Origin of the sequence: Aquirhabdus parva (assembly GCF_003351745.1) — a bacterium.
In the GTDB taxonomy this organism is placed as follows: Bacteria; Pseudomonadota; Gammaproteobacteria; order Pseudomonadales; family Moraxellaceae; genus Aquirhabdus; species Aquirhabdus parva.
In genome coordinates, this window is sequence record NZ_CP031222.1 from 748,923 (window position 1) to 806,593 (window position 57,671).

Below are 57,671 nucleotides of genomic sequence, written 5' to 3' on the forward strand. Positions count from 1 at the left end.
AAAGCATTAGGGCGTGGACGTACGATCATTTGATTAACCAAAAGAGTTGCAAAGCTTTGTCAAAAAAAGTTTGACGCATCAATGAGGAACAGGCATTAAACCTTTTAAAGCAAGGGATTGACTGCCCGATGTGCCTACAATCACGTGATCAACCAATTGTATATCAAATAATTGGCAGGCTCGCATTAATTGTTGCGTCAAAGCGATATCGGCTTCTGACGGTTGTGCCGGTGCATCCGGATGATTGTGGGCAATGATGATCTGGACAGCGCGGTGTGCTAAAGCCCGGCTCATGACTTCGCGAATATGCACTGAACAACTGGTCATCGACCCGAAGAAAATCTTTTCGAAGGCCAGTAAGCGCAATTGACTGTCTAAAAAGAGTACGGCAAAGACTTCGCGTCGTTCAGCTTTAAGCTGCTGACTAATGTAACGGATTGCGACACGCGGATCATTGAGCCCTACACCCTGGCGGAGTTCACTTTCACTATGGCGGCGTCCCAATTCAAGTGCCGCCAGTAAGTGGGTGTATTTCGCGGGTCCAATGCCATGACAGGCCATGACTTCGCTGGGTGTTGCTGAGAATAAGCCCGCCAATCCTTCAAACTGATCAATCAGACCACGAGCAAGCTCAATGGCGGATTGCTGTGCTGTTCCTGTTCTCAAAAAGATAGCCAGTAATTCCGCATCTGATAACGCAGCGGCACCTTGACCCAACAGTCGCTCGCGTGGACGTTCAGATTCAGGCCAGTTGCGGATACTCATCAGTCATTGCTCTTGTGGTCTTGTTTCATCATTGATTTCATCAACATATTTTGTCTATTTCAAGCAATAAATATCTATTTTGATCAAATTCTATTGTGTGGTGATCGCGCGTATTTTGGCAATTTTATGGATTGAATGGTATTGTTACGCAAATTGATTTTGAGTAGCTTTACATGCCATCAGCAATACCGTCAGTTGCAGTGCCATCTCCACAACCCTCTGAGCCATCAAAAAATATTCTACTCGGCGTGACCGGTGGCATTGCTGCTTATAAAAGCGCGGTTTTGGTTCGTCGATTAAAAGATGCGGGTTTTGCCGTGCGTGTGATTATGACGGCTGGGGCACAAGCATTTGTGACCCCACTGACTTTCCAAGCGCTATCGGGTGAGCCAGTACATACCTCACTGCTTGATCCTGAAGCAGAGGCGGGGATGGGACATATCCAGCTAGCGCGCTGGGCGGATCTAGTCTTGGTAGCGCCTGCCAGCGCCAATGCCATTGCCCGAATTGCGGCAGGTGCGGCAGATGATTTGCTGACAACTGTGATCTTAGCCACTGCTGCACCAGTCTTGATTTCTCCAGCTATGAACCAGCAAATGTGGCAAAACAGCCTTGTACAGCGCAATCTCAAGACTTTAAGTGATTATGGTATTCGCGTTGTTGAACCTAACTCGGGAAGCCAAGCTTGTGGAGACATTGGAGCGGGGCGGATGCCTGAACCTGAAGAGTTAGTTGTGTTGGTTCAGCAGCATTTTAAAGATCAGCCTGCCGATAAGTCCTTGCCAGCTTCAGGCATTCTTGCTGGGAAGCATGTGGTGATCACTGCGGGACCCACGCGTGAAGCATTGGATCCTGTTCGTTACGTGAGTAATCACAGTTCAGGAAAAATGGGATTTGCTTTAGCGGAGGCGTGCCGTGATGCGGGTGCGCGTGTGACTCTTTTGGCAGGTCCTGTGAGTTTAGCAACGCCACAAGGCGTGACGCGGATTAATGTCGTATCAGCACGTGATCTATTGGCTGCTAGCGAGCAGGCTGTTGATGCCGGATGTGATGTGTTTATCGCGACGGCTGCTGTTGCGGACTATCGTGCAGAGCATATTGCAGAGCAGAAAATAAAGAAACAAGGCGACTCTTTAACCCTGACCCTCGTCAAAAATCCAGACATTGTGGCGAGTATCGCGCTCCATGCAAAACGCCCTTTTATGGTTGGTTTTGCGGCGGAAACTCAGTATATGGAGGAGTATGCGCGCGGTAAGCTTGAACGAAAACAACTGGATATGATTGCGTGCAATGATGTGTCGCGTGGTGATATAGGTTTTGCATCAGATGATAATGCGATGACGGTGTTTTTCTCAGATCGCTTTGGTTTAGAAAAAGTCATTCTTGAAAAAGCCAATAAACATGTGATTGCAACCCGTCTGGTGGAGTGTTTAGTTCAGGCAGGGATTAATGATCAGAATCATTGAGGCGGATTTAACGCAAGAAAAGCAGGCCTTAACATGGTTGAATTTATTGGATGGCTATGCTCAGGATCAAATGGGTGGCGGGGCCGGATTAACTCCTCTGGTCAAACAGCAATTGATTCCTCACATACTTAAATGTTCAGAACGGTTAATCCTGCTTGCGATGCGTGATGACGTGGCGGTTGGCCTACTCAATGCTTTTGAAGGATTCTCCACTTTTGCAGCATCGCCTTTATTAAATATTCATGATGTCTTCGTCCATCCCAGCGCGAGAGGGCTTGGTGTCGGTAAAGCATTGTTCGATTACGTTGAGCAAGTCGCGCGCTCGCGCGGGTATTGCAAACTCACGCTTGAGGTATTGACGGGTAATACAGTTGCTCAGAACCTGTATCGTAAACAAGGTTTTGAAGGCTATAGCCTTGATGATCAGATGGGACATGCTTTATTTTGGCAGAAGAAACTGTAAAGAAATAATCTCTGCTGCTATCTAAGTCGGTTATTTGAATAAGAAAAAAGAGGTTTGATAACAAAAAACTATTGAACTTGAACTCAAAACAATCTACAAACAATGCATGAGTGTGATACCCCCATCATTCAATCTTTTCATCAAAAAAGGAATACGTTCATGGCTGGATATTTTGAGTTAAAAACAAGTAAAGACGGGCAGACCTACTTCGTATTGAAAGCAGGCAATCATCAAGTCATTTTGCAAAGCGAACTGTATACCACACGTGCTGCAGCTGAGAACGGGATTAAATCGGTTCAGACCAATAGCCCGCTGGATGAGCGCTATGAGCGTGCCGTGAGTAAATCAGAAAAGCCTTATTTCAACCTTAAAGCAGGCAATCACCAAGTGATTGGTACCAGCGAGTTGTATGAAAGCGAAGCCAGTCGTGAAAACGGAATTGAATCCGTGAAAACTAATGGTTCCAGCGAAACGATTAAAGATCTCACGACTTAATCTGGATCATCGGTTTTTCGTGATGCCGTTCTTGAAAATTAGGCGGTATGGATAAGCTGAAAATGGTTAAATAAGCAGGTTTGATCGACCTGCTTTTTTTATGTGTGTTTTGAAGATGCCTCCTATGCGAATGTTCCGTCCTGAAGTATTTAAAGCCCCAAGAGATTTTGAACGCCCGGATTATTTTGAGCGGCTGTCGGATGATTCCAGCTTGAAGGTGGCACTCGAGATTGGGGCGGGGGTGGGGCTCCATGCGTTAACATTTGCTGCACAGAATCCCGAGGTACATTTATTTGCGATTGAGCGTACCGCCGAAAAATATCAAAAATTTGAACAGTCTCATACCATCCAGCCTTTAGTAAACCTGACTTCGATTCATGCGGATGCTATCCCTTGGGTCATTCATGCTGTACCACCTCGTAGCCTTGCACAAGTTTTTATTCTCTATCCGAATCCAGAGCCAAAGAATGCTGCACAGCGCTGGTTCAATATGCCCTTCATGCAGTTTTTATTGTCGCGGATGCAAACAGGCGCAACGTTAACGCTGGCGAGTAATATTGAAGCGTATTTAGATGAGGCAGAGGAACAATTGAACACTGTCTGGTATTTGCCTTATGAGCGGACGCAGGTGACGACTGCACGACGGACCCATTTTGAGATTAAATACATGGCCCGTGGGGAACCTTGTGGCCAGCTATTGGTGACCAAACCAGAAAACTATCAAACGCCGTTTGATGCGTGGACTATGTAATATTTTGTTGGATGTGGCAAAGGGGGTAGATGTTGGCATGAAGCCTGCTGTACTGTTGGCATCGTGCTGCATTGGTTTTATACGTGTATAGATTGTGGTTTATGTTTTTTTGTTTAAGACTTTCATCAGGATGTGGTTAATATGAATCATTTGAATTCTAAGAAAATTGTGCTAACAGCACTGACTGTTGCTGTGGCGACAAGTTTGACTTTAGCGGGTTGTAGTAAAAAGGATTCCTCAGCAAGCAGTGGCGATACATTGGAAGTCAAAATTGGCCACTCAGCGCCTTTGACTGGGGCACAAGCTCACTTAGGAAAAGACGCACAAAATGGTGCGCAGCTTGCGGTTGATGAATTGAATACCCAAGGTGTGACGATTGCGGGCAAGAAAGCGCACTTTACCCTTGACCCAGTGGATGACCAAGCTGATGCGCGGATTGCAACGACGGTTGCCCAGCAATTGGTGGATGATAAAGTCAGTGGGGTGATTGGACATCTGAACTCTTCAACCACCTTACCAGCATCCCGTATTTATCATCAAAATGGTATTGTACAAATCAGCCCTTCAGCAACCAACCCAACGTATACCCAACAAGGCTTCAGCAATGCATTCCGTGTCATGGCGAATGATGTACAGCAAGGCCGTGCTCTAGGGACATTCGCAGTCAATGATTTGAAAGTGAAACACATTGCAGTGATTGATGATAAAACTGCTTATGGTGCGGGTTTGGCTGCTGAATTTGAAAAAGCGGTTAAAGCGGCAAATGGCAATTTAATTGCCCATGAGTACACCACCGATAAAGAAACTGACTTCAATGCGATTTTGACCCGTATCAAAGGCAAGAGCCCTGATCTAGTGTTCTTTGCTGGAATGGATGGCCAAGGTGCTGCAATGGCACAACAGGTTCGAAACCTCGGCTTAAATGCACAGTTCATGGGTGCTGATGGGATTTATACCCCAGAGTTTATGAAGCTAGCCGGTAAAAATGCGGAAGGGACCATCGCAAGCTTACCCGGTGCACCACTGGCATCCGTACCGAAAGGTCCTGATTTTGAGAAGCGCTTTTCGGCCAAATATGGCCCAATCCAGTTATACGGGGCTTATAACTATGATGCAGTAATGGTCATGGTTGATGCGATGAAACGCGCAAACTCAATCGATCCAAAAGTTTATGTCGAGAAGATGAAAGACGCGAACTGGCCCGGTGTGACTACGACCATTAGCTTTGATGATAAGGGCGACTTAAAGAAAGCCAGTATCACCTTGTACAAAGTTGAAGGTGGGAAGTGGGTTCCATTAAAGACGGTGGAGTAAGTTTTTAAAATCAAAGGCTGGTTTTTCAGCCTTTGATTTTTCTTGGATGTAGAAGTTATGGTAAAACAACTAACGTCTTTTAGGCAGATCGCCCTACATCACCACTCAATGCTTCTGGCAAATCTAAAATCACTAGGCCTGCTTCACCCAGCGCTTCAGGCTTGGCAACCACTAAGGCTTCCCAGCCATCATCAGAAGTGGCGACGGCATTCACTGCAGTGATATTCGGCGCAATACTTTGCCCAGCCTGTGGCACAACCCCTGAGCCTTCGACGCGATGCAGCCATGCTTTCGGTTTGGCGCGAAAATAAAGACGTGCGACAATCTCTTGCCCTAAATAACAGCCTTTATCGTAGTTGACGCCCTCACGCTGATGCAGGCGAATTTCCTGTGGTTGGAATAACCCAGCTGTACTGGCGGTGATCCAAGCGGCGCCTGTTGCAATCGCTGTTTTTTGCCATTCGATGATCGTGGTTGCTGTCTCATCTGCCTGAAAGACGGCTAAACCATCCACAATAGCGGGAAAAATAGAGTGGCTATCTGAGGCCGACATTTTAGAGAATGCACCGTATTTACGAATATGTGCCTTGAAGTTATCCAGTAGATCCGTCGCAATCACAATATCAATGTGCTCAGCCGAGTGGCGTGTCAGCCAAAGTCCAAATGCAATACGACCTTTTAGATCACAAATCGCTGTCGGGCGAAACTCATGGGCGCTGATGTGGGTCACATCGACGGTAACTTGGCCTTGCAGGAACTTTTCGGTGTCGATACCGGTGAGTGTCAGTGTGCTGAAGGAGAGAGTAGGTGCAGACATGGGGAGGTAACCTTGCGCTTGGATAAGAGATAGAGTGCGAAACGCGGTAATTCAAATACTATCGCTGCTATATCGGGTCAAATTGATTGAACACAAGCAAAATAACACAAGCTTCAATCATGATAAAATAGAGTTCGGTATCTTGATCCTATGTTCGCTATTTTGCCAGTTTATAGGGTGGTAATGTTAGACTTCCTTCATCTATAACCTTATTGAATTCAACTATGTCCAAAGTAGATCCTGCATCAAAGCCTTCATCTGTTGCCATTATCGGTGCAGGCCCTGCGGGATTAATGGCTGCAGAATCTATAGTCGCGGCAGGTCATCAAGTCACAATTTTCGAGCAAAAAGCCTCGGTTGGCCGTAAATTCCTCATGGCAGGTAAGGGCGGCCTAAATATCAGTCATAGCGAACCTTTCGATGATTTTGTTCAACGTTATGATGCACCAGATTGGCTGCGACCGATGTTGCAAGCATTCACACCCCATGATCTACGCGAATGGGTACATGGTTTAGGGGTTGAGACCTTTGTCGGGTCATCTGGACGAGTGTTTCCATCTGAGATGAAGGCAGCACCACTGCTTCGTGCATGGGTTGCACGTTTGAAAGCCAGCGGGGTTCAATTCCTGCTCCGCCATCGTTGGGAAGGGGCCAACGAAGATCAACAGTGGTTTTTCTCTACGCCTGTGGGAGAGAAGTCCTATTCGTTTGATGCGGTGGTCTTGGCACTGGGTGGAGCCAGTTGGGCAAAATTAGGCGCCGATGGTACGTGGCGTCCTTGGCTGATCAAACAGGGTGTTGCGACGCAGGATTTTAGCCCCTCAAATGGGGGCTTTACGGTGGATTTAAGCCTCTTTATGCAGTCTTTGGCAGGTGAGCCCGTCAAGTCGATCGTTGCATCGACAAGACGTGCGGATGGCAGCTTTGAGCAGAAATCAGGGGATTTGATTATCACGGAGCAAGGTGTAGAAGGGGGGGTGATCTACGCGTTATCTCGCCATTTACGGGCATCCATAGAGCGTACGGGGAGTGCTGTACTTTCCTTGGATTTATTCCCACATCGGACTGAAGCGCAATTGTATGCGCAGTTGTCAAAACCAATGGGTAAGCAGTCTCTATCGAGCTTTTGGAGACGTCAGATTGGGCTGGAAGGGGTCAAAGCGGGGCTAGTCCGTGAGTCTATTGCACGTGAGTTTTGGACTGATGCTACAGAAATCGCAAAAGTACTTAAACAACTCAAAATTGTAATGAATGGAATGCGGCCGATTGATGAGGCGATTAGTACTGCCGGTGGTGTGAAACAAGATGCGGTTAATCAGGCCTTGATGTTGATTTCGTGGCCGGGTGTGTTTTGTGCAGGAGAAATGCTGGATTGGGATGCGCCAACAGGTGGATATTTGTTGACGGCTTGTTTTGCCCATGGTCGTTGGGCAGGGCAGGGTGTTAATCAATGGCTGGCTGGTATCCATAAACCAGCCTAAGATGAATTGTCTTAGCATTAGTACCTAGATTGATTGATCTTTCTCTTGTTCTGCGGCCTTTTTGTAAGGTGAAAGTACCCCTTCAGGTTGAGATTTAAAGCGGCGGTGGAACCACATCCACTGAGTTGGTGCAATCCGAATTAGTCCTTCAAACATATCATTGATGCGTGTCGCATCCATCACAGGATCATCGGAAGGGTAATTTAACAGTTCAGGTGTGATTGTGAGATGGTAATGCGGTTTTTCATCATTTTGGCGATAAGAATGAAATGATAAAATCGCTGAATTATTGACTTTAACCAATCGCCGTGGCGCGGTGACTGATGCAGCAGGGACACCGAAGAAAGGCGCCATGACACCCTGCTTTAAGCCAAAATCTTGATCAGGTGAGTACCAGACGATTTGTCCAGACTTAAGCGCACTGACTAACCCCCGCATATCATCATGATCGATTTGCTGTTTAAAAATATTGGAGCGCGCGCGCGTGATGAGCCATTCCAGTAAAGGATTGTTCTGTGGGCGATATACGATATAGGCAGAAAAGAACAAGGAAGAAAGATATCCACCCAAATCGAGCGTTGTATAGTGACCGCCTAGCAGTAGAATGCCTTGCCCCCGTTTTTGGGCTTCAATCAGATGATGGAGTCCATCAATCGTGACCTGATTGTCGAAACGTTTCGGGGTATACCACGCACTGAGACTTTCAAAGAAACCAATTACCCCATTTCTAAAAACATCTTTTCCCATTTCATAGCGTTCAGCTTCGGATAGTTCTGGAAAGCATAATCCAAGATTGATCAGGGTATCGCTTCTACGGCGTTCACCGAGGGCCCAGAACTTCTCTCCTAACCAACGTCCTAATCTGAACTGTATACGCCATGGTAGATGTGCCAGCAGCAGGAGGATACAGACGCCTATCCAGATTCCCCAATATTGAGGCATGAGAAACTTGACTTTAAACGGAGGCGTACTACTTACACTCATAAGATCAGAATCGCGTTTTAGAATTTTTGAGATACTGATTGGTGCACGGTGTACCAATCAGTTGATGAGGCTTCATTTAAACTTATGGATTTGGCGTAGAAGATGACCACGGATTGATGGATTTCAATATCCGACGAAACAGTGACGGTTTAGGTGCGTCAGTTTTATCCGCAGGTTGTGCGGTATCTGCTTTGCCATCAGGATTTGAATAATCGACAACCTTCGCAGTGGAATCAGAACTATTGCCAAAGCTAAACCATTTACCTGTATTGCTTTCACCACATTGCGCTGCTTTTTTCCATTCTTCGATTTGAGCGGGTGTTGAGTTTTTCAGATCGATATAGATCGGATTATCTTCTTGTTTTTTATTGGTGGGCAAGCGACCTGGAATCTGAATCTCGGATGCCAGTAAGCCTAGAATTTCAAGCATGCGGTCTGAACGATAAAACTTTTGCTCATGCTGAATCACATAGCCGATATTACCGCGACGCGTGATGAGATAACCCATGAAACGGGTGGTATTCAGATCTTGGGTCAGATCTTTTACCGTAATTTCAGATTGAATCACCGCATAAAGTGACGAGCCCATACGACTATTCACGTTGCGCTGAATGATAATCCGGCCCCCTGGATTCACTTTTTCCATGTAATAGCGGAAGATCAAATCGCGCGTGGTGGTATCGTCTGCAAATTCAGGCAAGACAATATTGGGGTTATTAATTAAATTTACCGCATCAATACGGAAGAAACGACCAGCATTATCGTAAATATTTAAGCTTGAACCTTCAGGTGTACAGCTATCACGCAACCGAACCTGCCCGCGAAAGTTTTGCGCACCGAGGTCAATCGTATAGGCTTGTGCAGGGGCATCATAGAGGTAGTGACTTTGGGGGCTGGTTTGATGACTGAGCCCCATATGACTACAACTTGACAATAGTATGCCGCTGGTCGCGATAACCAATATGCTGGCTACGCGATATCCTGCTAAACGTTTGATGACAGGCAAGCGTTCCATTCCATGGTGATTCATGCTGTTTTAAGCTCCTTGACTAGCCGCCTCTAAGGTCGTCCAGCGCTCTAATTGATCTAGTATTTTTTGTTCTATCTCGGCTAAACGCGTTGACGCAAGCGTAGCCGCTGCTGCATCAGTGACAAACCATGTGCCATCGGCGAGTTTGCCTTCTAATTCAGCTTGTTCTGCTTCGAGTGCCGCAATCACTGCGGGCAGGCCGTCTAATTCTCTTTGATCTTTATAACTCAATTTTACCGTTTTGGGTAATGGTTTTGCTGTTGTCGTAGTGGATGTGGCTTTTACGGCGACGGGAGGCAATTTTTTCATGCGCTGTTGCACTTCGCGCTGAGCAAGATAATCTTTATAACCACCAATATATTCTTCAACGTGTCCCTTACCATCAAACACCCAAGTCGAGGTCACGACTTGATCAACAAATGCCCGGTCATGACTAATCAGAAGCAAGGTGCCGGGATAGCTGGCAATGGCTTCTTCAAGCAGCTCCAGTGTCACCATGTCCAGATCATTGGTCGGCTCGTCGAGAACCAGCAGGTTGGATGGACGAATCAGCAAACGTGCTAACAATAAGCGGTTACGCTCACCCCCTGACAATGCTTTGACAGGTGTCCGTGCACGTGCTGGAGAGAATAGAAAGTCTTGCAGGTAGCTTAAGATATGACGACGGTTACCGTTGATTTCGATAAAGTCAGAACCTTCGCTGACGTTTTCCAGCACGGTTTTTTCCAAATCCAACTGATTACGCAGTTGGTCAAAGTAGGCAACATCCAGTTGCGTGCCTGTTTTGACCGAACCGCCATGTTCCATTTCTCCGAGCAGGGCACGGATCAGTGTGGTTTTACCGACACCGTTGTCTCCGATCAAACCAATCTTGTCACCACGCATGACCATGGCTGAGAAGTTTTCAACCAATAGACGATCGCCGAAGCCGACAGAGAGGTTCTCGATATCGAAAACCAGCTTGCCTGAACGGTTAGCATCTTGTACGACCAGTGATACATTACCTTGTTGGCTACGGCGTGCTTTATGTTCTTCACGCAGTGCTTCAAGAGCACGGACACGGCCTTCGTTACGGGTACGGCGTGCCTTGATGCCTTGGCGAATCCACACTTCTTCTTCCGCGAGCTTCTTGTCGAAGTTCGCGCTTTGTTTTTCTTCTGCTTCTAACTGTTGGGCTTTAATTTCTAAATATCGTGCGTAGTTGCCTTCATAACCGCGCAGTACGCCGCGATCCAGCTCCACAATACGCGTTGCCAGACGATCGACAAAGGCACGGTCATGGCTGATAAACATCAGGGTTAAGTTCGGCCAATCCAGCAGGAATTGTTCAAGCCATTCGATACTTTCAACATCCAAATGGTTGGTTGGCTCATCAAGAAGCAGTAATTCAGGTTGCGTCAGGAGTGCGCGCGCAAGCAATACACGACGTTTACGACCACCAGATAGATCCGCAAGATCAGCATTGCCATCAAGGTTCATTTTACCCAAGATGGTATCCACTTGACGCTCAAGCGCCCAGCCGTCGCCGTCGTCCAGTTTGCTTTGCAGGTCGCTCATGCGCTCACAGGCATCCATATCACCCAGTGCACAGGCTTCGCTTTCGTGGTGATAGTCAATCAAGACTTGGGCAATAGGCCCTGCACCGCCTGCGACAATATCTGCAACCTTGCCCGTTGACATCGGCACATCTTGTTCGAGCATGGTGATGCGTAAACCACCTTGCTTGGCAATTTCGCCTTTGTCGGGAAGAAGCTGACCGCTTGCCAGTTTGAGTAGAGTAGACTTACCTTCGCCGTTACGGCCAATGATACAGACACGCTCCCCCCGCTCAATTGAAAGACTTGCGCCGTCCAGAATAGCGGGGCCGCCAAAAGCCAATTGAATGTCGCGTAAAGTAAGCAATGCCATGAAGCTATTTTTCCGTATCGGGGGGTATCTAAGTCAATGATATAATCGGTCCAAGACTGATCAATCGGTAAGACTGAGAACTAAACTAAATTGAATATCAGGTGAAGGGCGGTATGATGAACGAACATTGTGACAAACGCCAGTTAGATGAGCCTTTAAGCATCATTTTACGCGATAGAATCGATACGCTCGAGATTCGCGTGGCTTTTTTGGATGATTTACTCGACTCTTTGAATTCAACAGTTGCTGCGCAGGCACAGCAATTGAGGGATTTACAGGATCAATTCAAGGTGCTTTATAGTCGTATGGAGTCTGCTAATAAAGGTGAAGGGATCGCGATTTTTGATGCCGCCGCTGAGGTTCCGCCGCATTATTAATGATTCTTTGCTCATCGTGCGTTATTCACACCAAACGCTTCCCATCACTTTCTAAAGTTTTTAGGGAGTTCTCCAGTCCAGCGTTTCACCGCACGGGTGAATGCACTTTGTTCTGAATAGCCTAAACGAAGTGCAATTTCAAAAAGGGTCAATTTGTCGTTTTTGATATATTGATTAAATAAATCCAGCTTTACGCTTGCGAGCAACTCCTGAAACTTGATGTCATGTTGGTTGAGCTTGCGTTGCAGGGTGCGTGTAGACGTATTCATGCGCTTTGCGATATGAACCAAAGAGGGCTCTTCTTGTCTTTGAACAATCTCCGTTAGGAGCGATTTCAATTGTGTTTCAAACTGGTCACTTGGCAAGGTGCTGAGTAACGATTGGGCATGACCTTCAAGCAAGTGAAGCAAATTTGAATCGCGATTTTGCAGTGCAATATTCAGATAGTCTGCAGGGAACTCGACAATGGTGCGAATTCCCCCAAAACTGACAGGACAATGAAAAAAATGTTCATAAGGTGACTTATCCGCCGGGGCAGGATTAATAAAATTAATTCTGGTCGGGTACATGGCCTGACCTGCAATCGTCTGAATCATGGTAGCAAATGCAGAAATCGCAGTTTCATCCGCAAGTTGCCCAGGTGTGCCATGCTCACTACCCCAACTAATCGATACCAGATGACCTTCCAGTGTGATCGACAATGAGTTGACGTCATAAATCAAGCGCGCAAATCGCTCAAACAGTGAAACAGCCTCTCCAATGCTGCTGCAAGACAGCCCCAAATATCCCACTATTCCTGTATGTGCTGCTTTGATCTGTTGACCGATGAGTAAGCCGACTGCGGGAACAGGGGTGAGTGCGGCAATCTCATTAAGAAGTCCTATCCAATTAACAATTGAAATGCGATCATTGTGTTGGTATTGCACTATTTTCTGTCTTAATACTGCGGAGTCGACGGTTTGGGCATCGAGATAATCAATCAACATACCCGTGAGGGCGCTGTTCACATATAGCGAGGAATTCATCATTGACGCTCTGTTATCCATGGTTGGCATCTTGTTCAAAAACTATAAAGCGAATGGCGTGAAATGTCAAAAACATGGCAATGAGTGGTCAAGTCTGGTCGATAAACTTCTGCCAATATGATATGACTTCGTTTGATATAGAGTGACATGAGCCATGTTGGGGATTCCCGTCGCGTTATTTTTTGCCAATGGAATTGAGTGGTATATGCATAAATACGCCTTGCACGGCACACCACAAACCGGTGGAGGGCGAAAGTCGTTCTATAGTCTGGGGATGAAGAATCATTGGACGCATCATCGCCGTGTTCGTCTGGCACAGTATCGTGACGATGAGCTCTATCAGCACCCCTTAGAAAACGATGCCGGTCGGAATGAAATCAAAGGTGTTATTTTTCTTGCAGGTCTCACAACCTTAGTTTTTCCGATTGCACCGTTCTTTACATTGACGTCCTACTATTGTGGCTGGAATTATTACAATACCCATCGCAAGTCGCACCTTGATCCCGCATGGGGAAAAAAGAAGATACCTTGGCATTACGATCACCATATGAACACCAACCAAGATGCGAACTGGTGTGTGACCAAACCTTGGTTTGATTATTTAATGGGTACGCGTGTGATTTCATCGGCTGATTTACAGGAGTCGAACCCGCTTGGCATTAGGCTGCCAAGAGTGATTGAAAATAAATTAAATCTATGGGCGCGCCGTTATGCGCCGCAAGCTTTTGCCAAACTCGATGCCAATATGCGTGATGAGCAAGCCAGACGCCGTAATGGCCTAGAAGATTTGATGCCTACGGATATTGTGGCTAAGTAGATCGTTTTGATAGTTTGTATGAAAACAAAAACTTATCCCCAAAAGTTGGGGATAAGGATGTTAATGAGATTTGGATAACTTAAAATAAAACATTTAAAAATAACAAGTTAAATCTTATCGATAAAATTTGAGTCGATGACGTCTCCATGAAAATAACGATTTATAAAACTGATCAATAGATTTAATTTTTTTTTAAGCCAGCAAATAGCCAATCTAAGCCACATCATTGAGAATTGCTTTTACGGCGGCACGCGTTTCAAAACCAAGCTCCATTAAATCAACATCTTTGATTTGATCGTTGTGGACAATCTGCTGACCCGCAGAGAAAAGTGCTTTTAAATAAGGTCGCCCACCTGAAACCACAGGACCGATCGCGGGATCATGCAATCCAAAGTAACGCGGGTCATCCAGTCGATAAACTGCGATATCTGCAGAATAACCCGATGCAATTTGCCCCACTTCGGGAAGTCCCAGAATTTGAGCACCGCCTGCGGTTCCCCAATGAATCACATCTTCTACACTGGCTGCATTTGCCCCACCTTCATAAGAACCCCCACGAAAGTTAGGCAGCGCATCCATGCCCAACCGAGCTCTTTGAGCCAGCCAAGTCATGTGGACTTCTGAGATCATATCGGCGGCTTCATTGGATGCTGCACCATCAACACCAATGGAGATCGGAACACCTCTCTTTGCCATATCACTGACCGGGCTGATGCCGCTGCCAAGTCTGCCGTTGCTTTGTGGGCAATGCGCCACGCCTGTACCTGTTTGTGCCAGCATGGAAATTTCATCGGCATCAACTTTCACCAAATGGGCATACCAGACATCAGGCCCCAACCAATCATGCTCGCCGCAGAACGCAACTGGAGACTTTTGGTACATTTGATAAGCGCTATCCTGATAACCAACGGTTTCTGACAAATGGCTATGCATGCGTAAACCAAGCCGACGAGCTGCCGCCGCGGTTTGGCGCATCTCGTGAGGCGAAATACAATACAGTACGGTCGTTGGTGCCATGACGATGCGCTGCATCGCACGTGGGGATGGGTCGTGATATTGAGCCGTGAGACGCTCGATGTCCGAAATAAAAGAGTCAATTGTCTCGGGACGTAATGCAGATGGTAAGTCTGCTTCTAGTTGACGGGTTTGGGTAGCGCCCCCGCGTAATAGCACAAAGCGAATCCCAAGCTTCTCTGCTTCCTCGAACAAAATCGCTGAACTGTCAAATGACATTTGCGGATAGTACACATAGTTGTGATCTGCAATGGTTGTACATCCCGAGCGAATCAGCTCAATCATGCCAAGACGGACTGCAAGTCGAAAACGCTGTTCATTAAATGATGCTCGGAAACGATAAGGTGTCGTCGCTAGCCATTCTGTCAATGACGCATTAATACCCAAAGGATCGCCTTTCAGTAAAGACTGAAAGAGGTGGTGATGGGTATTGACCCAAGCGGGATAGACGACACAATCCGTTGCATCAATGATCTTTTCATTGGGCAGAGGGGATAACTGTCCTATGGCTTCAATGATTTCTCCACGAATACGGATATCAGGCCCAGAAATGCGGGTGGGGAAACCATCAAGCGGTCGTGCTCCCGTCATGATAGCCGCCGCATTTCTGATGAGGATGGTGTGTTGAGCTGCTGATGACATATCTGTTGTCCTTGTCTTTAGAGTTGGCTTTCGTGCCAGCCGCGTAGAAATATTCGAGCAATCCAATCGGTGATGCCAAAAAGGACAATTCCTGTCAGCGTGATCAGCAATAGCGCGGCGAAGAGACGAGGAATATTGAGTTGAAAACCTGCTTGAAGAATCTGATAGGCAAGACCTGCACCACTACCACCAGTACCCGCAACAAACTCGGCGACAACCGCACCTATTAGCGAAAGCCCACTAGAAATACGCAAACCGCCAAAGAAGTACGGCAATGCACTGGGTATCCGTAATCGAACCAAAGTCTGCCAGCGACTTGCACGATTGATGCGGAAAAGATTGGTTAGTCCTGGGTTTACGCTTCTAAGGCCAAGAATTGTATTGGAGATAATTGGAAACAGAGCAACCAACATGGCACACAGTACCAATGCCGCTGTCATATTTTTGACCCAGATGATAATTAAGGGTGCTATCGCTACAATTGGGGTTACCTGCAATAAGATCGCGTAAGGAAATAGGCTGGCTTCAATGAGTGGGCTTTGGACAAACAGCAATGCAATCGCAACCCCTAAAATGGTTGCACAGAGAAATGCCAACAATGTAATTTTAAGCGTCGCGCCCAGACTGCCTAATAAAAGTGGTGCATCCTGAAAAAGCTGTACTGCGATGACCGTAGGTGTAGGAACGAGATAGGTCGGGACATCCATCAGTACACAGGTCATTTGCCATATGATCAGAAAGATGAATCCGACCACAACCGGTGCAAGTATCTTAAAACCGAGATGAGAGGCTATGGATGTGCGTTTATCTATATTGGGTTGAATAACAGAGGCATCATTAATCATGAGAATTTCTCCTTAAACAACACCGGTTTGATGCGCATATGCAATCAATTCTGAAAGCGTTTTACACTGTTGAATAAACGGATCAGAAATACGATAGGTTGCATCTCGTTCAATAGGACCTTCGATAGGCATGTTGGCAATGATTTTTCCCGGACGTGCTTGCATGACAACGACACGACTTGAGATGAAAACAGCCTCATAGATACTGTGCGTAACGAAGACGACCGTCATTTTGTTCTTCCGCCATAATTCTCGTAGATCACTATCCAGCCGATTACGCGTGAACTCATCCAGCGCTCCGAAGGGCTCATCCAGCAGTAATAGATCCGGCTTGGTGACAATGGCGCGAGCCAGTGATGCACGCATCTGCATGCCACCGGATAGCTCTCTTGGCAGGGCTTTACCAAATTTGCTCAGACCCACACCTTCAAGTGCTTCGGCAACAAGTTGATTGGCCCGCAGTCTGGGAATTTTGGCAAGGTCTAATGGCAAGCGAACATTTTCTTCAATCGTCGCCCATGGCATCAGGGTTGGTTCCTGAAAGACCATAGAAATTCGCCAGCCATTGGTTGATCCTGTTGTGTCAAAGGTTTGTCCCCACCAATTCAGTTGGCCTTTAGTGGGACTCTCTAGACCAGCAAACATTTTGAGTAATGTGCTCTTGCCACACCCTGAAGGACCCAGTAAGGAAATAAACTCTCCCGATTGAATGCTCAGATTGACATTATCCAATGCCACGGTGCCGTTGGGATAGCGCATATCGATTGATTGCGCGGACAGTGCAGGGATGGGTAAGATTTCACCAGAACTTTTAATCGTTTCCATCATGCATCCTCCGAACTGCCACGAAAAATTTCTTTCTCGCCATGATCAGTGAGGAGCTTCATGAGCATCCGTCTCATCAAGAGACCCGGTTGATCTGACTCCATATGGCACTCTTGTTGACGTGTCGTATCGATACAGGCATCGTAATCAGTGGCTTCGAGAATATCGCGATCTTCATCGGTAATCGGTCGATCCCAATCAATCAATTCTTGGGTTGAACAAGATTCCTCTGAGTCATTGCGATAGAGCCACTGGGACAGCATGAGTGTTTGATCATCAATAGGTGTTGCACAGTTATAGATGATGTGATGAATGCCGCTCTCCGGGTAAACGCAACCAAAGCGACGTGAAAAAGGCATATACCAACGATTAATCAAATGACGTTGAGTAATCTCTTGCGTAGATCCAGTGATCCGATGACTCGCTATAGGATTGCGAACTGGCACCAGAGTCTCCGCCTCAAAGCCCCACTCTTGTGGTCTAAATTCATATTTGGAGGGGGTAGGATTGTTAAAAAGTCCAAAGTTGGATTTGTGAACAAAACTAAAATGGGAGTTGTCGAAAGAGTTTTCCATCATCCGGAGCGGGCTTGTGTTCCAGCGCTCATAGAACTGTAGAATCCGCCGGAATCCTTGGGCACCTTCCTCGGGGAATTGAGGAATGGGTTGCAACGGATCTTCAAGTGCAACCCAAGCATATCCATAGCGTTCTTCACAGTGATAAGCGGGTATGACGGCACGTGAAGGAATGGCATTGTTGTTATTTTGCGGAATCCTGACGCATTGACCTGAGCAATCGTAAGTCCAGCCATGATAGCCACATGAAATATTACCATCAGGGTCGACAAAGCCTTTTGAAAGTTTGGCTGTACGATGACAGCAGCGATCGCGAAGCGCATGGGGTTTTCCATCGGCACCTTTCCAAAGAACGATTGCCTCACCAAGCAAAGTAAATGGTTGAGGACCGTCATCCAGTTGAGACATCGGCATAATGGCATACCAAAATCGGCGTAAAACTTTTTGTTTAGTCACTAACATCGTGAGCCCCATATCATAAATTGAATAAAATAAGTAGTTTGAGTTGGGTTTAATTAAGGTAATACCTTGGTATCTTTAATAAATTTCAATGTATAAGCCTTGTGGTAGTCTGTCGTAGGTTTGAGTAATTTGGCTCTCACCATGTAATCTGCTGTCTGCTTCCAGCGCGCATCTGTCATTACGCCAATGCCTTGTGTAGCCGCATCCCCGCCAGTCACCAGCTTCAATTTTTTTAATTGCGCGACACCGAAAGCCAGTTGAGCATCAGTCATCTGAGGGTTTTCTTTTTTGATTAAGGCATTGGCTGGAGCAGGATTGTTGAAATAACTTTTCCATCCTTCCATAGAGGCCTTTACAAATTTTGCTGCAACATCGGGCTTGCTTTTGAGTGTGTCCTGCATCGCTACAATCGTGGCGCTATAAGGAGGGTAACCTTGATCCGCAAACAGGAAGAATTTGGTCTTGGTATGCGCTTGTTCAGCTTGAAATGGCTCAGAAGACGGGTAGGCTTGAATTGCGACATCAGGGTTGACAAAGAAAGGTTGCAAGTTAAAGGTATAAGGACGGACTTGCGCATCACTATAGCCATACTTTTCTTTTAACCATGGCCACCAACTGGTCATGTTGTTACCCGCCACCAGAATGGTTTTATTTTTAAGTCCATCCAGACCGGCAATATCCGTGTGAGTCATCAATCCTTGGGGATCATATTGAAACGATGTGGCTATTGTCGTGACAGGAATGCCAGCTTCCGCGCTGGATAGAACCTGAAAATCATAGCTCAGAATAAAATCCGCTTGATGAGCTGCCAGAAGCTGTATGCCATTAACTTGAGGTCCGCCCATTTTTATCGTGACGTCAAGTCCGTACTTTTGATAAATCCCCGTCGCAACGGCCTGATAAAAACCACCATGTTCTGCTTGTGCATACCAGTTTGTCAGCAATGTGACTTTATCTGCAGCGAAAGCACCTGAAGAGAGCGCTGTGCTGGAGATCAGCAACAAAGATGTAGCTTTTAGAGCACGCATAGCTTTGATTTGAGGAAATTTAGGAAAAAGTGAGAAAGCACGCATAGGTAATCCTCCGAAAGGGATACGATGATGAGGTTTTTGGCTGGGAGTCAGAATAAGGAGGGAGCGAACACAGCGACTACATGTACAAGACAATGCAGTAAGTATGTTAAAAATATGCAAAAGAGAAACTAAAAAACGATGATCGTAGTCAGGCATTTTGCGCTCCTTATTGACGAAACCAAGATGGTTTAGTTCAAACATCAACGGATATTGATGTGGACGTACGTTACGTCCTAAGAGCAATGCCCCACGGAGCCAACAAGGACTGTTGGACGCTAGCTGCTTCTACTCAAGGATGAATAAAGCAAAACTAGTGCCAAATGCATTATTTTTTATAATTATATATTTTAATTAAAATTTGTTGCAGCTTGTTCCTACCTTAGAGATCGATCCGCGTATTTTCTGGCTGCTTCTGTCCTAATAGAGCACTTGCTGATCGAAAAGTGCTCTTAAAGTGTGCATATGACTTCGATGTGTTCGTAATAGGATTTAATGCGGTAACTGATATCCGTCATTCAATGTTTTGAGGAACGCAACAACATCTTGAATTTCGCTGTCATTAAGTACTGCGGTATCTCCTATTTTTCGGTTAAAGGGTGCATCGGTGAAATCGATATTCTGTTGGTACTTTTGCGGCAGATCGTTAAATTTATCAATATGGCCATTGGCGAGTTTGGGGTAGACCAATTCTGGATGGATATCCCGATTCACATAAAAGTGCAGCACATCAGTGAGATTGTGATAGATGCCATTATGGAAAAAGGTTTGACGCATAGCGACATTGCGTAGGGAAGGGGTTTTGAATAAACCACAGTTTGTTGGCTGCTTTGCATAGTCATCCTGACGTGTCGGCCCACAGATTCCGAGATCATAGTAATGGGTATTTTGATTGGCTTTAATGGTCATGTTGCGAGGAACGCCTAGTGCCTCATACTGGTAATCGGTAAATAAAGGGGGGCGGCCCTCAGCGCTTGGTTTATCGAGATGGCATGCTGCGCAATTGCCTTTGTCTGGTGCATTGAATAGATCTAACCCATGTTTTTCGGCAGCGCTCAGTTGTGTTTTACCTTGTAAGTAAAAATCGTATTTACTGGTGTAGGCTGCAAAACTTGGTGACTCAGTCTGATAGCGTGAGATCGCGAAGAGGGCTTCAGAAAGCAAAAGGTTGTCATTGGTCATTGCGCTTGGACCGGCAAGTTCTGCAAGTGCTTTGACGTAGCTGAGTTTCTTGATTTTTTTGATTAACGCTTGGGGCGAAGGGTTGGCCATTTCTAGAGGGTTGAGCAGTGGACCTAAAGCTTGACCCTGCAGAGTATTGGCACGGCCATCCCAAAAGAATCCCCCTTGTGGAATCATGGCGCTCAGGTTTGGGGCGCTATTTGCGGATTTTGCTTGAGTGGTTGGTGTCTTCGCCAGTTTAAGCGGGTTGGGCGCGGGTACTGCACCAAGGACTGCTTGGATGTTTCCATGTACTGGAGAGGGTGGAACGCGTTGTTCAGTCCCCGAGTCATCGTCTATGCCAATCGTGAAGTTCGGTGTTTCTCGGGAATAGGTCAGATTAGGAACAGCGCGAGCGCCTTGACGATCTAAACTTTCTCCGCCGAATTGCGCGGTGAGTCCGTTTGCGGGACCAAACGCATGTTCAGGACTGTGGCAACTTGCACAGGACAGTTTTCCAGAAGCAGATAGTGAGGGGTCGAAGAAGAGTTTCTGGCCAATCTGTGCCATCACACTCAATGGAGGAGGTGTGATAGGGGATGACGGCTGGGTTGAAGAGGATGCCGAGGATTGATCGGGGTTATGGTGTGAGTCACATCCGCTTAATAAACCCAATACGAGCATACATGCCATCGCGAACCCTGTAGGCACCAAAGTGTCATTTATACACTGCATATCATTATTTTTTATAGATTTTTTCAATGGATATACAAACGTAAGAAGTACATTGTTCACACTAAGACTCATATTTTTCAATATTATTTGATGATTAAGAAAGACATAACTGTATGCAATGCAAGTATGAAAGATCAATGTTTCAATCATCCACCTTACATTGCATACGGGTTCGACTACGGGAATAACCAGTGGCTATTCCCGTAGTGATCCGTTTACTGTGGCAGACCTGTTGAGGGATCTAGCGTGTATGGGCTGGTATTGGGCGACGCTGCGAAGTTCAGCATGTTGGTAATACTGCCTGCAATGCTGTCAAAAGAACCGGCGATGCGTTGTCCACCCAGCCAGTTGTCCTCAATAAATTTCAAGGTTGAGGTCTGATCGGTCAAGGTGTGATCGACATAGTTCTGTTTAGCGTATGGAGAGATAACCAAGAGCGGTTGACGTGGACCATAACCACAACGACCTTGTGCCGCAGTTTTGCCATCTACGCCGGCCAAGACTGGAGTACTTGCAGAGGTACATTTGTTCAGTGGGTCATAGTTTGCTGCATGGATATTTGAACCATTAACTATGGAGGCTTTGTGGTCATACCAACCATCTGAGTCATCATACATCACGATTACGAGGGTGTTTTTCCATTCTGGATTTTGCTGCAGCGTGTTGATCGTGTTTGCGACGAATTGTTGCTCATCTAGTGGAGAGGAGTAGCCAGCATGACCATCTTGGTAGCCCGGTGCTTTTAAGAAGCTGACTGCAGGGAAGTTGCCTGCTTTCAGTGCATCGAAGAAGTCATGAATGTCATATTGGTGATTTGCGCCACCATCATTGCTGGTACCAATCGCCTGCACACTGCTTGGGCGTGTATGGTTGAGGTTGGCAGTGGATGCATAGTATTGGAAAGGCTGATGATGAGGAATGTAATCCACTTTTTTGACATTGGTTACGCTTGAGGTTGTCGAGCGTTTACAGCCAGTTGTGCCGTTGCTGTTGGTTTGAGTGAGATCAAATCCGCCAGAGAAAAAGCCCCAAGAAATATTCTTGGCATTGAGCAGATCGCCCACGTTTTTACCCGTCATATGGAAGGTGTAGTTGCTTGAACAGACATCTCCAGCTGGATCTTCATCGTCTGCGACGGTCCATCCGTTATTGCCATCAGGCACTAATGTTGCAGCTAGTAGACCGTTTTGATCGGTATATTCATCACGTGTGCCATCAGCAGCAAGATCCAGACCTTTATCGGGAACCGCACCATTGGTTTGACCTGAAATCAGATTAATCGCGCCAGGGGTTGAGGGACCAAAAGTAGTGCTATAGGAGTTATCACTCATCGCATAGTGTTGGGCGTAGTTCCACAAAGCCGTCACAGTATTTCCGTCGTAGTAACCCATGACTTGACCATTGGTACCGAAGGCGCCAGCCGCACCAGTCGAGCCTGTTCCTGTGTTTTTAGGAAATAAATCCATCGCACCATTGTTATAGGCGAATTGTTCTGCAGGGTAGGCATGATTCTGATCTTGGGTTGCTGCCTGACTGCGGTCTAGACGGAATGGGTTTGCCGCACCCTTGCCATTTGCAGGATTGAGGTTTGGGTTAGCAGTCAGCAAAGAACCACTTAAACCATCAATTGCTGGGGTTCCAGCGAGTGCTGTAAATGCTGGCTCACCAGCAATATTAGCCGCTTTAGGATACGTGCCAAAGTAATGATCAAAGGAAACGTTCTCTTGGAAAATAACGACGACGTGTTTGATCGGTGTGGTGGTTGCCGCACTGTCTTCTGGCGTCAGAACAGGTGCATCATCACCCCCTCCTCCACAAGCGCTAAGCATCAACGTACTCGTTAATGCCAGAGTTAAGCATGAATGACGAAACATAGTGGATCCCCGGTAGTGTTTTGACATAAATCTCAATCATCTAAAAAGACTCATAATTCACGTCCTTCCTATGAAAGTATGAACTCGCTTTAAATGATGAAGTTTTTGTTGGAGTACCTTCACTGGCGCATACTTTAGCGAGCTCACGTACTTATTCAGATTGAGGCTATATGGCACTAGAAAGCAGGCGTCTCGTTGATCGCATTTTTAACGTCTCTCAGAGCAGTTGCGATGCGTAAACGGTTTCTAGTGACATATTTCGACTGAAGCAGAGTAGTTTTTTTGTGTGACAGTCATGTGAAAAATTCTATATTTAACAAATGGTTGTATACAAAAATTAATGTTTAATAACAAATGTCAAAAAAATGACACATACGATCTTCATACTCTCCACGTTTTCAATATTTTATACACATGAACTACATGAATTGAATGAAATCTACATGTTTCATGGGTCTAGCCAAATTTATAAAGCCAAAGGGATTATCATGTCTGAACTGAAATTACCAACAACGACTCGCCGTCAAATTTTGAAATATTTCGCAAGTGCACCACTGTTACCAATGGCTGTTGGTGGGGCATCCGCATCCATGCTGGTGGGATGTAGTGGGGATGATGATAGTGCGAACGCCGTACCCGCTGCTTCATTCAAAGCTGCCGTGTTTTCTTCAATGGCCGCACCGACATTGGCGAATCCAGCCGAGATGGCGACCACGCTAGTCAAGTCGACCCTTGAGGTAACATTGAGTGATGACAGCAAATTGCCTTATTTATTGGCATATCAACCCTTCTTTAAAACAGGTGATATGGTTCCTGATGGCAAGGGCGGCACAATCCTCGCGGGTGGTTATGTGGATATCAACAATAAACCAATCATTGATAAATCAGTAGCGGGTAAAGAACGTCAATTTTTCTCTGATAGCCCAGATGGCACATCGTTATTGTCAGTACCAAATCCAACTGTAACGGGGATTAAAGGTAAAGCGGTATTTGCAGTGGTTCAATTTGAATACCTGACAAAAAATCAGCTCGGTGCAGATACTTATGGGGAAGACTTTACTTATCCGGCATCAATGGATATGTATGGCAAGTTACCTTCACCAATCGCTGTACTTACATTGGATCAAGATCAATCTACGGGACAGTTGAGTCTGGTGAAATATCATAATGTAGACACTTCATCTGCCCATGGCTTATGGATTACTTGTGGTGCAAGCTTATCGCCATGGGGTACTCATCTGTCATCAGAAGAATATGAGCCTGATGCATTTACTGCTTCTAGCAATAAACAGTTTTTAGCGTATAGCAAGAATGTATTTGGAGATGAGAAAAAAGCCAATCCTTATCATTATGGTCATTTGCCAGAAGTTACGGTGAATGCTGATGGAACAGGATCGATTAAAAAGCATTATTGCTTAGGCCGTATTTCACATGAGCTGATTCAAGTCATGCCGGATAACCGCACAGCCATTATGGGTGATGACAAAACTAATGCTGGCTTGTTTATGTTTGTTGCGGATAAAGAAAAAGATTTGTCAGCAGGCACACTGTATGTGGCTAAATTTGCAGCGGGCTTTTCTATTGATCCTGCTGCAACAACCAGTGGTGCAATTAGCTGGATTAATCTGGGACATGCAACCAGTGCAGAAATTGAAAACTTAGCGAATACGCTCAAGCCAGAAGATATTCTGGATGTTATTACTGATCCAGCGAAGCTACCACCTTCAGACACGACCTACAGTAAAGTCTTTTTAGATGGCAAAGCGAACTGGATCAAAGTCAAACCGGGTATGGAAAAAGCAGCAGCTTTCTTGGAAACGCATCGCTATGCGTATTTGGTTGGTGGTAGCTTGGCATTTACGAAAATGGAAGGCACCACAGTCAACATCAAAGATAAGATTGCTTATTCTGCGATTCAAAATGCAGTGAAGTCTATGGTATCTGGAGATGCAGCGTGGAATGCAGCAGCTAACATTTCTATCCCTAAAAAGTTGAACGCGGGAGTAGTACTTGCACACACCTTGGCCAGTGGTCAAAAAGATATTGCTGGCGTTGCAGCAGGGACTGGTTCTGCGATTAATAGTGACTGGGTCGCTGTATCGACCAAAACATTGCTAGCCGGGATTGATCTTCCTAAGGCGGATGATCTCGGTAACTTATGTGATCCATCATATCTAGCTAATCCAGACAATTTAAAGTTTTCTGAAAAGCTGCGTACTTTATTCATTGGTGAAGACAGCGGTTACCATGTCAATAACTTCTTATGGGCATATAACGTGGACACTAAAAAGCTTTCTCGCTTGGTGTCTATGCCTGCCGGTGCAGAGGCAACCGGCTTGGGTGTTGTTGATGATTTGAACGGTTGGACGTACATCACTGCAAACTTTCAGCATGTGGGTGATTGGGGCATTGTCACCGATCCAAGCACGGGCTTAGTAACGAGTGGCTTGCATGCTAAGGTGTATAGCACTTTAGATCCGCTGGTGAAGGCGAACTATAATGGTAAATATAGTTCAGCAGTGGGTTATCTGACAGCTTCTCCACAAGCGATCAAGTTGACTAAATAACCTTTAAACTACTATTCGGTTTAAATTCAACGAGTAGTTGCTCTGTAAAAAAGTCAGTCAGTCGGCTGACTTTTTTACGTTTACGCGATACTCTGCAAGTAAGAGTACCGTATTACATTTTTAATGATGGGCCTAGAGCTTCATTTGAAACTCTTCTTTTCGCTTCAAGCGCTTGTTCTCTCGAAAGGTAAGACATGTCTGATCTTTTTTTAAAGTCTATCTCGCACTATCCTTTAAAGTCTGCACAAGGACTGTCTTTAACGGCCGCACACGTTAATCCATTGGGCTTAGAACAAGATCGTCGCTGGGTCTTGGTGGATGAACATGACAAATTCATCAGTCAGCGTAGCTGTGCCGCGATGGGGGGAATTCATGTTGTTGCTGAAGAGCAACGCCTGACACTGACATTTAATGGACAAACTCATATTGCCTATGCAAATTCAAATGATCGGATCACTGCTACGGTATGGGGCGATACGGTAGCGGATTGTTGGGGCGTCCAGCATGAGGTCAACCAATGGTTATCAGCAAGTTTAGGGCTCGCAGTAAAACTCGTCTATTTTCCTGATCATGCCATTCGTCAAGTTGATGTGGTATATGCTGGGGAGGGCTATCGAACGGCATTCTCGGATGGTTACCCTGTCTTGGTGATTAGCCAAAGTTCGCTTGATGAGCTGGGGCGTCTATGGGGGGCACCGATTGATCCCAGACGTTTTCGTGCGAATTTAATTATTGGCGGGGAGTGTGAGCCATTTGCAGAGGATCAGTGGCGGCAAGTGACTGTGGGCGATGTTATTTTTGATCTGGTGAAGCCTTGCTCACGCTGTGTGATACCCAGTCTAGATCCAGAGACGCATCAGCAGACGGATGGATTCTTACGATTCTTGGCCAGTGTGAGACGTAAAGCTGATGGCAAGACCTATCTGGGACAAAACGCGGTTTTAGCGCGTCATCAAATCGTTGATCGAAAAAATATTGCCAAACCTGAAAATATTGGTATGGAAAGTCATGGACAAAGTATTGCTGAAAATGCGGGATTACTGCACACTAAAAAAGAGTATGGAAACGCGCCGTTAGAATCTGAGCATAGGGAGCATGCAAAGTTAACGGTTCGCCTTGGGCAAATTGTCCAAGTGAGGTGAGCTTAGACTCCCCTTTATTAGTACTGAAACATCGCGATTTTATGAGCAATGCTCATCTGATTCTTTTTCATGGGATATAAAAGAAGCATAGTATGACAAATGTGGGTTATTGGGTTATTGGGCTAGTTGCGGTATTCATGCTGGGCACTTTTATGAGTGCTCGGATTAGCCCCCGTGAGAAAGCGCTTGGCAATATGCGCGAACGCGCAAAAAAGATGGGGTTTATCCCGCGTTTAATTCCTGCGCCACTGTGGATTGAACATACCACTTATTCAGGCAAGCCGGGTGGGATGGTGGCTTATTATAGTGTGGTGCTGTCGGATGCAACGCATGCCCTCGTTCAGGCTCTAGTGGTGGATGGGCGTTTAAACGTTTTAAAAGGTGAACCGACCTTGCAAGGTGAACCGATCAGTAGTAATTTAAAGGGTATTCAAGCACTTGAAATTCAATCGAATAGTGCAGGTTTTTATTGGGATGAAGAGGCAGATTTAAGTGGTGAGCAACTTGAATCAATGAAAACAGCCCTCATTTCATTTGCGGATCGTATGAAGCCATAAGTCAGAAGTTTCACGTCCGTTGATTAATTGCTTTTGAGTTTCGTGTTTCAATTTACAGTGCAGATTGTCTGTGAATCATTATTTATTTATTGGAATATTCCATAATGGCTACCCGTCCACGCTCGACTACTACCAACACGATTAAAGCGGGTCGGCGTACTAGCCCTAAAGCGGCTACAGCAAAGACCTCGGCAGCAAAACGTGTCAAGAGTGACGAAGATATTGCGGACTTACCTGAGAAAAGAACGACGAAAGCCCGTGCATTAGTGATCGTCGAGTCTCCAGCTAAAGCAAAAACGATTAATAAATATCTGGGCAGTGACTATATCGTCAAGTCCAGTATTGGTCATGTTCGTGATTTGCCCGTGAGTGGAGGCGGTGTCAAAGCACCTGTGGTGAAATTAGATGCAAAAGCCAAGGCGAAGCTTACGGATGAGCAGAAAGCGTTAGAGAAAGAAACTAAATCACGTGCTGCATTGATCAATCGAATGGGGGTAGACCCTGAGCATGATTGGCAAGCGCATTATGAAGTCTTGCCGGGTAAAGAGCATGTGGTCAGTGAGCTGCAGAAGATTGCAGGTCAAGTTGATGAAATCTATCTCGCAACCGACTTGGACAGAGAAGGAGAGGCGATTGCTTGGCATTTGCAGCAAGTGATTGGCGGTAATCCTGATAAGTATAAGCGCGTGGTATTCAATGAAATTACCAAAAATGCCATTCAGGCGGCGTTTAAAGAGCCTGGCCGCTTAGATTTAGATAAAGTGAATGCACAACAGGCACGTCGTTTTCTTGATCGTGTTGTGGGTTACATGGTTTCACCACTCTTGTGGGAAAAAATTGCTCGAGGATTATCGGCTGGACGTGTTCAGTCTGTAGCGGTGAAACTCGTGGTCGAGCGTGAGCGCGAGATCCGTGCTTTTATTCCTGAAGAATACTGGGAAATCTTTGCAGATACGCTGTACAGCGAGAAGGGGAAAGTTCCGATCCGCTTGGAGGCGATTAAGCAAGCTGGTGCACCCCTTAAATTAAAAAACAAAGCTGAAACGGATGCGGTGGTTGCCAAAATAACGCCAGCAACCTATACCGTGATTGCACGTGAAGATAAGCCGACGAAGGTGAATCCAACAGCACCTTATATCACGTCGACTTTGCAACAAGCCGCAAGTACGCGTCTGGGATTTTCGGTCAAGAAAACCATGATCTTGGCGCAACGTCTTTATGAGGCGGGGCATATTACCTATATGCGTACGGATTCGACATTTATCAGTAATGATGCATTGGCAATGGTCCGTGGTCATATTGAAGATGCATTTGGCGCGAAATATGTGCCAGCGAAACCCAATTTTTATGGCAATAAAGCCGGTGCACAAGAAGCGCACGAGGCAATTCGCCCATCTAATATTAAATTGTCTGGTGACCAGCTCACGACGGTCGAGCGTGATGCACAGCGTCTGTATGAGCTGATTTGGCGCCAATTTACGGCGAGTCAAATGCCGCCAGCTGAATATCTTTCGTCGAATATCACGGTGAAAGCCGCTGACGTTGAACTGCGTGCCCGTGGCCGCACTATGGTCTTTGATGGTTTCACTAAAGTCATGGCTCCGAGCAAACAAGATGATGATTTGTTGCTGCCGACAGTAAAATCTGGGGATGTCTTAGAACTGGTCAAAGTTGATCCGAGTCAGCACTTTACTAAACCACCTGCGCGCTTTACTGAAGCCAGTTTGGTCAAAGAGCTTGAGAAACGGGGCATTGGTCGTCCTTCGACCTATGCGGCGATTATTTCTACCGTACAAGACCGCGGTTATGTGAAATTGGATAATCGGCGTCTGTATGCGGAAAAAATGGGTGATATCGTTACCGACCGGTTAAGTGAAAATTTTTCTAATCTAATGGATTATAAATTCACTGCCGAGCTTGAAGGTCAGCTTGATAAAGTTGCCGATGGAGATCGTGATTGGAAAAATGTACTTAATGAGTTTTATGGTGACTTTAAACAAAAACTAGTTCGTGCACAGTCGCAAGATCCAGATCAAGGCATGCGTCGTAATTTACCGGTTGCGGTTGATGAAGTGTCCTGTCCACTATGTAGTCGCCCCATGCAGATTCGTACGGGGTCTACAGGTGTGTTTTTAGGCTGTTCTGGCTATAACCTACCACCGAAAGAGCGTTGTAAAGGTACGATCAATCTGGCACCTGTTGAGTCACTGGCTGCGCTTACCGAAGACACCAGTAGTGATAGTGAAGATGGCAGTGCAGCAGAAACTGCGGATCTAATGGCCAAGAAACGCTGTCCGATTTGTGACACTGCGATGGATAGTTATATTATCGACGGCGGTCGTAAGCTACATGTGTGCGGTAATAACCCGGATTGCTCGGGGCATATCGTTGAAGAGGGATCATTTAAAATCAAAGGCTATGATGGCCCAACGATTCCTTGCGATAAGTGTGATGGCGAGATGCAATTGAAAACGGGTCGCTTTGGCCCTTACTTTGCCTGTAACAGCTGTACGAACACCCGTAAAGTGCTCAAAAATGGTCAACCTGCACCACCGCGTGCGGATGCGATCCCAATGCCTGAATTACGCTCGACCAAACATGATGATTATTTCATTCTGCGCGATGGTGCTGCTGGGATGTTCTTAGCGGCCAGCAAGTTCCCAAAAATCCGTGAAACACGTGCGCCAACCATTGGTGAGTTACGCTCGGTTAAAGATAAGCTTGATCCTAAGCATCTTTATTTATTGGGTGCGCCAGATACCGATCCTGATGGTAATCCGGCTTTGCTTAAGTTTAGTCGTAAAACAGCCAGTCAGTATGTGTCTTCTGAGCATGACGGAAAACCCACCAAATGGTCGATGATTTATGAAAATGGTGAGTGGGTAGAAGGCTAGGAGAGTTCAGTTTAATCGGCTGACCGTCACGTTTTAAGCTTTTATCCTGCGGATATCCATTATTGGTATCCGCAGTTCTTTTATGCGGCAATGAGGACTTCAAGGTCTGTATCATTGCTCTTTGTCGTTGATTTGAATTACTGGAAGATTTATATGTCTCGTGTTGCGCGATACCATGCTGACCGCACCAATCAAAAAATGTATTTTGCGCGTTTGTCGACGTTACAGGCTGACAAAGCTGAAAACGCTCAAATTGCTCAAGCATCGCGCGAAGCCGCTGTTTTCCATCTGCATGGCGCCGTATTAGCTTTTTTGCAAGAACTTGTGCGTTATTACAAATTGAATGATCGTCATCCGACCTTTAGTAGCATTAAAGATAAAATGGCTTCTCGTGGTCAAGTTTCACCGGAAATCATTATTTTGGAGCAGCTTGCTCAGTCTGGATTTATTGCCGAGTTGAATCGTACCTATGCAGCATGTGAATACGCGCCAGAGCCCCCTGAACCGACATTTGATGATGACAGCTCATCTAATTTGATCATCAAAGTCACTCATAGTCCGCAGTCTTGGCTACCGGATATTCAAATTTTACGGGAGTGGCACCGAGATCTGGTTGCGTTGATCGAGGGCTTCCGCAACGAAATGGTCGAATTTTAGAAAATTGCACCATTATTTAGCACTTTTTTCATTTTTTTAGCAAAAAAAGCCGTTTTAGTACTTGAATTATTCTGAAAATATCTGCATTGTTGCGTTACATGTAAAGCACGCCTGATTTTGGTTACCGTTTTAGGTAACACTGTGGTGAGTTTCAAACAGATATTTTTAGCTTGTATTGTTTCAGTACAAGTAATGAGGTGCAAAATGACTGCAATTCGTAAAACTCCTGAAATGTTTATGCCTAACGAGACCGTGCTCGAGTTAGTGCAGCTGCAAACTGGCGTGATTGCACTGCGTTCTGCAGATTTTCCTGCGGCCGCAGAGTTAGATGCAGAGTCATTCGTATCGAATGATGAAAGCTTGATTGCAGAGCGATCAGAGTCCTCAAGTGAACCTTTAGTTACGATCCAGTTTTCTGAGCAAATTCAGGAAGCTTTGGGTGATGCGCTGCAAAGTATTGGTCAACAAATGATTCAGGCTGCACTGTCTTCTTTGATGGAACAGCAATCTGCAAAATGGCATGCTCAAGTTATGGACGAACGTCCTGCACGCTTTAGCTAATTTTAAAATAAACGATCAGTATTAAAGTTCCTCATTACTTTATACGTGATCCATAAAAAAACGACACTCATTGAGTGTCGTTTTTTTTATGGATCACAATAATAAAATTTTAATTTAAATCGTATTTAAAAGTTAATGTATAGCCCCTGTTTCATGCAACGACTTGGCGGCAGTTTCAAGTCCTAAACGATGAAATACATGTTCGGTCATACTGTCTGCCAGCGCACGTTTTGCCATAAAGACTTTGCCGATCTTCTCCTGTTCGAGAAGGTTGGCTTCTGCGCTACTGTCTGTGCAGAGCACGGCCTCGATTTTTGGGTTGAGCGTGCGTGCGATATCCACCATTCGTCTGACATCAAACACATCGGCTGTGGAGACGACCAGCATACTGGCTTGCATGATATGTGCTTGAATCAAAACAGCAGGATCACAGGCGTCACCTGAAACCGCAGGAATATCCTGAGCACGCAGTGCTTCAATGATTTCGCGGTTCTCATCGACGACCACGTATTTGATTCCTTGCTCTTTAAAGGTCTTGGCAATACTACGACCAACGCCACCATGACCGACGAGAACGACTTGACCATTGAGATAAGTGTTATCCACACTCATGGGCAACATGGCCAATGGGTCGCCACTGCGTTCCAGCATACGGGCAAGGTGTGAGCGGGCACGAATCCAGCGTTGTGCAGGTTCAATCGCCGCAAATACTGCTGCATTGAGCGTGATGGAGATGAGGGCGCCTGCAAGGATGAGATTCTGGCCTTCAAGCGTCAATAGTTTTAGCGATAAGCCGACACTGGCAAGAATAAAGGAGAACTCACCAATCTGTGCCAAACTTGCGCCCACTGTTAATGCTGTATTTAAAGGGTAGCGGAAGAATAGGACGAGAGCCATCGCGGCGATGGTTTTACCCACAACGATGACAGCAACTACACCAAGTACTTGTAAGGGGTGCTCGATCAGAATCGAAGGATTAAATAGCATCCCGACCGAGACAAAGAACAAAATTGAAAAGGTTTCACGTAGTGGTAAAGTCTCTGTTTCTGCGCGATGACTAAAGTCTGATTCGCGTACGACCATGCCCGCAAAGAACGCACCCAAAGCGAAGGACACGCCAAACAACACATAAGAACCATAAGCGATGGTGACCGCAGCGGCAACGACCGAGAGTGTAAAGAGTTCGCGTGAACCAGTACGTGATACGAGGAGTAGGAATTTGGGAAATACGCGACGTCCAACAACCAGCATCAACGCGATAAACGCGATCACTTTCGCGAGTGTGATGCCAATGGTGAGCCAGATATTATCTAATGAGGCTGTGGCACCATGAGCGGATACAGGGGCTTCTCCGCCAAGCATCACTGCCATCGGTGGCAGTAATACCAGTACAAGTACCATAACTAGATCTTCGACGACAAGCCAGCCGATGGCAATTCGCCCGTTAACGGAGTCCATGAGGCCACGGGATTCTAGCGCCCGCAAAAGTACAACGGTACTGGCAACTGATAGACAAAGCCCAAATACCAGCCCAGAACCTAAGCTCCAGCCCCATAGCGCAGCAAGACCCATCCCCATGAGGGTTGCTACCGCAATTTGCAAAATCGCTCCGGGAATCGCGATTCTGCGCACGGCGAGCAGATCGGAAAAAGAGAAATGCATCCCCACACCAAACATGAGGAACATCACGCCGAGCTCCGCAAGTTGATTCGCCAGATGCATATCAGCGACCACACCAGGCGTGTTAGGACTAATTAGGATTCCGGCAATTAAATAGCCAACGAGGGGAGGGAGTCGTAATCGTGCGGCAATATAGCCAAATACTAATGCCAGTCCAAAACCTACAGCTAAAAGGACAATTAAGCTAACATCATGCGGCATAGTAGGCTCCAATGAATTATGTTGGGGGCGAAATAGGATTATTATTCATACAGCATAAAGGTCTCATGCATAAAGTATGTTGGTAAGAGTTAAAATAATATGATATTCAGCAATATAGCAAATTTAAGGTTTATGTTGATAGGGCTAATCATTTTCGAAATGTAGTTTTTTGCATAGCGCTAGTGGATCAAAATTAGTAATCCAGTGTAAGACTTTAAATTTTAGGCATAAAAAAACGGCTCACATTGTAGGAGCCGTTTTTATTTTTTAACAAATCAAAAATTATTTAATTTTTGCTTCGTTAAAAATAACGTGTTGACGAATGGTTGGATCAAATTTTTTGATCGCCATTTTTTCTGGCATAGTGCGTTTGTTTTTGGTGGTAGTGTAGAAATAACCAGTACCAGCAGACGACACGAGGCGAATTTTATCACGCATGATTGAGCTCCTTAGTTAGTCTTAGACTTTTTGACCAGAAGCGCGCAAGTCAGCAATGACTTTCTCGATTCCATGTTTGTCAATGATACGCATGCCCTTAGCGGTCAGGCGTAGACGGACGAAGCGCTTTTCGCCTTCGACCCAGAAACGATGGTAGTGCAGGTTCGGTTCGAACCGGCGCTTGGTTTTGTTGTTTGCGTGCGAAATGTTGTTACCAACGATCGGACGCTTGCCGGTTACTTGGCAAACCTTTGACATGATGACGCTCCACTTTACTTTATATAACGACATAGCCACTGATGTAGGACACTGTGGGCTGACTACTCGCTACTCTGAAGAAAGTATAGAGAAGCAACTTAGCCGACGATATCGTATAAAAAGGCTGTTTAAAACTGATTGAAAAAAGCAAGGCGCGTTTTATACCAAAAAAACACGCCTGAATCAAGCTGGAAGCCAAAAAGCTGTCAAATTTTTACATATTTGTGCCTTTTAGCCTTCAAATGACGTCCGTTAAAAAGGATTACCGGAAAAAAGCTTTTTCCATAATTTTATGTACTGTCTTACCGAATGGCGGGAAGATCAGTTTCAAGCTATAAAACTTTGGATTTTGCAGAACCGCACGTGCATGACTCATGGTCAGAAAGCCTTCATGGGCATGATATTTACCCATACCAGAATTGCCGACACCACCAAAGGGTAGATCACCATGGACAATATGGGTCAGAACCGCATTGACGCCAAATTGTCCCGAGTGGGTATGATCAGCCACATATTGCGCACGGGTAGTATCGTAGTCGAAATAATACAGCGCCAGTGGACGTGGGCGGTCATTGATATAGTCAATCGCTTGCTCGAGCGAATCATATTCAAAAATCAACAGTAACGGACCAAACAACTCGTTCTGACAGACTTCCATATCTTGGGTAAGACCTGTGATCAGGGTTGGCGCAATTTTACGTGTTCCACTTAGGTCTTCATTGGCAGGGTTGATCTCAAAGAATTCTGCCCCTTTGCTACGTGCGTCATCCATATAACCATTCAGGCGGTTATATTGTTTATCGTTGACGATGCTGGTGTAGTCTGGATTATTCAAAAGTGTTGGATAGAGCTTGCTGATTTGTAAGCGCATTTGGGCAATGAATTCACGGGTTTTACCGCGTGGCAGCATGATGTAATCTGGTGCAACACAGGTTTGACCTGCATTCCACAGCTTACCAAACGCTAAGCGTTCAGCCACGTCTTTCATCGGGACCGATTGATGAACCAGCGTTGGGGATTTACCGCCAAGCTCAAGTAGAACAGGAGTCAGATTTTCCGCTGCAGCGGCCATCACGGTCTTGCCAATTGCACTAGAACCCGTAAAGACGAGGAAGTCAAAAGGTAAACGGCAGAATGTGTCTGAAATCACACCACCACCATTGACTACGGCAACAAGATTCTCAGGGAACACTTCACCAAGGATCTTTTCAAGTAGTGCGCCCATGCGTGCTGATGAACTAGAGATTTTAAGCATGGCGTGGTTACCAGCGGCCAATGCACAGATCAATGGACTGACTGATAATAGTAGTGGGTAGTTCCAAGGTGACATGATGCCAACTACACCCAGCGGTTGATAAGAAACCCAACCCTTCGCTGGTTGATGAATGACGCTGATATGGCGCTTGGAAGGCTGCATCCATTGGGCAAGGTTTTTGCTTGCATAGTCAATGTATTCTAAGCTAGTCATCAGCTCAGCAATTTTAGTCTCATGAACAGAGCGATTGCCGAAGTCATCGCTGATTGCCTGTGCCAGGGCATCCTGATGTTTAACTAGTACGCGACGAAGGCGGGCAAGGCGTTCAATACGCTCAGGTGCTGAGGCAATTGGGTTGGCGCGATAAGCGGCTTTTTGAGCGGCAAGTAGGTCATGGATGCGTTGTACATCTGGGGGTGTAGCGGCATCTGTAGTAAATGAATGGGCTGCTGTGTTCATGTCTAGACTTTGGGTCATGTAGAAGATAGCCTGTTTTAGAGCAATTACTCTAAACTGTCAAATGATTTTCGGTGAATGGCACGTTCATTTGTCGTAAAACGTGCTTTGAGGTTGAAACTTTGATTGCAAATTCGGTAAAGATAATGGATTCTGACCTGCTGGATAAAAGGAGCTTCGGAAAGCTAGATGAAAACTCGTGATCGCATTCTGCAAAAAAGCTTACAGCTCTTTAATGAGCAGGGTGAGCGTTCTGTCTCGACCAATCATATCGCAGCAGCGCTCGGCATCAGTCCGGGCAATCTCTACTATCATTTCCGCAATAAAGAATCGATTATCAGTGAATTGCTACTGGTTTATCAGCATGAAATTCTGGGCTTATTGAGCATTCCTGAAGGGCGCATCATGGAAGTCTCTGACAAATTCGTTTATTTCCAAGTGCTATCGAGCCAATTTTGGAAATATCGCTTCCTACACCGCGATAGTAATCATCTCATCGAGTCTAGCGATATCCTCAAACAGCGCTACCCCATTTTTGCCAAACAGGTGATGCAGCAAGGCATGCTGATTTATCGTGGCTTTGTTGATGCCGGATTAATGCGAGCTAGCAATGCAGAAATTGAAGCTCTGATCATTAATATTTGGATTGTCATGACCAATTGGTCTAACTTTTTATTAATGACTGGACATATTTCCCAGACTGATGCAATCGATGAACGCTGGTTACGCCAAGGTTTAAGGCAAATGGTGTTTTTAGAGGGGCCTTATTTAACAGGCGAAGGACGAACTGCCTATGAGCCTTTATTACAAACGTTTGGGGGCAGTACTGATGAAGGTGGATGGTTTGGTAATGTGAACTAATGTATACCAATTCACATTAACTCTAGGAATTAGCGACAATAATATTCTTGAAAAAACTAGAATGCTGATTGCCAAGTTTTTATTTGTACAGTAAAGTCCATAGGTATTAATTTGGGGTTTAGGCGAGTGGCATCGCAGCTTGCCAGATGGTGCCATGAATGGATTTTATTTTGGAATAAAAGGGTTTTGCAATTATGGACATTAATTTACAGAATGGACGCAAGATGAAGCATCTATTTCAGTTGACGGCACTCTCTACAGCATTGGTTGTCGCAGGTTGTGGTGGTGGCGGTGGCGGTGGTTTTTATGGGCCTGAAACGCCAACGACACCTATTACGCCAACTGCACCATTGGCTGCTCCAAATTCTATTGCTGTATCGCAAAGTAAAGCGACTTTAAGCACTGGTGGGGATAGCATTACTCTAACTTTCCGTGTTTTAGATAAAAATGGTGGGGCTATACTAAAAGCGCCGTTGGCTATCTCGATTGCAAATCTTGCGAATTCAGGTGCCTCACTAAGCACGCCATCAGCGATTGTTACAGATGCGACAACGGGTCTTGCAACAGTAACGCTAACATTGGCTAATGATGTCGTGGACTATCGAATCAACCGTAACATTGCTTTAACGGTGACGTCTACACAAGCGGGTGTGACTGCAACGCAGCAATTAGTTATTCCAACGACAGGCACTAAACTAACCCTCGCAACAAATTCGTCTACTTTGACTGCGGGTCAAAGTGCGCAAGTATCTGCTACAGCAGTAGATGGCGTTGGACAGCTTATTGCAGGTGCAACGGTTAATCTGCTTGACTCTGCAGGCAAAGTTATTCCAGGTATCGCCTCGCAGAAAACGGGCACGAATGGGGTAGCTACGTTTAGTGTGCCTGCTACTGCGGTGCCAGCATCAGGTCAGTTAACTGTGACTGGGCAGTTGGTAGGGAATGTTGATACTACAATCACGCAAACAGGTAATAACAGCGTGACATTGACTGCAAGTATACCAAATCAAGCGATCACTTTTCTTTCATCTTCAAGTGCCTTAGTTAATATCAATACAAATGCCAGTCTCGCAGTGCAAGTTCAAGCTGCAACTCAGGCAGAATTGACTGGTCAGAATGTGACTTTTGTGACTAGTCAAGGTTTACTTAGTTTGACCAGCGCACCGATTACCAACATCGCTAAAAATGCATCTGGTAACTGGGTAGGAACTGCAGAGACAACACTAAGTTCGGGCTCACCTGGCACTGCAACGGTTGTAGCAAGTTTTGGTAAAAATACCGTAACAGGCAATGTTCAGATTATTTCTACGATTCCTGCTGCAATGACATTACAATCCGGCACTTCAGTACTGGCCCCTAAAGCCAATACGACGATCATTGCTCTTGTCAAAGATGTGAATGGTGCTCCTGTATCCAATGCAGTTGTGAAGTTTGCGATCGCTACAGATCCATCAGGTGGATCATTATCTTCACCATTAGCAACAACGGATGGGACCGGTCAAGCATCCGTAACCTATACAGCTGGTGCAACTTCAACACTCACTAAAGCGATCTCAATCACAGCTACGGTTACTGGTTCTGCGGGTGGAGCTGTTGTGAACGGTGCTGCGCCAGTGACGTTAACGGTTGCCGGTCAGTCTGCATATATCACGATTTCACAAGATAATACCGTTGTTCTTGTAGATACGGCTCCGACGTATTATTTCAAGAATTTTTCTGAGTCTGTAGTGGATATTAATGGTGGTGCAATTGCAAACCAGCAGGTCAGTGTATCGTTGGTGCCGCAGTCCTATATGAAAGGATATTATGTATATGACAAAACTGCATCCTTATGGGAACAAGTAGTAACGGCAACTTGTTCAGCAACAACATCATCACCGTTTGTTAATCCTGTGGCCTTGCTTTCAAGCACGGCTTCGGGAGCTTCTTTGAATTTTGTGACAGGTACACAAGGATCGTTTGACTATCAAATTCGCTATGGGAAGAATTATGCAAATTGGGTAACGTTAAGTATGAACGCTTCTACTGTAGTCGGGACTAATCAAACCGTTACTGGTTTGAGTATTACTCCACCAGTTCTTGGTACGGACATTTCAGGGCCTGTAAACGTAGCTCCACCCAATGCGATCAGCCCATTTAATCCGATTCCTAAGCCATCAGACTTTGATCCAACAACGCCGTCAGGTTATACCGCAGCATATCTAGCGACTTTACATACTTGTCCGTAACATATTTTCTTTGATTTATAGTCGAACTGAACCCCGTACTTTACGGGGTTTTTCTATTGATAAATATTATCCAAGTTGAATCACTACCGAGATGATTTATAGAAAAAATCAATGAATTTTATAAAAATCGCGCTAGAATGCGAATCCTTTTTAATTGTTGGCAAGTTCTGATATTGCCCTACCCATTTACATATTGTTTTGAAAGTGTGGATTTATACCAATGACAGCAGCACACACCGCACGATTGCTGATCACTTGCGCTGATCGCCCAGGTATCGTGCAAGCCGTATCCAGTTTTCTTTATCACCACGGCGCGAATATCATTTCGCTGGATCAGTACGCGACTGAAGAGCAGGGCGGCACGTATTTTATGCGGGTTGAGTTTGCGCTTGATCGTTTGCAAGAAGTACGCGATGTACTGACTCGTTCATTTGGGGATACCGTTGCGGCGCAATATCAGATGAGTTGGCAGTTGACTCTGGTTGGTGACATCAAAAAAGTCGGTATTCTGGTCTCCAAATATGACCATGCACTGCTTGAGTTGTTATGGCGTTGGTCACGGGGCTTACTCCCTTGTGAAATCACACAAGTAGTCAGTAACCATGAAGACTTACGGGATGCGGTGGAACGTTTTGGTGTGCCGTATCATGTGGTGAAAGTCACCAAAGAGAATAAAGTTGAAGCTGAAGCCGAAATTCACGAGCTAATGGCTGGCAATGATGTACTGGTACTCGCACGTTATATGCAAATCTTAAGCAGTGAGTTTGTTGAGAAGTGGTCCTATCGGGTGATTAATATCCATCATTCGTTTTTACCAGCGTTTGTTGGTGCAGATCCCTATCGTCAAGCCTATGAAAAAGGCGTGAAACTGATTGGTGCGACTGCACATTATGTGACGGCGGATCTAGACCAAGGGCCAATTATTGAGCAAGCCGTGGAGCGTGTTAGCCATCGTTATACGGTTGAAGACCTGCGTGAATTGGGTGAAGATGTTGAACGTAATGTATTAACCCGTGCTGTGCGTTGGCATCTCGAAGATCGTGTTATTGTGCATGATAATAAAACAATTGTTTTTGATTAAAATTAATTCCTTCGTTGTTGCCCCCTTTTCAAAGGGGGCTTTTTTTGGAAGTCACCTCTTTGGCACATCACCACACACCGACATATACGCTGGGCCTCTTGCTGAGTCTTTATATTGCCCAAGGGTTGCCAGCTGGTTTTTTAACGCAGGCGCTTCCTGCGATCCTACGTCAATATCACGTATCGCTGACAGTCATTGGTTGGTCGGGATTACTGTTGTTTCCTTGGGCGGTGAAATTTTTGTGGGCGCCAGTAGTGGATCATCATTACAGCGAGAAAGTTGGCCAAAGCCGGAGTTGGATATTACCAATGTCCAGTCTAGCCATTTTGATTCTGCTGTGTGTGGCTATGTTTGAACCCACCTCATTGGTTCATCCTACGTCCGCATTCGTATTATTTGGTTTGTTATTTTTGCTCAGCATCGTGGGCGCAACACAGGATATTGCGACGGACGGACTTGCGGTACGTATGCTTGGCAGTGAGGCGCGCAGTGCAGGGAATGCTGTTCAGGTGACTGGCTATCGCATTGGCTTGATCGTTGGTGGCGGTTTGCTGTTGATCGTGATGGATTATTGGTCGTGGATGGCGGTGTTTTTTGCCATGATTGGACTTGTTATTCTCAATACTTTGCCGGTTCTGTTTTTTAAAGAGCCACTATGGTTGGAGCGTAAAGCAAAGCAAACGAATCACATTCAACCCTCTCGATCTGATCAACTTTCTTCAGTTGAACAATTAAAAATGAAGGTCAGTCAGTTTTGGGCGAAATTTCAGATTCAGTTTGGCTATTTCTGGTCGAATACAGAGATGCGTGCATGGTTACTTGTGCTGCTGGTTTTTAAAATTGCGGATTATATGTCGAGTGGGATGGTCAAACCCATGATGGTCGATATGGGTTTTAGCCTATCCAAGATTGGTTTTTGGGGAACTATCTTAGGTTCTGCATCATCTTTAGTGGGGGCTGCTTTGGCGGCCCTGCTGATGCGGCATATGCGCAGGGTCACGGCGCTCTGGGTGTTTAATGGCTTACAAGCATTGACAACGGGACTGTACAGCTTAATTGCTTTGCTCCACTCACAGGGTTATGCCCTGCAAGGTTGGGAGTTATATGCGGCAAATGCGATAGAGCATGTTGCTGCTGCAATGGCTATGGTCGGTTTGCTGACGGTTGCGATGGACTATGCGCGTCCTGCGCATGCGGGCAGTGATTTTACCTTTCAAGTTTGCGCGATGACAATATTGGGTGGAATGGGTTATTTGATCAGTGGCTATCTGGCTAATGGTTTAGGTTATACAGCCCAGTTTGGGCTGTCGGCAGGTTTGGGGATAGTTCTTCTCTTACCCATTCTGTATTGGGGGCGTTTGTTTCATCAGCCTCCAACTGCAAGCACCTCTTTGCATATTAAGCAACTGGGTGAATGAATCTTAAAGATTTAATGGACTCGTCCGACACGTAATGCAATTGGCCATTCAATTTTCCGTAAGGTTTCAGGTTTTCCCCAAAGCGGCCGTAATGTGGCTTCAAGTTCCGGAATCGGGTTGTGGCCTGTTGAGGCCATGTATTGCTTGGTCGCAGACCATGTAGCTTGGTAACCGATGAAATGGGGTAGCGACCACTCGGCTTCTAATTTAAATGTAGGTGCGCTGATTTCCTCGAAAGGGAAGGGCAAATCGCGATATAGATTCTCAACCCACTTTCGCTCGGGTGGCCAGTAATTGCCGATGATATCGTGATAATAGTGCAGTGATGGAACATCAATAGTTTCATCGACACGATGATGCGCATAGGTAATTAGTGCAATTACGCCTTGCGGTTTGAGGACACGTTTAGCCTCAGCATAGAACGCATCAAAATCAAACCAGTGTACCGCCTGTGCGACGACAAGGAGATCAACCGATTGATCTGGCAAGTTTGTGTGCTCGGCAGGTGCAACGCTGAATTGTACATTTGCGGGACCTGTTGCCTGTGTGATCTGATCCACTGAGGCATCTGTTGCCGCAACCTGAGTAAAATATTGAGCTAAATGTTTTGCCGCTTGACCATTTCCCGTAGCACAATCCCACGCAAGCTCATGTTCTACACATAAACTAGATAGCCAAGTGAAAAGCGCATTCGGGTAGTCTGGCCGAAAAGTTGCGTATGCATTGGCAAGAGATGAGAAATGGTCTTTAAACGTTGACATGGTGAGCTTCTTCTTTTTTGGGTACTGGACAAAAACTGCCTCAACATAGCATTAAATTTGTGTCATCGACTACTTCCAAAGTTGTGCCATTTGGTTATAGGTCTTTAATATTTTTTAGAGATAAGCTATTCGTCATGCGTTATTAAAACCTCAGAATGACTTAATGGTAATATGTTTTATAAACCATTTGGTTATAAATGTTGAGATAAGTCAGTGGAGCTTTTGAGATGAATTTAGCATTGGTGATCAATGTCGTGGTGTTCATCGGTTTGCTGGTGCTACTCGGTCAGACACAGCGGACATCTTGGAGCCTTGCTAAAAAAGTATTGGCAGGTCTTACGATCGGTGTGGTCTTTGGTCTGGCATTACAGCTTATCTATGGGCCAACAAACGCAGTCCTTAAAGAGTCAATTACCTGGTTTAATATCGTGGGCAATGGTTACGTCCAGTTGCTTGAAATGATTGTGATGCCGCTGGTATTCGCATCGATTTTAAGCGCGGTTGCCAAACTACATAATGCATCTTCTTTGGGCAAGATCAGCTTCCTCACCATAGGGATATTATTGTTCACCACCTTGATAGCAGCACTTGTTGGGGTGTTGATGACCAATCTTTTTGGTTTGACTGCTGAAGGTCTGGTGCAAGGTGCTAAGGAAACAGCACGTTTAACGGCAATTCAAACCAATTATGTCGGTCAATTGACTGATCTCTCAGTGCCGCAATTGATTTTGTCATTTATTCCTACCAATCCTTTTGCCGATTTAACTGGGGTTAAACCGACCTCGATTATCAGTGTGGTGATCTTCGCAGCACTACTGGGTGTTGCATCTCTACAGCTTTTGAAAGACGATGAGGTAAAAGGCCGACAGGTTCTTGTTGCGATTGATACGATACAAGCGTGGGTCATGAAACTGGTCCGCTTAGTGATGAAGTTGACACCTTACGGTGTACTTGCTTTGATGACCAAGGTTGTCGCAGGTTCAAATATTCAGGACATCATTAAGCTCGGAAGTTTTGTAATTGCTTCTTACCTCGGCCTTGCGATCATGTTTATTGTACATGCACTCCTGCTGAGTTTGGCGGGGATTAATCCTGCCAAGTTCTTTCGAAAAATATTGCCTGTCCTGACTTTTGCATTTACCAGTCGCTCCAGTGCGGCGAGCATTCCGCTCAACGTTGAAGCGCAAACACGACGTATTGGTGTACCCGAGTCGATTGCCAGCTTTTCTGCATCCTTTGGTGCAACCATTGGACAGAATGGCTGTGCGGGGCTTTATCCAGCGATGCTGGCGGTGATGGTCGCGCCGACGGTTGGGATCAATCCCCTAGATCCAGTGTGGATTGCGACATTGGTCGGCGTGGTAACCTTGAGTTCCGTTGGCGTAGCAGGGGTGGGCGGCGGTGCAACTTTTGCGGCACTGATTGTGCTGCCTGCCATGGGCTTGCCGGTGACTTTGGTGGCACTTCTAATCTCGGTTGAGCCGTTGATCGACATGGGGCGTACCACGCTCAATGTCAGTGGTGCGATGACTGCAGGTACGATTACGAGTCAAATATTGGGGCTCACTGATAAGACTATTTTTGATCATGAAGAAGAGGTCGAGTTGGTTCATCGCTAGGGAGTGGACGTATGAATAAAAAAGCCCAGTCAAATGACTGGGCTTTTTTTAGATCGCTACAAAAGCAAGATTACGCTTTTGCGTCATCCGCTTTTGGTTTTTCGCGTAAGCGAATACCCAGGTCACGTAGTTGATTGGGTTCAACTGGCGCTGGTGCTTGAGTCAATGGACATTCCGCAGTTTTGGTTTTCGGGAATGCAATGACATCACGAATCGAAGATGCGCCAGTCATGAGCATGATCAAGCGATCTAAACCGAATGCCAAACCACCATGCGGCGGCGCACCGTATTTCAGCGCATCAAGCAAGAAGCTGAACTTGTCTGCGGCTTCTTCATCAGAAATACCGAGCGCTTCAAACACGGCTTTTTGCATTTCTACTGTGTAGATCCGCAAGCTACCGCCACCAAGTTCAGTTCCGTTCAACACCATGTCATAAGCGACGGATGTTGCGGCACCCGGATCAGCCTTCATTTCTTCTACGCTGACTTTAGGTAGCGTGAATGGATGGTGAACCGAAGTCCATTGCCCATCACCAACTTCTTCAAACATCGGGAAGTCAACAACCCATAGTGGTGCCCACTCTGTGGTTGACATACCGAGGTCATGACCGATTTTGATACGCAGGGCGCCCATAGCATCGTTGACGATTTTGGCTTTGTCCGCACCAAAGAAAATCAAGTCGCCGTTTTGTGCGCCGGTGCGTTCAATGATGGTTTGTAGTGCGGCATCTGGGAAGAACTTGACGATCGGGGATTGCAGACCAGTTTCTTTGCCATCCAAACCATTGTTGATTTTGGTGATGTCGTTGATCTTGATGTATGCCAGCCCTTTGGCGCCGTAGATGCCGACGAATTTGGTGTAGTCATCAATTTTACCACGTGACAAGTCACCTGCATTCGGCACGCGTAATGCGACGACACGACCTTTAGGGTCTTTGGCAGGGGCTGCGAAAACTTTGAATTCGATGTCTTGCAGCAGATCCGCAACGTCAACCAATTCAAGAGGAATCCGCAGGTCGGGCTTGTCTGAAGCAAAGCGACGCATGGCTTCGGCATAGGTCATGCGTGGGAATTTATCAAACTTCACACCCATGAGGTTATCAAACAGCTTGACGATCATACCTTCCATCATAGTCATGATGTCTTCGTCATCCATGAATGACGTTTCAACGTCGATCTGGGTGAATTCAGGTTGACGATCCGCACGTAGGTCTTCGTCACGGAAACATTTTGCGATCTGATAGTAACGATCAAAACCAGACACCATCAGCAATTGTTTAAACAGTTGCGGAGATTGCGGCAGTGCAAAGAAGCTACCGGGTTGGGTACGTGACGGTACGAGATAGTCACGCGCGCCTTCAGGTGTTGCACGGGTCAGAATCGGGGTTTCGACATCCAGAAAGCCATTCTCATCCAGATAGTTACGGATTTGACTGGTGACTTTCGAGCGGAAGCGCATACGCTCGAGCATTTCTGGACGACGCATGTCGAGATAACGATATTTAAGGCGGTTTTCTTCTGAAACGTTGGTGAAATCATCGTTCAGTGGGAAAGGCGGTGTTTCTGAAGTCGCCAAGACTTCGATTTCTTTTGCCAAGACTTCTATTTGACCACTGATCATGTTGGCATTTTCGGTACCGGCATAGCGTGCACGGACGCGGCCAGTGATCTTCAGTACATATTCACTACGAACACGATCCGCAGTAGCGAATGCTTCTGGAGTATCTGGATCGATAACGACTTGCACGAGGCCATCACGGTCGCGCATATCCAGGAAAATCACGCCACCGTGGTCACGGCGACGATGTACCCAACCACAGAGGGTAACTGTTTGTTCTAAAAGAGCTTCGGTAAGTGTGCCGCAGTAATGGGTGCGCATCATGGTGCGAGATGTCCAACGTATTCTATAAAGGGCAAGATTATGCCGTATGCAGCTAGGTAGGACAAGGGATTCAGGCATATTCGCGTGAATTGAGTTGATTCATCTTATGGAGATTTGTAGGCGTAACCATCCGGTTGGGGAAAACTGTATTTATAAAAATATTGAACATTTGGTCAAAATTATTTAAGCGACATGTAGTCAATAAGTTTCTTCTATCTTTAATCAAAATATTAATTTTAAAGAATTTTAATACACATGCTTAATCTAACTATTCATTATGCCAATGACACCTAGTGATAAATTCAATTGGTCATCCCTGCATAAAAACGGGATAATAAGGCTGTCTCATTTCTTGATAGACGCCGTCATGACCGCTTTACCAACCGCACCAGCCACCCAATCCGTTCAAACCAAGCATATGCCACCTGCCTTAGTGGTGTTGATGTCTATCGCGACAGGGATATCCGTTGCCAGTTTGTATTATGCGCAGCCCTTACTCCATACCCTAGCGCTTGAGTTTCATCTGACAAGTAGCGAGGCGGGTGGTATCGTGACAACTGCACAAATTGGCTATGCGATGGGCTTATTACTGATCGTGCCTTTAGGTGATCGCTTTGAGCATCGGCGCTTAATTGTGATCATGACCTTGCTTGCCGCAGTGGGTTTAGCTTTAACGGCAATTGCACCAAGCTTTACCCTATTACTCATCGCAACGGGTTTGACCGCGTTATTCACCGTCGTTGCCCAGATTTTATTACCCTTTGCGGCAACACTTGCTGCGGATGACGAACGGGGTAAAGTCGTGGGCACGGTCATGAGCGGTTTATTGATGGGCTTATTACTCGCACGTACGGCTTCGGGATTATTGTCTTCATTGGGGAGTTGGCGCACGGTCTATGCTGTAGCCGCAATAGCGATGACCATACTGGCCTTTGTCCTCTATCGCGCATTACCGCCTTATCGTAAGATGTCATCGCTCCCTTATCCGCAGCTGATTTTATCTGTGCTGCGTTTATTTTTAGAAGAGCGGGTTTTACGCGTACGAGCATTGATTGGTGGATTGATCTTTGCCGTCTTTAGTGTGCTATGGACATCGATGGCTTTTTTGCTTGCTCAAGATCCGTTTCATTATTCTGATGGCACGATTGGGCTGTTTGGATTAATCGGTGCCATTGGCGCGCTTGCCGCTTCGGGTGCGGGTCGTCTGGCAGATCGTGGTCTGGGTGGTCGTGTCACGACTTTTGGTTTAGTCATTTTGTTATTGTCTTGGCTTGCCATGGTTTTTGCTCCGATTTCAGTTTTTGCTTTGATCGTTGGTATCTTGCTTCTTGATCTTGCAGTACAAGCGATCCATGTCAGTAATTTAAATGCACTGTTTAATAAACGTCCTGAAGCACGGAGTCGTTTGAATTCCGGCTATATGACGTCTTATTTTATTGGCGGAGCATTGGGTTCGGTCCTTTCTGCCAATGCCTATCAATATGCGGGTTGGCAAGGAGTTGTTTGGGTGGGTGCGGGTTTGAGTGCATTGGCACTGTTGGTGTGGTTTTGGAGTTTAGCGCCGATACGGCGCTGAGATGTTTATCACAATACAATGAGGTGATGTATGAGTTCGCTTACAGGTTTAACACGATACCCATTTCCTGCAAACGATGAGGAAGTGGCGCACGCACAAGGACCACAAGCTGGTGATCAGGTTATTGCGAAGTCAGGGACGTTACCGTTTTTGTTAGCGACAGGGGTCGCAACGACTCAAGAAATTATCTTTTTAAGCGGGCATACGCCTCCGGTGATTAATCCGTCGGCAGCACTGGATAGCATTGAGGCCTTTGGTGATACTCGTGTGCAAACGATCGGCGTCTTTGAGGAGCTCCAAAAATCGTTAGCACAATTAGGCTTAACGTTTGCAAACTTGGTCAAGCTGCAAGTCTTTTTGGTGGGTGATCCTGCCTTACAGGGTCGTATGGACAATGAGGGCTTTTCATCAGCCTATGCAGAGTTTTTTGGCACGCGTGAGCAACCACATTTAGTGTCGCGAACACGGGTTCAGGTGGTCAGTCTGGTTAATCCCGGTTGGTTAGTTGAAATTGAGGCAGTTGCAGCGCGCTAACTTCTGCTCCGCCTAATCTGATCCTCATGAGGACTTCGTTATCCGAAGTCCATCTCATATCTTCGTTTTATATTTAGCATATTCAGTTAGGCACAACATTTTTATGATTTAAATTATGTTTAATTTTTATATAAACTAACATTAATAATGTATTTTATTTATATTATTGGTAACGATAGCATGAGAACATTCAGATCATCATTGGGGTAGATGAATGTCACATGTTATTGAGTCATTAGATAGAAATAACCAAATTTTAAGCGTTAAACGGCGAAAATATTTGTGGTTGATGGTAGCGAGTGTATTGAGTAGTACTCAGTATTGTGCGGCAGAAGCCAATAACCCAGATTCAACATCAAGTCAGGGCCGCACCATCATCAACGATTCGCCACCTTCAGATTCAAACGCTGACCAGTCTGTAAATGATAATGCGGTTGTGGTTGTTGGGCGACGCGTCACTGATGCGAGTCTAGCGATTGGATTCAATCAAAATCACAATACCAGTGCGATAACGCAAAAAGCTTTGCTCTCTGCACCGGCAGGAATTTCAGGTTTGAAGATGTTGGAATCGCTGCCTGGATTTAATGTGCAATCCAATGATGCGCTAGGCTTATATGAATTTGGCAACTCGGTCTCGGTGCGCGCGTTTAATTTTCAGCAAATCGGTTTTGTGGTTGATGGCATTCCATTGGGGCGCAGTGATCAGTTTGGTGGCAGCCCTATTTTTCGTTATGTGGACAATGAAAATACCGCTCGGGTCGTGGCGTCAACGGGTACAGGGGATGTTTCTGCACCCAGTTATGCATCATTAGGTCCGATAGTTGAATATACGACAACCAATCCTGCTAAAAAATCTGGTGCCACAGTGTCAGAAACGCTTGGGAGCGACAATCTCAGACGCAGTTTTGTGAAGCTGGAGTCGGGTGAGTATGATGGGCTCTCCGCGTATGCGAGCTTCTCGAAAATCAATTCAGATCTTTGGCGTGGTGCAGGAACAATCGATCGGAAGCATGCGGAAGGAAAGGTTCGCTTTCAAAGTGATTCTGGACATGATCTGACTTTTAAAGTCGTTTATAACGATTTCTATGATCATGACGTGCCTAGCGTGACGTATGCGCAATATTTAGGTCAGGCAAATGATCCCTTTGGTCGTTCAGGACGTGATTTTGGTTATCTGGGAGAGGTGCCTAATTTACCAGTGACGGTGCCAAACATTAAATATAGCAACCCGAACTATAATCAATATTATCAGCAGGCCATTAATCAGCGTCACGACGTGCTCTATGGATTGTCAGATCAGTTTGATGTGACATCGAATATCAAAAACGTGACGACATTGTATTATGAAGATAAGGAGGGCTACGGAGTATCCCCCGAAGCCTATGCGACATCCCTAAAAAACTATACGGCCGAAAAAAATATCATCCAAGGTTTGTATGCCCCTCAAGGTTTACAATATGGTTTGTCGACCATCTCAGGCGATCGGTGGGGTGGGCGCACGGCGTTCGTGTGGAATGCAGGTGCTCATCAGGTTGAGGCGGGTGCGTGGCTTGAACGCGACGAGTATCATCGGACGCAGGCGCGCTATAACTTAGAGGGTGGCAACCCTGCGGGCGAGCCATTGCTCAATCAACCTGTACATTTACAGCGCGACTACCAGTCGACGCGAGATACGTTGCAACTTAATTTGAAAGATACATGGTCGTTGCTTGCCGATCGGCTGAAACTTGATTTTGGGGTTAAAAGCCTGAATCTGGATTATGATATTCATGGTTTCCGCAATCCCAATGATTATATCAATCAGCGCCAACCGACTTTGAGTGCCTCATGGGTTAACCATTTTCTTCCGCAAATTGGTGCGGTCTATAACCTGACCCCACATACACAGGCGTTTGGTTCATGGTCCAAGACTTTGGCACTGCCGCGTAGTGCAGATGATGTTTTCTCGCAATCAGGACCCACTGTTCCGACACCAGAAGCTGAAACTGCCCAAAATTTTGAATTGGGTTATCGAATTAATCAATCCACTTATAACCTTTCACTGGCCAGTTATTTCACCCAGTTTGATCATCGTATCCAGCCCTATGCGTCCCCTGTGCCCGGTAGTACAACCACAGAAACGTGGTATCAGAACATCGGAACAACGAATGCCTATGGTCTGGAGTTTACGGGTCGCTGGAAGCCAGAACTCTTGAATAATCGTGTCGTATTGAGTAGTAACCTAAGCTATAACGTTGCGCGGTTGAAGGACAATTTACCGACTCTGACCATTGCGGATAATCGTATGCCCGACAGTCCGACTTGGATTGCACAGCTTGCGGCGACGTATGAAGTCAATCCTTGGGCGGTGGTCAATGTCTCTACACGCTATCTTGGCAAGCGCTACACCAATTTGACCAATAGTGAAACCGTGCCTTCATTTTCAGTCGTGAATGCTTATGTGGATTTAGGTTATGACAGTTTTAAGATAGGCGCACTCAGTCATATCAAGCTAAGATTCAATGTGGATAATTTATTCGATAAGCGCTATCTCGGCACGATATACACAACGGTCAATACGCCTGCGACTTTCCTGCCGGGTCCTGCACGCACGCTACAAGCGACCTTGACCGCGAGATTCTGATCATGAGCCTTTTTACGCTAAGCTTTAATACACGTATGTTTCGACGAACAGATCTGTTTGCGATGTTGATTATTGCGATGTCAGCATCTCTGTCCTATGCCGAATCCTCTGACTTACCAGAGACTCAAGCTAATCCACTATTTACCCATTTGGCTCCCTCGCAAGAGGTTTCCACACCTACGGAGCTAGAGAAAAAAGCAGCAAAGATACATGCTGGACTGTTGACCCTCGATACGCATCTGGATACCGCAATGCAATTGGCACGTCCGGGTTGGGATGTTTTGTCTCGGCATACTTATGAATCAGACTTTTCACAGATTGACTTAAGGCGAATGCAAGAAGGCGGATTAAAAGGCGGTTTTTGGGCGATCTATACGCCTCAAGGTCCACGGACTTTGGAGGGCAATGCCTTAGCCGCTGAGCATGGTTTAGCAACGGCAGCACGAATTAGAGATCTGACGCTAAGATACCCTAACCAATTCGGACTGGCCCTGCGTGCTGATGATGCAGCCAAGATTGCGGCGAGCGGCCGCAGCGTGGTGTTCTTGAGTATGGAAAACGCTGCACCGCTGAGCAATGACCCAGCCCTGTTAGGGATGTTCCAGCGTTTAGGTCTCCGCATGTTGGGCCTTGTCCATACCAAGAATAATGATTTTGCCGACTCATCCACGGATAAACCAGAGTGGCACGGCTTGAGTCCTGCAGGGAAGAAGCTCATTACTGCGGCGAATTGTCAGGGGCTTGTGATCGATGTGTCCCATGCCTCGGATGATGTCTTTGATCAAGCGTTAGAATTGTCTGCGACTCCGATTATCGCATCGCATTCCGGCAGTAAAGCCATCTTTGATCACCCAAGGAATTTAGATGATGCACGGATAGTTAAGCTTGCCAATAAAGGCGGTGTGATTCAGATCAATAGTTTTAAGACTTATCTTGCGCCGGTTGAAAAAGATCCTGTGCGTGGTGCCGTGCAAGAGCAGATATACGCTAATTTCAATGTCTTTGGAACGTTAACCGCAGACAAAACGAAAACCTTAGCCGCGACATATGCTGAACTCAATCAAAAGATTCCTCCAGCAACCAAACCCGATTTTGAAGACTTTATGCAGCATTTATTGCATGTCCTAAAACTGGTCGGACCTCAACATGTGGGTATTGGTGCGGATTGGGATGGCGGTGGGGGCGTTCCCGGCCTTGAAGATGTGTCTAAACTGCCGAAGATCACTGCGCGTTTATTGGCTGCGGGGTATAGTGAAAAAGACCTTCGTCAGATCTGGGGTGAGAATGTCTTGCGTGTTTTACGTAATGCCGAACAGTATGCCGCGACATGCAAACCGTCTTAAAGCGTCTACACATGAAGTCCTAGGTTCATGGCGTGCTGATTTTAGCGCTGGACTGAATTATCCAAAAATCGCTAAAATATCGCCTCATTTTTTAGGCTGATCTTTGTGCGGGTGGGTGCGATGGATGATTTAATCGTTGATGGTGTGGCCTCAATTGAAGGGTCCGATTCTGACGTGTCGGCTTTATCGCGCGTGCCGTTTTTTAATCCCGATGCACCCACCACCACCGCATTTCTCAAGCTACAAAAAAAGCTCCGTAAGCAAGTTGGCGAAGCTATCAAAGATTTCAACATGATCGAAGAGGGCGATAAGGTTATGGTGTGCCTGTCAGGCGGTAAAGACAGCTATACCATGCTCGATATTCTATTGTTTCTACAAAGCATTGCACCAATTCGCTTTGAGATTGTTGCGGTCAACATGGATCAGAAGCAGCCTGACTTCCCTGAGCATATCCTGCCGGAGTATCTATCCAAGCGAAATATTCCGTATTACATCCTAGAAAAAGATACCTACAGCATCGTCAAACAACTCACACCAGAAGGAAAGACCTTTTGTGCAGTGTGCTCTCGTTTACGTCGTGGGTCGCTGTATGGTTTTGCGCAGCAAATCGGCGCGACCAAAGTGGCTTTGGGACATCATCGGGATGACATCGTTGCGACGTTTTTCCTTAATCTGTTTCATGGCGGAACGCTCAAAGCCATGCCACCCAAATTGAAATCGGACGATGGCAAAAATATTGTCATTCGTCCGCTTGCGTATGTCGCTGAAAAGGACATCATCAAATACGCAGCCCAAAGCCAGTTTCCCATTATCCCGTGTAATCTGTGCGGCAGTCAGACCAATCTACAACGGGCGGTAGTGAATAACATGCTGCGCGATTGGGACCTTGAGCATCCTAAGCGTTTGGCCAGTATTTTTACGGCCTTGCAGAACGTCCATCCCTCACAGCTTGCTGATCGCGAGATGTTTGACTTTGAGTCATTGCGTGCCGACGTTACAGAGGAGAGCTGTGCGATTGATGACAAGCGTCTGGATGTGGTGAATTTAACCTTGGCCTAATTGCTCCGTATCTGGGCTGAGATACATTTCTTGACGGATAGTGGGTTGCACCTAAGTTCGTGGTCGATATGATTGAGAAGTTCGTCATGAGAGTGAAAAACATGCCTTTGAGTCCACGCGCACAGCAATTTCAAGACTTTCTATACGAGCAAGGCCATGAATTTACTGTGCTTGAACTGCCGGAATCGACGCGGACGGCGGACGATGCGGCATCGGCACTGCAGTGTAGGAAAGAACAAATCATTAAGTCGCTCATCTTCCGTACGGTTGAAACGAAGCGTCCTGTCCTGGTTCTTGCTAGTGGTTCTAACCGTGTGAACGAGAAGATCATTGCCCAGTGCGTTGATGAGAAAATCGAAAAAGCCGATGCGGATTTTGTGAGAAACGTGACTGGCTTTGCGATAGGCGGTGTGCCGCCAGTCGGTCATGATAGTCCTCTGACAGTCTTTGTTGATGAAGACTTGTTGCAGTTTGATGAAACTTGGGCCGCGGCAGGTACGCCGAATGCGGTCTTTAAGATCACGGGTTTATTGACGAAAATCCTTCCTCAACATACCGTCTTAAGCATTAAAAAATAACTTCTACCTGTGGGTTTACTGACCGAGTGCCATCGCCAGCGTAATCTCCGTCAGTTCTTCCAGTGAAATCCGCCCGTTAGGCTTATACCAAAGTGCCGTGCCAAAGGTTGCACCACTGATCAGGCGTCGCCAGATAAACGTGTCGTGATGGACGTGTCCTTGTTGTTTTAAGTCCTCTAATACGTTTAGCCATAAGGTCTCGTATTCTTGCCGCATGGCGAGCAGGGGTTCTTGCTGAGCGCGTGAAATGGCGTTCCACTCATACACCAAGACCGCCATCGCATTACTGGTATTACCATTAATCGATTCCAGCTCCGCCCGGATCAATCCTTTTAGTCGTTCAGCAGCAGTCTGACCAACTTCTATCGCAAGCTTCATTTGCGCCAGATTATAAATAATCGCTTCTTCCATCACGGCACACAGAATGTCGTCTTTCGTCTTGAAATGATGAAATAAGCTGCCCGATTGAATCCCTACAATTTGTGCAAGTTCGCGTACGGTGGTCCGTGCATAGCCTTGTTCATGGAAAAGGTACGCCGCAGCGCGCAATACTCGCCCACGAGGGCTATCATCCATCCCCCCAATCAAAGGAAGGTGCTCTAGCAATTGCATGACTGCTGGGTCATTCACGTCATCATTACCTATAAAGTTGGTCGTTAGACAGTAGAATATTTCGTCTATAAAACAAATAAAGTCAAAATGTTAAGTACTAATTTTTGATAAAAAGTCCATTCGTAAAACGGGATCTAAATCGAAAATTTAGTGGTGAATTCTAACAGTTTACAACCTCATTCATAAAAATTATTACATATCTGGCTTTACAAACCAAGCGCTTGCTTGGTAACTTATCGTAAAGCAAAACAAACTCAAATCAGTCCAAAGAAGGAAGTTTGCACGTGAATGATATTCGAGCTATTCCTGAACACGAGTCTCAAGCTGCATCGCCAGATCAACAGCGCGTCGTACGCATTGGATGTGCCTCAGGATTCTGGGGCGATACCAACACAGCAGCCTTTCAGTTGGTGCATCAGGCGCAGATTGACTATCTCGTATTTGATTATCTGTCCGAAGTTACGATGTCGATCATGGCGCGTGCCAAACTCAAAGACCCTTCCCAAGGCTACGCTCATGATTTCGTCACACGCGTGATGGAACCTTTGCTGAAATCGATTGCCAAGAAAAAAATCAAAGTCGTCAGCAATGCTGGCGGTATCAATCCATTATCGTGTCGTGATGCGCTGGTTAAACTCATCAATGATGCGGGATTGGATCTTAAAGTTGCCGTAGTGTTGGGCGACGATTTGATGGCTGAGCAAGAAACCCTGCGTACCTCAGGAGTGACCGAGATGTTTACTGGTCAAGCAATGCCTGAGCAGATGACCAGTATCAATGCCTACCTCGGTGCAGTCCCTATTCGTGATGCTTTAACTGCTGGTGCAGATATCGTCATTACAGGGCGCGTTGTTGATTCCGCTGTGGTGATTGGCCCGCTCATGCATGAGTTTGGTTGGGGCGTGGAAGATTACGATCATCTCGCACAAGCGGCTCTTGCAGGTCATGTGATTGAGTGTGGTGCGCAGTGTACAGGCGGGAACTATACCGATTGGGAAGATGTTCCCGGTTACGACAATATGGGCTTTCCGATTGCTGAAGTGTCTGCGGATGGTTCATTTGTGATTAGCAAGCCAGAAGGAACAGGCGGCTTGATCAACTTGGGAACCATTGGTGAGCAAATCGTTTACGAGATCAATGATCCTCAGTCGTATATTCTTCCTGACGTGATCGCTGATTTTAGTCATGTACAGCTTAAGCAAGTGGGTGAGAACCGCGTTCAACTGACGGGTGCCCGCGGTCGTGCACCAACGACGCAGTACAAAGTCAGCGCAACTTATGCGGATGGTTATCGTGTACTGGTCAGCTTTGTGATCGCAGGGATTGATGCAAAGCGTAAAGCAGAAAAAGTTTCGCAAGCGATTCTAGATAAATGTGAGCGTGTCTTGGCGCTGCGCGGTGTGATGGGTTTTACTGAGAAATCGGTGGAATATATCGGTACAGAAAGTACCTATGGTCCTCATGGTCGTCGCTCTGATAGCCGTGAAGTTGCCGTCAAAATTGCAGTCAGCCATCCCTATCAGCAAGCCTGTATGTTCTTAGCCTCTGAAATTGCTCAAGCCTCGACAGGTATGGCACCAGGCCTCGCAGGCATCATGGGCGGTCGTCCTAAAGTATCACCCGTGGTCAAACTCTTTTCTTTCCTCATTGATAAATCGCACTGCACGGTTGAACTGGATATCAATGGCATCCGTCAAGTGACTGATATCCCAACGGGTGTCAAACATGAGCCACTTGCACCGATTAGCGCAGGCGATATTGCCGATCTCATACAGGCTAAAAATTTGGTGACAGTGCCACTGATCAAAGTTGCACATGCACGCAGTGGCGATAAGGGTAATGCATCGAATATCGGTGTGCTTGCCCGTCGCCCTGAATACCTTCCTTGGATTAGAGCTTCGGTCAATGAACAGACGGTCGCTGAGTATATGGCACATGTTCTTGATGGTGCGAACAGTCGTGTCCGTCGCTTTGAACTTCCGGGTCTAAACGCAATGAACTTTTTTCTCGAAAATGCTCTGGGCGGCGGTGGAATGGCGAGTTTACGCATTGACCCGCAAGGCAAGGCGCTGGCACAGCAGTTATTGGAAATCCCTGTTCAGATACCTGCGGATTTATTGAAATAACTCTAAACCGATTTTCTATATACAAGCCATGAATTAATTTGAAATATAACGGAATGAAAACGATGTCATACAGTTCAATCTTTCGATCAGATGCATTTGCAGGAAAAGTGATCATTGTTACGGGTGGTGGTTCGGGTATCGGTCGTTGTACCGCGCATGAGCTTGCAGCACTAGGTGCACAGGTGATCATTACCGGACGCAAACCTGAAAAACTGGACGCCATTAGTGCTGAAATTGCAGGAGATGGCGGCAAGGTCAAAGGTTTTGTCTGTGATATTCGCCAAGAAGAACAGGTCAAAGCGACGATTGCCGCTGTGATTGCAGAGTTTGGTCGCATTGATGGCCTGTTTAATAACGCTGGCGGTCAGTTTCCTGCTGCACTGGAGTCCATTTCATTCAATGGTTTTGATTCGGTGATTCGTAATAACTTACACGGCACGTTCTTGATGATGCGCGAAGTCTATAACCAGTGGATGGGTGCAAACGGCGGCAGTATCGTCAATATGACAGCCGATATGTGGGGCGGTATGCCGGGGATGGGGCATTCCGGCGCTGCGCGAGCAGGGGTGGACAACCTGACCAAGACCGCTGCGATTGAGTGGGCCAAGTCGGGTGTGCGTGTCAACGCCGTAGCACCGGGCTGGATTATGTCATCGGGTATGGATACATACCAAGGTGCATTCCGCGCCATGATCCCCATGCTGGCGGAAAAAGTGCCGCTAAAGCGCATGGGTACAGAGTCTGAAGTCTCCTCAGTGACTTGTTTCTTACTCTCTGAGGCTGCTGCGTTTGTGAGCGGCGTGACCATTCGGATTGATGGTGCTGCATCACTGGGGACGCCAATGTATCCCTTGGTCGATGCCAAGAACAATGCACCATTCAATGGCTTCCATCGTGCATTTATTCCTGATGTGTTGAAAAAAGACGCTTGATACCGATATGAAAGCATTCAAAAACGGTCAACAAACGGTCAATAAAGTCAGGAAAATAGAGAGTAAAAGATAATGGCGATTCTTGAAACAGCACTTGATCCAAGCAGTCCTCAATTTGCGGCGAACCGTGAGTTTGTTGAAAAGTCTATTGCGGCCATGCGCACCATTCAGCAAAAGGTGATTGATAAATCGTTTGCTGCAAAACCAAAATTTGAAAAGCGTGGGCAGATTTTGCCTCATGAACGTGTGCGTTTATTACTGGATGCGGGAACGCCTTTTGTTGAGTTACTCGGTCTTGTCGGTTACGGCATGTATGACGACAAGGATGGCTCAGATGCAGGAGGAGGCATCATTGCCGGGATTGGTTTTGTCAATGGCATGCGCTGCATGGTCACGGCCAGTAATAGCGCGATCAAGGGTGGTACGATTTCTCCTGCAGGGATGATCAAGACGCTCCGTCTTCATGAAATTATTAAAGAAAATAAACTGCCAGTGATTTGTTTAACGGAAAGTGGTGGTGCAAATCTGAATTACGGCGGCGAGATTTTTGTCAATGCAGGTCGGACTTTTGCTAATCAAGCGCGTCTTTCAGCAATGGGTATTCCGCAAATTTCTGTGGTGCACGGAAATGCGACTGCAGGCGGTGCGTATCAACCAGGTTTGTCGGATTACATCATTGTGATTCGTAAGCGTACGCAAATGTTTTTGGCAGGTCCGCCATTATTGCTGGCTGCAACAGGTGAAGTGGCCAATGGTGAGGACTTGGGTGGTGCAGAGATGCATGCCATGGTTGCGGGCACTGCAGAATATCTCGCTGAGAATGACGCGGATGGTATTCGTCAGGCACGCGATATTGTCGAGATGTTGAACTGGAAA

The 57,671-nt window shown here is 46.2% G+C and carries 47 protein-coding genes and 4 pseudogenes (2 of these 51 cut by a window edge); 29 read left to right on the forward strand and 22 right to left on the reverse strand.

The window, feature by feature from the left end; translation table 11 throughout:
- Window positions 1-29, reverse strand: partial view of a bestrophin family protein gene (locus HYN46_RS03340; protein WP_114898094.1) — the 5' end (the start) only. Its footprint begins 877 nt before the window's first position; the window shows 29 of its 906 coding nt (coding positions 1-29); its start codon is at window positions 27-29; its stop codon lies beyond the left edge, outside the window.
- Window positions 30-78: 49 nt separating this feature from the next.
- Complete coding sequence (radC, locus tag HYN46_RS03345) at window positions 79-765, reverse strand: RadC family protein (protein ID WP_114898095.1); 687 nt, start codon at window positions 763-765, stop codon at window positions 79-81.
- A gap of 173 nt (window positions 766-938) precedes the next feature.
- Here radC and coaBC point away from each other — a divergent pair, with 173 nt between their 5' ends.
- From coaBC to HYN46_RS03370, 5 genes are all read left to right on the forward strand, one after another.
- Window positions 939-2,231, forward strand: coding sequence for a bifunctional phosphopantothenoylcysteine decarboxylase/phosphopantothenate--cysteine ligase CoaBC (coaBC, locus tag HYN46_RS03350; RefSeq protein WP_114898096.1), 1,293 nt, complete (start codon window positions 939-941; stop codon window positions 2,229-2,231).
- Entirely contained in the window at window positions 2,215-2,694 is a 480-nt protein-coding gene (locus tag HYN46_RS03355; protein ID WP_114898097.1) for a GNAT family N-acetyltransferase, read from the forward strand. Before coaBC ends, HYN46_RS03355 begins: the two co-directional genes overlap by 17 nt.
- Window positions 2,695-2,853: 159 nt before the next feature.
- Window positions 2,854-3,189: a YegP family protein gene (locus HYN46_RS03360; RefSeq protein WP_114898098.1), complete on the forward strand. Its 336-nt coding sequence runs from the start codon at window positions 2,854-2,856 to the stop codon at window positions 3,187-3,189.
- A gap of 115 nt (window positions 3,190-3,304) precedes the next feature.
- Complete coding sequence (locus tag HYN46_RS03365) at window positions 3,305-3,940, forward strand: class I SAM-dependent methyltransferase (RefSeq protein ID WP_210009337.1); 636 nt, start codon at window positions 3,305-3,307, stop codon at window positions 3,938-3,940.
- Window positions 3,941-4,081: 141 nt separating this feature from the next.
- Complete coding sequence (locus HYN46_RS03370) at window positions 4,082-5,254, forward strand: branched-chain amino acid ABC transporter substrate-binding protein (protein WP_114898100.1); 1,173 nt, start codon at window positions 4,082-4,084, stop codon at window positions 5,252-5,254.
- 79 nt (window positions 5,255-5,333) lie between these two features.
- Here HYN46_RS03370 and ygfZ read toward each other — a convergent pair whose 3' ends face one another.
- Window positions 5,334-6,071: a CAF17-like 4Fe-4S cluster assembly/insertion protein YgfZ gene (ygfZ, locus tag HYN46_RS03375; protein WP_114898101.1), complete on the reverse strand. Its 738-nt coding sequence runs from the start codon at window positions 6,069-6,071 to the stop codon at window positions 5,334-5,336.
- Window positions 6,072-6,295: 224 nt separating this feature from the next.
- Between ygfZ and HYN46_RS03380 the strand changes: the two genes are divergently transcribed.
- The gene (locus HYN46_RS03380; protein WP_114898102.1) at window positions 6,296-7,552 is read left to right on the forward strand and encodes a TIGR03862 family flavoprotein; all 1,257 of its coding nucleotides are present in this window, start codon (window positions 6,296-6,298) and stop codon (window positions 7,550-7,552) included.
- A gap of 24 nt (window positions 7,553-7,576) precedes the next feature.
- On the opposite strand, the gene lpxL is transcribed toward HYN46_RS03380, so the two are convergent.
- The 4 genes and pseudogenes from lpxL to HYN46_RS03395 form a co-directional block, all read right to left on the reverse strand.
- Window positions 7,577-8,536: an LpxL/LpxP family Kdo(2)-lipid IV(A) lauroyl/palmitoleoyl acyltransferase gene (lpxL, locus tag HYN46_RS03385; RefSeq protein WP_114900567.1), complete on the reverse strand. Its 960-nt coding sequence runs from the start codon at window positions 8,534-8,536 to the stop codon at window positions 7,577-7,579.
- Window positions 8,537-8,618: 82 nt separating this feature from the next.
- Entirely contained in the window at window positions 8,619-9,566 is a 948-nt protein-coding gene (locus tag HYN46_RS03390; RefSeq protein ID WP_114898103.1) for a hypothetical protein, read from the reverse strand.
- A 6-nt stretch (window positions 9,567-9,572) separates the two neighbouring features.
- Window positions 9,573-9,809 (reverse strand): annotated as a pseudogene (locus HYN46_RS17595) (ABC transporter C-terminal domain-containing protein); the annotation flags it as partial.
- 81 nt (window positions 9,810-9,890) lie between these two features.
- Window positions 9,891-11,474 (reverse strand): annotated as a pseudogene (locus tag HYN46_RS03395) (ATP-binding cassette domain-containing protein); the annotation flags it as partial.
- 113 nt (window positions 11,475-11,587) lie between these two features.
- Here HYN46_RS03395 and HYN46_RS03400 point away from each other — a divergent pair.
- Entirely contained in the window at window positions 11,588-11,851 is a 264-nt protein-coding gene (locus tag HYN46_RS03400; protein WP_228254875.1) for a SlyX family protein, read from the forward strand.
- A 44-nt stretch (window positions 11,852-11,895) separates the two neighbouring features.
- On the opposite strand, the gene HYN46_RS03405 is transcribed toward HYN46_RS03400, so the two are convergent.
- Window positions 11,896-12,879, reverse strand: coding sequence for an AraC family transcriptional regulator (locus HYN46_RS03405; protein ID WP_162818078.1), 984 nt, complete (start codon window positions 12,877-12,879; stop codon window positions 11,896-11,898).
- A 151-nt stretch (window positions 12,880-13,030) separates the two neighbouring features.
- On the opposite strand from HYN46_RS03405, the gene HYN46_RS03410 reads away from it, so the two are divergent.
- Window positions 13,031-13,693 carry a sterol desaturase family protein gene (locus HYN46_RS03410; RefSeq protein ID WP_114898106.1) on the forward strand — a complete coding sequence of 221 codons (663 nt, stop codon included), beginning with the start codon at window positions 13,031-13,033 and terminating at the stop codon, window positions 13,691-13,693.
- 213 nt (window positions 13,694-13,906) lie between these two features.
- On the opposite strand, the gene HYN46_RS03415 is transcribed toward HYN46_RS03410, so the two are convergent.
- The 7 genes from HYN46_RS03415 to HYN46_RS03445 all read right to left on the reverse strand — a co-directional run bounded on the left by HYN46_RS03415 (window position 13,907) and on the right by HYN46_RS03445 (window position 22,896).
- Window positions 13,907-15,349, reverse strand: a complete 1,443-nt coding sequence (locus HYN46_RS03415; RefSeq protein WP_114898107.1) for an amidohydrolase family protein — start codon at window positions 15,347-15,349, stop codon at window positions 13,907-13,909.
- Between the two features lie 17 nt (window positions 15,350-15,366).
- Entirely contained in the window at window positions 15,367-16,194 is an 828-nt protein-coding gene (locus tag HYN46_RS03420; protein ID WP_114898108.1) for an ABC transporter permease, read from the reverse strand.
- Window positions 16,195-16,206: 12 nt separating this feature from the next.
- The gene (locus HYN46_RS03425; RefSeq protein WP_210009338.1) at window positions 16,207-17,022 is read right to left on the reverse strand and encodes an ABC transporter ATP-binding protein; all 816 of its coding nucleotides are present in this window, start codon (window positions 17,020-17,022) and stop codon (window positions 16,207-16,209) included.
- Window positions 17,019-18,056, reverse strand: a complete 1,038-nt coding sequence (locus HYN46_RS03430; protein ID WP_114898110.1) for an aromatic ring-hydroxylating dioxygenase subunit alpha — start codon at window positions 18,054-18,056, stop codon at window positions 17,019-17,021. The genes HYN46_RS03425 and HYN46_RS03430 overlap by 4 nt, the downstream gene beginning before the upstream one ends.
- A 53-nt stretch (window positions 18,057-18,109) precedes the next feature.
- Window positions 18,110-19,084 (reverse strand): ABC transporter substrate-binding protein, encoded by a 975-nt coding sequence (locus HYN46_RS03435; RefSeq protein ID WP_114900569.1) that lies wholly within the window; start codon window positions 19,082-19,084, stop codon window positions 18,110-18,112.
- A 534-nt stretch (window positions 19,085-19,618) separates the two neighbouring features.
- Complete coding sequence (locus tag HYN46_RS03440) at window positions 19,619-20,998, reverse strand: cytochrome-c peroxidase (RefSeq protein ID WP_210009342.1); 1,380 nt, start codon at window positions 20,996-20,998, stop codon at window positions 19,619-19,621.
- Between the two features lie 239 nt (window positions 20,999-21,237).
- Window positions 21,238-22,896 (reverse strand): phospholipase C, encoded by a 1,659-nt coding sequence (locus tag HYN46_RS03445; RefSeq protein WP_114898111.1) that lies wholly within the window; start codon window positions 22,894-22,896, stop codon window positions 21,238-21,240.
- A 488-nt stretch (window positions 22,897-23,384) separates the two neighbouring features.
- On the opposite strand from HYN46_RS03445, the gene HYN46_RS03450 reads away from it, so the two are divergent.
- The 6 genes from HYN46_RS03450 to HYN46_RS03475 all read left to right on the forward strand — a co-directional run bounded on the left by HYN46_RS03450 (window position 23,385) and on the right by HYN46_RS03475 (window position 31,274).
- Window positions 23,385-25,463 carry a PhoX family protein gene (locus HYN46_RS03450; protein WP_114900571.1) on the forward strand — a complete coding sequence of 693 codons (2,079 nt, stop codon included), beginning with the start codon at window positions 23,385-23,387 and terminating at the stop codon, window positions 25,461-25,463.
- A gap of 194 nt (window positions 25,464-25,657) precedes the next feature.
- A complete protein-coding gene (locus HYN46_RS03455; protein WP_114898112.1) occupies window positions 25,658-26,605 on the forward strand; it encodes an MOSC domain-containing protein in 948 nt (315 codons plus the stop codon).
- A gap of 92 nt (window positions 26,606-26,697) precedes the next feature.
- On the forward strand, window positions 26,698-27,162 hold the full coding sequence (locus HYN46_RS03460; protein ID WP_114898113.1) for an ammonium transporter: 465 nt from the start codon (window positions 26,698-26,700) through the stop codon (window positions 27,160-27,162).
- Window positions 27,163-27,266: 104 nt separating this feature from the next.
- The gene (topA, locus tag HYN46_RS03465) at window positions 27,267-30,056 is read left to right on the forward strand and encodes a type I DNA topoisomerase (RefSeq protein WP_114898114.1); all 2,790 of its coding nucleotides are present in this window, start codon (window positions 27,267-27,269) and stop codon (window positions 30,054-30,056) included.
- A 153-nt stretch (window positions 30,057-30,209) separates the two neighbouring features.
- Window positions 30,210-30,713 carry a DUF6586 family protein gene (locus HYN46_RS03470; protein WP_114898115.1) on the forward strand — a complete coding sequence of 168 codons (504 nt, stop codon included), beginning with the start codon at window positions 30,210-30,212 and terminating at the stop codon, window positions 30,711-30,713.
- Window positions 30,714-30,917: 204 nt separating this feature from the next.
- Window positions 30,918-31,274 (forward strand): hypothetical protein, encoded by a 357-nt coding sequence (locus tag HYN46_RS03475; protein WP_114898116.1) that lies wholly within the window; start codon window positions 30,918-30,920, stop codon window positions 31,272-31,274.
- Between the two features lie 132 nt (window positions 31,275-31,406).
- Here HYN46_RS03475 and HYN46_RS03480 read toward each other — a convergent pair whose 3' ends face one another.
- The 4 genes from HYN46_RS03480 to HYN46_RS03495 all read right to left on the reverse strand — a co-directional run bounded on the left by HYN46_RS03480 (window position 31,407) and on the right by HYN46_RS03495 (window position 35,565).
- Window positions 31,407-33,155: a cation:proton antiporter gene (locus tag HYN46_RS03480; protein WP_114898117.1), complete on the reverse strand. Its 1,749-nt coding sequence runs from the start codon at window positions 33,153-33,155 to the stop codon at window positions 31,407-31,409.
- 282 nt (window positions 33,156-33,437) lie between these two features.
- Window positions 33,438-33,593 (reverse strand): 50S ribosomal protein L33, encoded by a 156-nt coding sequence (rpmG, locus tag HYN46_RS03485; RefSeq protein WP_114898118.1) that lies wholly within the window; start codon window positions 33,591-33,593, stop codon window positions 33,438-33,440.
- A 21-nt stretch (window positions 33,594-33,614) separates the two neighbouring features.
- The gene (rpmB, locus tag HYN46_RS03490; RefSeq protein ID WP_114898119.1) at window positions 33,615-33,851 is read right to left on the reverse strand and encodes a 50S ribosomal protein L28; all 237 of its coding nucleotides are present in this window, start codon (window positions 33,849-33,851) and stop codon (window positions 33,615-33,617) included.
- 262 nt (window positions 33,852-34,113) lie between these two features.
- Window positions 34,114-35,565: a coniferyl aldehyde dehydrogenase gene (locus HYN46_RS03495; protein WP_114900572.1), complete on the reverse strand. Its 1,452-nt coding sequence runs from the start codon at window positions 35,563-35,565 to the stop codon at window positions 34,114-34,116.
- A gap of 186 nt (window positions 35,566-35,751) precedes the next feature.
- Here HYN46_RS03495 and HYN46_RS03500 point away from each other — a divergent pair, with 186 nt between their 5' ends.
- The 4 genes from HYN46_RS03500 (at window position 35,752) to HYN46_RS03515 (ending at window position 41,150) form a co-directional block, all read left to right on the forward strand.
- Window positions 35,752-36,423 carry a TetR/AcrR family transcriptional regulator gene (locus HYN46_RS03500; protein ID WP_114898120.1) on the forward strand — a complete coding sequence of 224 codons (672 nt, stop codon included), beginning with the start codon at window positions 35,752-35,754 and terminating at the stop codon, window positions 36,421-36,423.
- Between the two features lie 194 nt (window positions 36,424-36,617).
- On the forward strand, window positions 36,618-38,651 hold the full coding sequence (locus HYN46_RS03505; protein ID WP_114898121.1) for a beta strand repeat-containing protein: 2,034 nt from the start codon (window positions 36,618-36,620) through the stop codon (window positions 38,649-38,651).
- Between the two features lie 214 nt (window positions 38,652-38,865).
- Window positions 38,866-39,732 (forward strand): formyltetrahydrofolate deformylase, encoded by an 867-nt coding sequence (purU, locus tag HYN46_RS03510; RefSeq protein WP_114898122.1) that lies wholly within the window; start codon window positions 38,866-38,868, stop codon window positions 39,730-39,732.
- 44 nt (window positions 39,733-39,776) lie between these two features.
- The gene (locus HYN46_RS03515) at window positions 39,777-41,150 is read left to right on the forward strand and encodes an MFS transporter (protein WP_228254876.1); all 1,374 of its coding nucleotides are present in this window, start codon (window positions 39,777-39,779) and stop codon (window positions 41,148-41,150) included.
- Between the two features lie 11 nt (window positions 41,151-41,161).
- Here HYN46_RS03515 and HYN46_RS03520 read toward each other — a convergent pair whose 3' ends face one another.
- Entirely contained in the window at window positions 41,162-41,911 is a 750-nt protein-coding gene (locus HYN46_RS03520; RefSeq protein WP_114898123.1) for a class I SAM-dependent methyltransferase, read from the reverse strand.
- A gap of 227 nt (window positions 41,912-42,138) precedes the next feature.
- Here HYN46_RS03520 and HYN46_RS03525 point away from each other — a divergent pair, with 227 nt between their 5' ends.
- Window positions 42,139-43,530, forward strand: coding sequence for an L-cystine transporter (locus tag HYN46_RS03525; RefSeq protein ID WP_114898124.1), 1,392 nt, complete (start codon window positions 42,139-42,141; stop codon window positions 43,528-43,530).
- 70 nt (window positions 43,531-43,600) lie between these two features.
- On the opposite strand, the gene aspS is transcribed toward HYN46_RS03525, so the two are convergent.
- Complete coding sequence (gene aspS / locus HYN46_RS03530) at window positions 43,601-45,412, reverse strand: aspartate--tRNA ligase (protein ID WP_114898125.1); 1,812 nt, start codon at window positions 45,410-45,412, stop codon at window positions 43,601-43,603.
- Between the two features lie 367 nt (window positions 45,413-45,779).
- Between aspS and HYN46_RS03535 the strand changes: the two genes are divergently transcribed.
- From HYN46_RS03535 to HYN46_RS03560, 6 genes are all read left to right on the forward strand, one after another.
- The gene (locus tag HYN46_RS03535; RefSeq protein ID WP_114898126.1) at window positions 45,780-46,988 is read left to right on the forward strand and encodes an MFS transporter; all 1,209 of its coding nucleotides are present in this window, start codon (window positions 45,780-45,782) and stop codon (window positions 46,986-46,988) included.
- Window positions 46,989-47,018: 30 nt separating this feature from the next.
- Window positions 47,019-47,522 (forward strand): RidA family protein, encoded by a 504-nt coding sequence (locus HYN46_RS03540; protein ID WP_114898127.1) that lies wholly within the window; start codon window positions 47,019-47,021, stop codon window positions 47,520-47,522.
- Window positions 47,523-47,736: 214 nt separating this feature from the next.
- A complete protein-coding gene (locus HYN46_RS03545; protein WP_228254877.1) occupies window positions 47,737-50,145 on the forward strand; it encodes a TonB-dependent receptor in 2,409 nt (802 codons plus the stop codon).
- Between the two features lie 2 nt (window positions 50,146-50,147).
- Window positions 50,148-51,488, forward strand: coding sequence for a dipeptidase (locus HYN46_RS03550; protein WP_228254878.1), 1,341 nt, complete (start codon window positions 50,148-50,150; stop codon window positions 51,486-51,488).
- Window positions 51,489-51,608: 120 nt separating this feature from the next.
- Complete coding sequence (ttcA, locus tag HYN46_RS03555) at window positions 51,609-52,547, forward strand: tRNA 2-thiocytidine(32) synthetase TtcA (protein WP_114900576.1); 939 nt, start codon at window positions 51,609-51,611, stop codon at window positions 52,545-52,547.
- A 101-nt stretch (window positions 52,548-52,648) separates the two neighbouring features.
- Entirely contained in the window at window positions 52,649-53,125 is a 477-nt protein-coding gene (locus tag HYN46_RS03560) for a YbaK/EbsC family protein (RefSeq protein WP_114898128.1), read from the forward strand.
- A 15-nt stretch (window positions 53,126-53,140) separates the two neighbouring features.
- On the opposite strand, the gene HYN46_RS03565 is transcribed toward HYN46_RS03560, so the two are convergent.
- Window positions 53,141-53,737, reverse strand: a complete 597-nt coding sequence (locus HYN46_RS03565; RefSeq protein WP_114898129.1) for a TetR/AcrR family transcriptional regulator — start codon at window positions 53,735-53,737, stop codon at window positions 53,141-53,143.
- Between the two features lie 410 nt (window positions 53,738-54,147).
- Here HYN46_RS03565 and HYN46_RS03570 point away from each other — a divergent pair.
- From HYN46_RS03570 to HYN46_RS03580, 4 genes and pseudogenes are all read left to right on the forward strand, one after another.
- Window positions 54,148-55,350: pseudogene (locus HYN46_RS03570) on the forward strand (acyclic terpene utilization AtuA family protein); the annotation flags it as partial.
- A gap of 177 nt (window positions 55,351-55,527) precedes the next feature.
- Window positions 55,528-55,863, forward strand: a pseudogene (locus HYN46_RS17650) (AtuA-related protein); the annotation flags it as partial.
- 62 nt (window positions 55,864-55,925) lie between these two features.
- Window positions 55,926-56,795 carry an SDR family oxidoreductase gene (locus HYN46_RS03575; protein WP_114900578.1) on the forward strand — a complete coding sequence of 290 codons (870 nt, stop codon included), beginning with the start codon at window positions 55,926-55,928 and terminating at the stop codon, window positions 56,793-56,795.
- A gap of 72 nt (window positions 56,796-56,867) precedes the next feature.
- Window positions 56,868-57,671, forward strand: partial view of an acyl-CoA carboxylase subunit beta gene (locus tag HYN46_RS03580; RefSeq protein WP_114898130.1) — the beginning only. The gene runs 810 nt beyond the window's last position; only the first 804 of its 1,614 coding nucleotides appear in the window; it begins with the start codon at window positions 56,868-56,870; its stop codon lies beyond the right edge, outside the window.

Bases quoted from the DNA above. Each gene is read 5' to 3' on its own strand.
- radC (WP_114898095.1), bottom strand. From the start codon at position 765: ATGAGTATCCGCAACTGGCCTGAATCTGAACGTCCACGCGAGCGACTG.
- coaBC (WP_114898096.1), top strand. From the start codon at position 939: ATGCCATCAGCAATACCGTCAGTTGCAGTGCCATCTCCACAACCCTCT.
- HYN46_RS03355 (WP_114898097.1), top strand. From the start codon at position 2,215: ATGATCAGAATCATTGAGGCGGATTTAACGCAAGAAAAGCAGGCCTTA.
- HYN46_RS03360 (WP_114898098.1), top strand. From the start codon at position 2,854: ATGGCTGGATATTTTGAGTTAAAAACAAGTAAAGACGGGCAGACCTAC.
- HYN46_RS03365 (WP_210009337.1), top strand. From the start codon at position 3,305: ATGCCTCCTATGCGAATGTTCCGTCCTGAAGTATTTAAAGCCCCAAGA.
- HYN46_RS03370 (WP_114898100.1), top strand. From the start codon at position 4,082: ATGAATCATTTGAATTCTAAGAAAATTGTGCTAACAGCACTGACTGTT.
- ygfZ (WP_114898101.1), bottom strand. From the start codon at position 6,071: ATGTCTGCACCTACTCTCTCCTTCAGCACACTGACACTCACCGGTATC.
- HYN46_RS03380 (WP_114898102.1), top strand. From the start codon at position 6,296: ATGTCCAAAGTAGATCCTGCATCAAAGCCTTCATCTGTTGCCATTATC.
- lpxL (WP_114900567.1), bottom strand. From the start codon at position 8,536: ATGAGTGTAAGTAGTACGCCTCCGTTTAAAGTCAAGTTTCTCATGCCT.
- HYN46_RS03390 (WP_114898103.1), bottom strand. From the start codon at position 9,566: ATGAATCACCATGGAATGGAACGCTTGCCTGTCATCAAACGTTTAGCA.
- HYN46_RS03400 (WP_228254875.1), top strand. From the start codon at position 11,588: ATGATGAACGAACATTGTGACAAACGCCAGTTAGATGAGCCTTTAAGC.
- HYN46_RS03405 (WP_162818078.1), bottom strand. From the start codon at position 12,879: ATGATGAATTCCTCGCTATATGTGAACAGCGCCCTCACGGGTATGTTG.
- HYN46_RS03410 (WP_114898106.1), top strand. From the start codon at position 13,031: ATGTTGGGGATTCCCGTCGCGTTATTTTTTGCCAATGGAATTGAGTGG.
- HYN46_RS03415 (WP_114898107.1), bottom strand. From the start codon at position 15,349: ATGTCATCAGCAGCTCAACACACCATCCTCATCAGAAATGCGGCGGCT.
- HYN46_RS03420 (WP_114898108.1), bottom strand. From the start codon at position 16,194: ATGATTAATGATGCCTCTGTTATTCAACCCAATATAGATAAACGCACA.
- HYN46_RS03425 (WP_210009338.1), bottom strand. From the start codon at position 17,022: ATGATGGAAACGATTAAAAGTTCTGGTGAAATCTTACCCATCCCTGCA.
- HYN46_RS03430 (WP_114898110.1), bottom strand. From the start codon at position 18,056: ATGTTAGTGACTAAACAAAAAGTTTTACGCCGATTTTGGTATGCCATT.
- HYN46_RS03435 (WP_114900569.1), bottom strand. From the start codon at position 19,084: ATGCGTGCTCTAAAAGCTACATCTTTGTTGCTGATCTCCAGCACAGCG.
- HYN46_RS03445 (WP_114898111.1), bottom strand. From the start codon at position 22,896: ATGTTTCGTCATTCATGCTTAACTCTGGCATTAACGAGTACGTTGATG.
- HYN46_RS03450 (WP_114900571.1), top strand. From the start codon at position 23,385: ATGTCTGAACTGAAATTACCAACAACGACTCGCCGTCAAATTTTGAAA.
- HYN46_RS03455 (WP_114898112.1), top strand. From the start codon at position 25,658: ATGTCTGATCTTTTTTTAAAGTCTATCTCGCACTATCCTTTAAAGTCT.
- HYN46_RS03460 (WP_114898113.1), top strand. From the start codon at position 26,698: ATGACAAATGTGGGTTATTGGGTTATTGGGCTAGTTGCGGTATTCATG.
- topA (WP_114898114.1), top strand. From the start codon at position 27,267: ATGGCTACCCGTCCACGCTCGACTACTACCAACACGATTAAAGCGGGT.
- HYN46_RS03470 (WP_114898115.1), top strand. From the start codon at position 30,210: ATGTCTCGTGTTGCGCGATACCATGCTGACCGCACCAATCAAAAAATG.
- HYN46_RS03475 (WP_114898116.1), top strand. From the start codon at position 30,918: ATGACTGCAATTCGTAAAACTCCTGAAATGTTTATGCCTAACGAGACC.
- HYN46_RS03480 (WP_114898117.1), bottom strand. From the start codon at position 33,155: ATGCCGCATGATGTTAGCTTAATTGTCCTTTTAGCTGTAGGTTTTGGA.
- rpmG (WP_114898118.1), bottom strand. From the start codon at position 33,593: ATGCGTGATAAAATTCGCCTCGTGTCGTCTGCTGGTACTGGTTATTTC.
- rpmB (WP_114898119.1), bottom strand. From the start codon at position 33,851: ATGTCAAAGGTTTGCCAAGTAACCGGCAAGCGTCCGATCGTTGGTAAC.
- HYN46_RS03495 (WP_114900572.1), bottom strand. From the start codon at position 35,565: ATGAACACAGCAGCCCATTCATTTACTACAGATGCCGCTACACCCCCA.
- HYN46_RS03500 (WP_114898120.1), top strand. From the start codon at position 35,752: ATGAAAACTCGTGATCGCATTCTGCAAAAAAGCTTACAGCTCTTTAAT.
- HYN46_RS03505 (WP_114898121.1), top strand. From the start codon at position 36,618: ATGGACATTAATTTACAGAATGGACGCAAGATGAAGCATCTATTTCAG.
- HYN46_RS03520 (WP_114898123.1), bottom strand. From the start codon at position 41,911: ATGTCAACGTTTAAAGACCATTTCTCATCTCTTGCCAATGCATACGCA.
- HYN46_RS03525 (WP_114898124.1), top strand. From the start codon at position 42,139: ATGAATTTAGCATTGGTGATCAATGTCGTGGTGTTCATCGGTTTGCTG.
- aspS (WP_114898125.1), bottom strand. From the start codon at position 45,412: ATGATGCGCACCCATTACTGCGGCACACTTACCGAAGCTCTTTTAGAA.
- HYN46_RS03535 (WP_114898126.1), top strand. From the start codon at position 45,780: ATGACCGCTTTACCAACCGCACCAGCCACCCAATCCGTTCAAACCAAG.
- HYN46_RS03540 (WP_114898127.1), top strand. From the start codon at position 47,019: ATGAGTTCGCTTACAGGTTTAACACGATACCCATTTCCTGCAAACGAT.
- HYN46_RS03545 (WP_228254877.1), top strand. From the start codon at position 47,737: ATGTCACATGTTATTGAGTCATTAGATAGAAATAACCAAATTTTAAGC.
- HYN46_RS03550 (WP_228254878.1), top strand. From the start codon at position 50,148: ATGAGCCTTTTTACGCTAAGCTTTAATACACGTATGTTTCGACGAACA.
- ttcA (WP_114900576.1), top strand. From the start codon at position 51,609: ATGGATGATTTAATCGTTGATGGTGTGGCCTCAATTGAAGGGTCCGAT.
- HYN46_RS03560 (WP_114898128.1), top strand. From the start codon at position 52,649: ATGCCTTTGAGTCCACGCGCACAGCAATTTCAAGACTTTCTATACGAG.
- HYN46_RS03565 (WP_114898129.1), bottom strand. From the start codon at position 53,737: ATGCAATTGCTAGAGCACCTTCCTTTGATTGGGGGGATGGATGATAGC.
- HYN46_RS03575 (WP_114900578.1), top strand. From the start codon at position 55,926: ATGTCATACAGTTCAATCTTTCGATCAGATGCATTTGCAGGAAAAGTG.